The organism is Pseudoalteromonas sp. SCSIO 43088 (assembly GCF_023650795.1).
Taxonomy (GTDB): Bacteria; Pseudomonadota; Gammaproteobacteria; order Enterobacterales; family Alteromonadaceae; genus Pseudoalteromonas; species Pseudoalteromonas shioyasakiensis.
The window spans coordinates 2,090,930-2,148,600 of the sequence record NZ_CP072675.1 but is presented as its reverse complement, the minus strand read 5'-3'; the positions used below and the strand labels follow the sequence as shown (position 1 = coordinate 2,148,600).

The 57,671-nt window shown below is 40.3% G+C and carries 54 protein-coding genes and 2 tRNA genes (2 of these 56 running past the window's edge); 39 read left to right on the top strand and 17 right to left on the bottom strand.

From position 1 onward, the window contains the following. From J8Z28_RS10010 to J8Z28_RS09985, 6 genes are all read left to right on the top strand, one after another. Positions 1-444 carry the 3' portion of a transcription elongation factor GreAB gene (locus tag J8Z28_RS10010; protein ID WP_054561626.1) on the top strand. 33 nt of this gene lie to the left of the window's left edge, so the window shows 444 of its 477 coding nt (coding positions 34-477); its start codon lies off the left edge, out of view; its stop codon occupies positions 442-444. 198 nt (positions 445-642) lie between these two features. Then, entirely contained in the window at positions 643-2,037 is a 1,395-nt protein-coding gene (locus tag J8Z28_RS10005) for a RimK family ATP-grasp domain-containing protein (protein ID WP_250659347.1), read from the top strand. After that, positions 2,037-3,140, top strand: a complete 1,104-nt coding sequence (locus J8Z28_RS10000) for a GNAT family N-acetyltransferase/peptidase C39 family protein (protein WP_250659346.1) — start codon at positions 2,037-2,039, stop codon at positions 3,138-3,140. The genes J8Z28_RS10005 and J8Z28_RS10000 overlap by 1 nt, the downstream gene beginning before the upstream one ends. 30 nt (positions 3,141-3,170) lie before the next feature. Next, positions 3,171-3,665 (top strand): MgtC/SapB family protein, encoded by a 495-nt coding sequence (locus J8Z28_RS09995; RefSeq protein WP_054551426.1) that lies wholly within the window; start codon positions 3,171-3,173, stop codon positions 3,663-3,665. 122 nt (positions 3,666-3,787) lie between these two features. Further along, on the top strand, positions 3,788-4,084 hold the full coding sequence (locus J8Z28_RS09990; RefSeq protein WP_250659345.1) for a hypothetical protein: 297 nt from the start codon (positions 3,788-3,790) through the stop codon (positions 4,082-4,084). A gap of 3 nt (positions 4,085-4,087) precedes the next feature. Continuing rightward, positions 4,088-4,528, top strand: coding sequence for a GNAT family N-acetyltransferase (locus J8Z28_RS09985; RefSeq protein WP_250659344.1), 441 nt, complete (start codon positions 4,088-4,090; stop codon positions 4,526-4,528). A 10-nt stretch (positions 4,529-4,538) separates the two neighbouring features. Here J8Z28_RS09985 and J8Z28_RS09980 read toward each other — a convergent pair whose 3' ends face one another. Together J8Z28_RS09980 and J8Z28_RS09975 are read right to left on the bottom strand one after the other, a co-directional pair. Beyond that, positions 4,539-5,750 carry a GAF domain-containing sensor histidine kinase gene (locus J8Z28_RS09980; protein ID WP_250659343.1) on the bottom strand — a complete coding sequence of 404 codons (1,212 nt, stop codon included), beginning with the start codon at positions 5,748-5,750 and terminating at the stop codon, positions 4,539-4,541. A gap of 105 nt (positions 5,751-5,855) precedes the next feature. Then, the gene (locus J8Z28_RS09975; protein ID WP_250659342.1) at positions 5,856-6,866 is read right to left on the bottom strand and encodes a GlxA family transcriptional regulator; all 1,011 of its coding nucleotides are present in this window, start codon (positions 6,864-6,866) and stop codon (positions 5,856-5,858) included. 127 nt (positions 6,867-6,993) lie between these two features. On the opposite strand from J8Z28_RS09975, the gene J8Z28_RS09970 reads away from it, so the two are divergent. The 3 genes from J8Z28_RS09970 (at position 6,994) to J8Z28_RS09960 (ending at position 10,069) form a co-directional block, all read left to right on the top strand. Next, complete coding sequence (locus tag J8Z28_RS09970) at positions 6,994-8,892, top strand: beta-ketoacyl synthase (protein WP_055020861.1); 1,899 nt, start codon at positions 6,994-6,996, stop codon at positions 8,890-8,892. 101 nt (positions 8,893-8,993) lie between these two features. Continuing rightward, positions 8,994-9,590: an energy transducer TonB gene (locus J8Z28_RS09965; RefSeq protein ID WP_250659341.1), complete on the top strand. Its 597-nt coding sequence runs from the start codon at positions 8,994-8,996 to the stop codon at positions 9,588-9,590. Further along, positions 9,524-10,069, top strand: coding sequence for a hypothetical protein (locus J8Z28_RS09960; RefSeq protein ID WP_250659340.1), 546 nt, complete (start codon positions 9,524-9,526; stop codon positions 10,067-10,069). The genes J8Z28_RS09965 and J8Z28_RS09960 overlap by 67 nt, the downstream gene beginning before the upstream one ends. Positions 10,070-10,073: 4 nt before the next feature. Here the strand turns inward: J8Z28_RS09960 and J8Z28_RS09955 are convergent, their stop codons facing one another. Continuing rightward, positions 10,074-10,490, bottom strand: coding sequence for an MgtC/SapB family protein (locus J8Z28_RS09955; RefSeq protein WP_054561617.1), 417 nt, complete (start codon positions 10,488-10,490; stop codon positions 10,074-10,076). 227 nt (positions 10,491-10,717) lie between these two features. On the opposite strand from J8Z28_RS09955, the gene J8Z28_RS09950 reads away from it, so the two are divergent. The 3 genes from J8Z28_RS09950 to J8Z28_RS09940 all read left to right on the top strand — a co-directional run bounded on the left by J8Z28_RS09950 (position 10,718) and on the right by J8Z28_RS09940 (position 12,929). Then, the gene (locus J8Z28_RS09950) at positions 10,718-12,211 is read left to right on the top strand and encodes a BCCT family transporter (protein WP_235576237.1); all 1,494 of its coding nucleotides are present in this window, start codon (positions 10,718-10,720) and stop codon (positions 12,209-12,211) included. 75 nt (positions 12,212-12,286) lie between these two features. Further along, positions 12,287-12,631, top strand: a complete 345-nt coding sequence (locus tag J8Z28_RS09945; protein WP_054561615.1) for a hypothetical protein — start codon at positions 12,287-12,289, stop codon at positions 12,629-12,631. 52 nt (positions 12,632-12,683) lie between these two features. Next, positions 12,684-12,929, top strand: a complete 246-nt coding sequence (locus J8Z28_RS09940; RefSeq protein WP_130167172.1) for a hypothetical protein — start codon at positions 12,684-12,686, stop codon at positions 12,927-12,929. A gap of 14 nt (positions 12,930-12,943) precedes the next feature. On the opposite strand, the gene fghA is transcribed toward J8Z28_RS09940, so the two are convergent. Together fghA and J8Z28_RS09930 are read right to left on the bottom strand one after the other, a co-directional pair. Then, a complete protein-coding gene (fghA, locus tag J8Z28_RS09935) occupies positions 12,944-13,780 on the bottom strand; it encodes an S-formylglutathione hydrolase (protein WP_054561613.1) in 837 nt (278 codons plus the stop codon). Between the two features lie 55 nt (positions 13,781-13,835). Further along, positions 13,836-14,957, bottom strand: a complete 1,122-nt coding sequence (locus J8Z28_RS09930) for an S-(hydroxymethyl)glutathione dehydrogenase/class III alcohol dehydrogenase (RefSeq protein WP_250659339.1) — start codon at positions 14,955-14,957, stop codon at positions 13,836-13,838. A 110-nt stretch (positions 14,958-15,067) separates the two neighbouring features. Between J8Z28_RS09930 and J8Z28_RS09925 the strand changes: the two genes are divergently transcribed. From J8Z28_RS09925 to J8Z28_RS09900, 6 genes are all read left to right on the top strand, one after another. Next, positions 15,068-15,949, top strand: a complete 882-nt coding sequence (locus J8Z28_RS09925; RefSeq protein ID WP_082401569.1) for a LysR family transcriptional regulator — start codon at positions 15,068-15,070, stop codon at positions 15,947-15,949. 89 nt (positions 15,950-16,038) lie between these two features. Further along, positions 16,039-17,256 (top strand): lipoprotein-releasing ABC transporter permease subunit, encoded by a 1,218-nt coding sequence (locus tag J8Z28_RS09920; RefSeq protein ID WP_054561610.1) that lies wholly within the window; start codon positions 16,039-16,041, stop codon positions 17,254-17,256. Beyond that, positions 17,249-17,947, top strand: a complete 699-nt coding sequence (lolD, locus tag J8Z28_RS09915; RefSeq protein ID WP_054561609.1) for a lipoprotein-releasing ABC transporter ATP-binding protein LolD — start codon at positions 17,249-17,251, stop codon at positions 17,945-17,947. The genes J8Z28_RS09920 and lolD overlap by 8 nt, the downstream gene beginning before the upstream one ends. Beyond that, a complete protein-coding gene (locus J8Z28_RS09910; RefSeq protein ID WP_054561608.1) occupies positions 17,937-19,181 on the top strand; it encodes a lipoprotein-releasing ABC transporter permease subunit in 1,245 nt (414 codons plus the stop codon). Before lolD ends, J8Z28_RS09910 begins: the two co-directional genes overlap by 11 nt. 9 nt (positions 19,182-19,190) lie before the next feature. Then, positions 19,191-19,721, top strand: coding sequence for a DUF924 family protein (locus J8Z28_RS09905; RefSeq protein WP_054561607.1), 531 nt, complete (start codon positions 19,191-19,193; stop codon positions 19,719-19,721). A gap of 113 nt (positions 19,722-19,834) precedes the next feature. Beyond that, the gene (locus tag J8Z28_RS09900; protein WP_054561606.1) at positions 19,835-20,281 is read left to right on the top strand and encodes a DUF4826 family protein; all 447 of its coding nucleotides are present in this window, start codon (positions 19,835-19,837) and stop codon (positions 20,279-20,281) included. 54 nt (positions 20,282-20,335) lie between these two features. Here the strand turns inward: J8Z28_RS09900 and J8Z28_RS09895 are convergent, their stop codons facing one another. From J8Z28_RS09895 to J8Z28_RS09840, 12 genes are all read right to left on the bottom strand, one after another. Next, positions 20,336-20,794 carry a GNAT family N-acetyltransferase gene (locus tag J8Z28_RS09895; RefSeq protein ID WP_054561605.1) on the bottom strand — a complete coding sequence of 153 codons (459 nt, stop codon included), beginning with the start codon at positions 20,792-20,794 and terminating at the stop codon, positions 20,336-20,338. A 12-nt stretch (positions 20,795-20,806) separates the two neighbouring features. Continuing rightward, on the bottom strand, positions 20,807-21,952 hold the full coding sequence (locus J8Z28_RS09890) for a cupin domain-containing protein (RefSeq protein ID WP_250659338.1): 1,146 nt from the start codon (positions 21,950-21,952) through the stop codon (positions 20,807-20,809). A gap of 73 nt (positions 21,953-22,025) precedes the next feature. Next, positions 22,026-23,396: an adenylosuccinate lyase gene (purB, locus tag J8Z28_RS09885; protein WP_054561603.1), complete on the bottom strand. Its 1,371-nt coding sequence runs from the start codon at positions 23,394-23,396 to the stop codon at positions 22,026-22,028. 33 nt (positions 23,397-23,429) lie between these two features. Continuing rightward, positions 23,430-24,032 carry a high frequency lysogenization protein HflD gene (hflD, locus tag J8Z28_RS09880; RefSeq protein ID WP_250659337.1) on the bottom strand — a complete coding sequence of 201 codons (603 nt, stop codon included), beginning with the start codon at positions 24,030-24,032 and terminating at the stop codon, positions 23,430-23,432. Continuing rightward, entirely contained in the window at positions 24,032-25,132 is a 1,101-nt protein-coding gene (gene mnmA, locus J8Z28_RS09875) for a tRNA 2-thiouridine(34) synthase MnmA (RefSeq protein WP_058585134.1), read from the bottom strand. The genes hflD and mnmA overlap by 1 nt, the downstream gene beginning before the upstream one ends. Positions 25,133-25,309: 177 nt before the next feature. Further along, complete coding sequence (locus tag J8Z28_RS09870) at positions 25,310-25,744, bottom strand: NUDIX hydrolase (protein WP_250659336.1); 435 nt, start codon at positions 25,742-25,744, stop codon at positions 25,310-25,312. After that, on the bottom strand, positions 25,737-26,384 hold the full coding sequence (locus tag J8Z28_RS09865) for an rRNA large subunit pseudouridine synthase E (protein ID WP_054561600.1): 648 nt from the start codon (positions 26,382-26,384) through the stop codon (positions 25,737-25,739). Before J8Z28_RS09865 ends, J8Z28_RS09870 begins: the two co-directional genes overlap by 8 nt. After that, positions 26,384-26,713, bottom strand: a complete 330-nt coding sequence (locus J8Z28_RS09860) for a TusE/DsrC/DsvC family sulfur relay protein (protein WP_054561599.1) — start codon at positions 26,711-26,713, stop codon at positions 26,384-26,386. The genes J8Z28_RS09865 and J8Z28_RS09860 overlap by 1 nt, the downstream gene beginning before the upstream one ends. A 3-nt stretch (positions 26,714-26,716) precedes the next feature. Then, complete coding sequence (locus J8Z28_RS09855) at positions 26,717-26,983, bottom strand: DsrH/TusB family sulfur metabolism protein (RefSeq protein ID WP_058585116.1); 267 nt, start codon at positions 26,981-26,983, stop codon at positions 26,717-26,719. Continuing rightward, positions 26,980-27,336 (bottom strand): sulfurtransferase complex subunit TusC, encoded by a 357-nt coding sequence (gene tusC / locus J8Z28_RS09850; RefSeq protein ID WP_058585115.1) that lies wholly within the window; start codon positions 27,334-27,336, stop codon positions 26,980-26,982. Before tusC ends, J8Z28_RS09855 begins: the two co-directional genes overlap by 4 nt. Further along, positions 27,333-27,686: a sulfurtransferase complex subunit TusD gene (gene tusD / locus J8Z28_RS09845; RefSeq protein ID WP_054551401.1), complete on the bottom strand. Its 354-nt coding sequence runs from the start codon at positions 27,684-27,686 to the stop codon at positions 27,333-27,335. The genes tusC and tusD overlap by 4 nt, the downstream gene beginning before the upstream one ends. A gap of 55 nt (positions 27,687-27,741) precedes the next feature. Beyond that, positions 27,742-28,407, bottom strand: coding sequence for a Bax inhibitor-1/YccA family protein (locus tag J8Z28_RS09840; RefSeq protein ID WP_062564480.1), 666 nt, complete (start codon positions 28,405-28,407; stop codon positions 27,742-27,744). A gap of 259 nt (positions 28,408-28,666) precedes the next feature. On the opposite strand from J8Z28_RS09840, the gene J8Z28_RS09835 reads away from it, so the two are divergent. The 21 genes from J8Z28_RS09835 to J8Z28_RS09735 form a co-directional block, all read left to right on the top strand. Further along, a tRNA-Ser gene (locus J8Z28_RS09835) sits at positions 28,667-28,757 on the top strand. A 41-nt stretch (positions 28,758-28,798) separates the two neighbouring features. Beyond that, positions 28,799-28,889: transfer RNA gene (locus J8Z28_RS09830), tRNA-Ser, on the top strand. 152 nt (positions 28,890-29,041) lie between these two features. Continuing rightward, positions 29,042-29,437, top strand: a complete 396-nt coding sequence (locus J8Z28_RS09825) for a hypothetical protein (RefSeq protein WP_054561595.1) — start codon at positions 29,042-29,044, stop codon at positions 29,435-29,437. A gap of 125 nt (positions 29,438-29,562) precedes the next feature. Continuing rightward, positions 29,563-30,024: a free L-methionine (R)-S-oxide reductase MsrC gene (gene msrC, locus J8Z28_RS09820; RefSeq protein WP_054561594.1), complete on the top strand. Its 462-nt coding sequence runs from the start codon at positions 29,563-29,565 to the stop codon at positions 30,022-30,024. Continuing rightward, positions 30,021-30,299 (top strand): hypothetical protein, encoded by a 279-nt coding sequence (locus J8Z28_RS09815; protein ID WP_054561593.1) that lies wholly within the window; start codon positions 30,021-30,023, stop codon positions 30,297-30,299. Before msrC ends, J8Z28_RS09815 begins: the two co-directional genes overlap by 4 nt. Before the next feature lie 14 nt (positions 30,300-30,313). Next, positions 30,314-30,964 (top strand): RNA chaperone ProQ, encoded by a 651-nt coding sequence (gene proQ, locus J8Z28_RS09810; protein ID WP_055022158.1) that lies wholly within the window; start codon positions 30,314-30,316, stop codon positions 30,962-30,964. A gap of 27 nt (positions 30,965-30,991) precedes the next feature. Then, positions 30,992-33,016: a carboxy terminal-processing peptidase gene (prc, locus tag J8Z28_RS09805; RefSeq protein WP_062564479.1), complete on the top strand. Its 2,025-nt coding sequence runs from the start codon at positions 30,992-30,994 to the stop codon at positions 33,014-33,016. 178 nt (positions 33,017-33,194) lie between these two features. Beyond that, positions 33,195-34,676 carry a Na+/H+ antiporter NhaC gene (gene nhaC, locus J8Z28_RS09800; RefSeq protein ID WP_054561590.1) on the top strand — a complete coding sequence of 494 codons (1,482 nt, stop codon included), beginning with the start codon at positions 33,195-33,197 and terminating at the stop codon, positions 34,674-34,676. Between the two features lie 41 nt (positions 34,677-34,717). Further along, complete coding sequence (gene pepN / locus J8Z28_RS09795) at positions 34,718-37,312, top strand: aminopeptidase N (protein ID WP_250659335.1); 2,595 nt, start codon at positions 34,718-34,720, stop codon at positions 37,310-37,312. Further along, entirely contained in the window at positions 37,312-37,533 is a 222-nt protein-coding gene (locus J8Z28_RS09790) for a DUF2835 domain-containing protein (protein WP_082401568.1), read from the top strand. Before pepN ends, J8Z28_RS09790 begins: the two co-directional genes overlap by 1 nt. Positions 37,534-37,831: 298 nt before the next feature. Continuing rightward, positions 37,832-39,916 carry a DUF1302 domain-containing protein gene (locus J8Z28_RS09785; RefSeq protein WP_250659334.1) on the top strand — a complete coding sequence of 695 codons (2,085 nt, stop codon included), beginning with the start codon at positions 37,832-37,834 and terminating at the stop codon, positions 39,914-39,916. A gap of 12 nt (positions 39,917-39,928) precedes the next feature. Next, a complete protein-coding gene (locus tag J8Z28_RS09780) occupies positions 39,929-41,293 on the top strand; it encodes a DUF1329 domain-containing protein (RefSeq protein WP_250660387.1) in 1,365 nt (454 codons plus the stop codon). 123 nt (positions 41,294-41,416) lie between these two features. Beyond that, entirely contained in the window at positions 41,417-42,421 is a 1,005-nt protein-coding gene (locus J8Z28_RS09775) for a WD40/YVTN/BNR-like repeat-containing protein (protein ID WP_250659333.1), read from the top strand. Then, positions 42,421-44,745, top strand: a complete 2,325-nt coding sequence (locus tag J8Z28_RS09770; RefSeq protein ID WP_054551390.1) for an efflux RND transporter permease subunit — start codon at positions 42,421-42,423, stop codon at positions 44,743-44,745. Before J8Z28_RS09775 ends, J8Z28_RS09770 begins: the two co-directional genes overlap by 1 nt. Positions 44,746-44,957: 212 nt before the next feature. After that, complete coding sequence (locus tag J8Z28_RS09765; protein ID WP_250659332.1) at positions 44,958-49,796, top strand: NAD-glutamate dehydrogenase; 4,839 nt, start codon at positions 44,958-44,960, stop codon at positions 49,794-49,796. Positions 49,797-49,910: 114 nt separating this feature from the next. After that, positions 49,911-50,921 (top strand): quinone-dependent dihydroorotate dehydrogenase, encoded by a 1,011-nt coding sequence (pyrD, locus tag J8Z28_RS09760; RefSeq protein WP_054561585.1) that lies wholly within the window; start codon positions 49,911-49,913, stop codon positions 50,919-50,921. Between the two features lie 120 nt (positions 50,922-51,041). Further along, positions 51,042-51,572, top strand: coding sequence for a cell division protein ZapC domain-containing protein (locus tag J8Z28_RS09755; RefSeq protein ID WP_250659331.1), 531 nt, complete (start codon positions 51,042-51,044; stop codon positions 51,570-51,572). Positions 51,573-51,750: 178 nt separating this feature from the next. Then, positions 51,751-53,868 (top strand): bifunctional 23S rRNA (guanine(2069)-N(7))-methyltransferase RlmK/23S rRNA (guanine(2445)-N(2))-methyltransferase RlmL, encoded by a 2,118-nt coding sequence (rlmKL, locus tag J8Z28_RS09750; RefSeq protein WP_250659330.1) that lies wholly within the window; start codon positions 51,751-51,753, stop codon positions 53,866-53,868. After that, on the top strand, positions 53,861-54,094 hold the full coding sequence (locus tag J8Z28_RS09745; RefSeq protein ID WP_062564473.1) for a glutaredoxin family protein: 234 nt from the start codon (positions 53,861-53,863) through the stop codon (positions 54,092-54,094). Before rlmKL ends, J8Z28_RS09745 begins: the two co-directional genes overlap by 8 nt. A 14-nt stretch (positions 54,095-54,108) precedes the next feature. After that, complete coding sequence (gene uup, locus J8Z28_RS09740) at positions 54,109-56,019, top strand: ATP-binding cassette ATPase Uup (RefSeq protein WP_250659329.1); 1,911 nt, start codon at positions 54,109-54,111, stop codon at positions 56,017-56,019. Between the two features lie 11 nt (positions 56,020-56,030). Further along, positions 56,031-57,671, top strand: partial view of a DUF3466 family protein gene (locus tag J8Z28_RS09735; RefSeq protein ID WP_250659328.1) — the 5' portion only. 96 nt of this gene lie beyond the right edge of the window; the window shows 1,641 of its 1,737 coding nt (coding positions 1-1,641); it begins with the start codon at positions 56,031-56,033; its stop codon lies off the right edge, out of view.

Sequence of the window (57,671 nt, the reverse complement as noted above, 5' to 3'; positions counted from 1 at the left end):
TTTGCGCTAGAGGCACAACTGCAAAACGCCAAAGCAGCGGCAAAAGCGGCTCATGACGCTGCAACCCACGAAGAAAGTGTTGCTGAAACCCAATACGATACCTTGGGTTTAGAGGCTGCTTATCTAGCGCAAGGGCAAGCTGAACGAGTTAATGAGTGCTACCGTGATATTCAGGCATTCAATACGGTGTTTAAAGAAAGCGAATTTAATAAGGTTCGTGAAGGTGCATTAGTGTGTCTTGTCGATGAACAAGATTACGCAAAGTGGTTTTTTATGGGCCCAAGTGCAGGTGGCTTAATAGTCACCGTAAAAGAACAGCCTATTTATGTTGTGACACGAGAAGCGCCGTTAGGTAAGCAATTGATTGGAAAGAGCCTTGATGATGAAGTTGAACTCTCTATTGCTGGCAATAAACAGTTGTACGCCATAGAACAGTTAATTTAATTATTGGTATTTTTAATCAGTAAATTTCATCTTCAAGTAAAAAATATCTCGTTGGTCACAAAGCAAAAAAACCTCTATAAATCACATCAAGCTTAATGCTTATAAGCACCCATCTAGTTAAGTGAAGTTTAGCCTCATGCGTTCACTTAATTGGCTGGGTGTTTTCATTTTTTCATAAGACTTAATTTAGGAAAAGTCGTGTTTAAAACCTTGATTGTGGTTGATAACAATGAGCAACGTATTGCTCAAAATTTCGAAAATGTCATTACCTTTGACACCTACTTACGTGATTACCCAAAACATAATGAGCCAAAAACACGCATTTTAAACTTGTGTGATACAGGGCAGTATTTAAGTAAAGGTTATTATTGTTCTTTGCTTGCTGAAGCAAGAAAGCACCAGGTATTACCGAGTGTAAAAACAATTAATGCGCTACGTAGCGATGAGCACAGCACGCGTCATAAAGCGCTTGCTGGTGGCACTGTCTTTTTTGGTCACACAGATAAAGAGCAGCAAAGTAAGGCAACCAAAGCATTATTCTCGCAATATCCAGCGCCTATTTTGGTGTGTGATGAGCAAGGTGTTGTAAAGCAAGGCACAATTGCATCATTAGATGAAACTGGCTTTACAGAGTTTGTAAAACAACTCAGTAGCTTTACGATGTCTGTATGGCGCATTCACGATAAAAAACGTCGTTACCGTTGGGATATGGCTATATTGGTTGATCACCAAGAAAAGGTGCCGCCAAGTGATAAAGATGCCATTGCTAAATTTATTAAAGCAGCCGCTAAACATGGTATTTATGCCCAAGCACTGACATTTGATGAAATTACCAATATTGCACAATTTGATGCGTTATTTATTCGCCAAACCACAGCCATCGACCATCCAACCTATCGTTTAGCGAGTAAAGCACAAAGCTTAGGGTTAGTGGTCATTGATAATGCAGAGTCAATACTGCGCTGTTGTAATAAAGTGTATTTGCACGATGCCTTTAATTATCAAAAAGTGCCAAGTTTAAAAACTCACGTTGTAGCTGATACAAGTGAAGAGACAATTGAAAGTTTAGAAGCAAACTTCAGCTACCCACTGGTATTAAAAATGCCAGAAGGCTCTTTCTCAAAAGGCGTATTTAAAGTCGCTAATCGTGATGAGTTAGTTGCTAAGTTAACAGAACTGTTTGAGTTCAGCGCACTTGTGCTAGCACAAGAGTACATGTACACCGAATATGATTGGCGTGTCGGGGTGTTAAATGGCCGTGCAATTTATGCGTGTCGTTATTTAATGGCGCGTAATCACTGGCAAATATACAACCATGATGCAAAACGATTTTTCTCAGGTGGCTTTGAAACCTTGCCAACGTTTGAGTTACCTAAAGTGGTACTTGATGCAGCATTAAAAGCCTGCAAAACGGTGGGTAAAGGTTTGTATGGCGTTGATGTTAAAGAGCATCAAGGTAAAGCATACGTGTTAGAAGTGAATGATAACCCGAGTATCGACCACAAAGTCGAAGATGCCTATTTAGGTGATGAGCTTTATATGATCATTATGGATGAGTTTAAACAACGCCTAGAAGCACGAGGCCGCGGTTAATGAACGTATCTGTTTGTCAAATCCGCTTTGCTAAGGCTGCGGATTTGACGGCTCTTGTCGCCATTGAAGAGCAAAGCTTTAGTCAAGATAGATTAAGTAGCCGTAGTTTAAAACGCTGGATCAGCGCAAGCCACGGCTTATTGATGGTGGCTGAGGTAGACAATAAATTGGTTGGTTATGGTTTAGTGTGGTGCCACAAAGGGACGCGCCTTGCTCGGTTATATTCACTGGCAGTTTTGCAATCTCAGCAAGGCAAAGGTATTGCTTCAAAGTTACTTCTTGCGCTTGAAAATGAAACGGCTAAACGGGGCCGTTTATACATGCGTTTAGAAGTTGCGGTAAACAACCAATCAGCAATTCGCTTATATGAAAAACTGGGTTATCAGGTGTTTGGTCATTACAGTGATTATTATGATGACCATAGTGATGCCCATCGAATGCAAAAAAACATTCGTCGTAATATCGAATTTAATGCCGATAAACACACACCTTGGTACCAGCAAACTACCGAATTTACCTGTGGCCCAGCGGCGTTATTAATGGCAATGTCATCATTGAATGATACCGTAATGAGCCAACTTAAAGAGCTGGATATATGGCGTGAAGCCACGACTATTTTCATGACTTCAGGGCATGGCGGTTGTCATCCTCTAGGGTTAGCACTTGCTGCAATGAAACGTGGTTTTAAAGCCGATGTTGTTTTAAATACCCGTGATACTTTGTTTATTGATGGTGTAAGAAGTGAAAAGAAAAAAGCCATTTTGCATACCGTACACAATCAGTTTGTGGCTGAATCAATAGCTGCAAAACTGCCTGTGAGGTATCAAGAATTAACCTTGGCTACCATTGAGGATTGGCTTGCTGAGGGTAAAGCGGTGGTGTTATTGATCAGCACCTATCGGTTTGATGGTAAAAAGTCACCGCACTGGGTGTGTGTAACGCATATTGATGAGCATTGCTTGTACGTGCATGACCCGTTTTGTGAAAACGAAAAACAATTGGCGATTGATTGTCAGCATGTGCCAATAGCCAAAGCCGATTTTAGCAAAATGGCGAGTTTTGGTTCATCACGACTCAGCACTGCGATGGCCTTTTATTTATAATTTTGATTGTTAGTTTGATTTGGAAGTGCAGTGACACTGAGTAGTTTATTTGATATTGCCCCTTATTCTTGGTCAGCAATTGGTAGCGCTGCATTTTGCGGCGCAATTATTGGTATGGAGCGTCAATTACGCGGCAAACCTGTGGGTATTCGTACTTCAGCGCTCATTGTGTTAGGTACTTATTTGTTTCTATCAACAGCGTTTATGTTGCATGGGGAAGATATTGATCATTCACGTGTAGTTGGCCAGATCATTACTGGTATCGGCTTTTTAGGTGCAGGGGTGATGCTTGCAAAAGATGGCGCGGTAGTTGGTGTAACATCTGCTGCGACAATTTGGGTATTAGCATCAATTGGTGTTGTTATTGCTACTGATAACTTACTCGCTGCGATAAAGCTATCAGTACTAGTGGTAGGTATTTTATATGGCGTAGATGTACTTGAAGCTAAATTTAAGAGCTTAGGGCGCGGTGTACATGCCCGTGTAAAACGCTATTCAAAGTTGTATTATCGAAAAGAAAAGTGAAGTTAGAAGGTAATAGAGGTTAGAATTTAGAAGTTAGAAGTGAGTTTCTAACCATAGTATTTAAATGCTTTTTGGTATTGATATACTTTGTTTCATAAGGCATAAAAAAGGGATTTATATATATGAAATTACTCTTGTTTATTCTGACTTCACTCTGTTTTGTTATAAGTCATACGGTTAATGCGATTGTACCAAACACTGAATATTATCAATCAGCGCTAGTGTATATTATTAAGTTAAATGAACAGCTTTCTAAAGTTGAAATTGCATTGAAAACAGAACATAACAAAGACGTTTATCAACAATTGCAAAAAAACTTACAAGATGAAATTGTATTAATCCAAAAGCGAGTTGCTTTATACAAACAAATAGAGCAACAAAATTTGATCATGTATTCAAGCACTCATACAACAAAGTAGCGAATGGAAAAAAGTTACATAATTAAGCCAGCTAGTTTAGAAGATTTGTTGATTGTTGATAGTCAAATTCCTGAGTTTGATGGCCGAAATACCCTCAGTAAATTACAAGCAAAGTGTGCAGATATTGAGCATCTAGCTTTAGTGGCTTATATCGATAATAAGCCTGTGGCCTACAAACTGGGTTATGCGTTAGATTCAAACACCTTTTATAGTTGGCTTGGCGCGGTTGCGCCAGAATGTAGAGGGCAGGGCATTGCACAGGCTTTATTAAACGCACAAGAAGCATGGGTTAAAGCCCACAGTTATCTGGCTATAAAAGTTAAGTCGATGAACCGTTTTCCTGCAATGCTGAGTCTGCTTATCAAAAATGACTATGCAATAGTAGGTTATGAAGACAGAGGCTGCACACAAACTAGTAAGATTTTATTCACGAAAGACATTTAAACTTTTTAGCTTACTTTGGCAAACTAATTAAAAAGTGGGCGCCTACATCACTTTCTTGTACGCAAATATCGCCTTGCAGTTGTTGTCTAACTATTTTCTTCGCTATGCTGAGGCCAAGCCCTATGCCTGATTGGTTGTTTTTACCTTTATAAAATGGGGTGAAAATTGAGCTTAGTTCAGTACTGCTGATACCGGTGCCGTTATCGGTGTAGTGAATTTTTAACACCTCATCAAAATCAAAAATATCAATTTCTATTAAAGGGTCTGTAATATTGTTGAATGCATGCTCAATTGAGTTTTGCAATAAAATAAACAGCACTTGTTTTAGCAAGTCTATTTCAACTTCTAATTGGCTATGCGGGTTTTGATAATTAATGTCTAATTTGATACTGCGATGTTTTATTTGCTCTTCTAAGTGTTTATACAATGACTCAGAGAGTTGCTCTAACGTCATGATTGTTTTACTTGATTGTGATTTGGTATACAACAAATCTTGTAAAATACGTATTTTATAAGCAGATGATGTTAAGTTTCTGTTTAGTAATTCATTGGTATTTACCAATGTCTCTAAAGTATTTTGCAGTGCTTGTTGGCTAAGTCGTTTTTTTAAAAGTCTGGTTTGTGTTTCTTTGACAGCAAGTTGAGTAACATCTACTGCGGTAATGCAGTTACCGAGTGGTGTGTTGAGCTCGTGGGCTATTCCTCTAATTAAAGTGGCTAGTTCAGCAAACTGTTGCTGCTCAAACGCTTGTTTTTGCTGATACAATAATTTCAGTTGTGTTTCGAAGCTTTGCTTAATGGTTTCGAGTAGTTTTATCACAGGCTCGTTATATTCATGGGGTTTGCTATCTAAGATACAAATTGTGCCAAATGGGGTGGTGTCTCCTGCACATATAGGTAAACCTAAATAAGAAATCATATTAAGCTTGATATCAGGGTTTTCTTTCCAGTTCTCATCAACAAGTGCGTTTGGTATGTTCAGTAAGTTCTGCGTTTTTACGACATGCTCACAATAAAGGCCTGAATCTTCTAACTCTTCACTGTCACCAATTTCATAAGGATTTGCTTGGTTATTGTTTTTTGAAAACACACTAATAATATTGTTTTCTACTTTCATTACTAAGGCGACGGGTACATCAGCAAAAAGGGCTAAAACTTCGAGGGTTTTATTCCAACTTTGCACTAATTCATCATAATCAAGCTGATACATTTTTAGACTCAAACAAATACCTATACAACTAACTAAAAGCTTAGTAATAATTTTTAATTCAGCAACTTAAATATGATTAATCTGACCTTTGCTTAGAACATTTCCGGCATTTTAGCTTTAGCCAAATAGTTTTCGTCTAACGACTGTGCGATATTCACTAGGTGTTTGTGAAAGCACTTTCTTGAATACCCGTGTTAAGTGACCTTGGTCGTTATAACCAACTTCCAGTGCAACTTCTTGAATAGACAAATTTGAAGAGGCTAATAACTCTTTTGCAGTTTGTACCCTCAACTGTTGCCAATACTCCACAGGAGTTTGGCTGGTGGCTTGGCGAAAACGGCGAGTAAAAGTACGGTAGCTTAAACTAAATTGTGCTGCAATTTCTTGCAGAGTCAGTTCAGAGGTTAAATTGTTTTTTAACCAAAATTGAATTTGTGCAATGAGTTCGTCTGGGTGTTTATCGACGGCACCCTCAAGGTAGCGCTGATCTTCATAGGGCTTACGAATTTCATGGGAGAAATTACGCTCAACATGTTGTGCCGCTTCTCGTCCGTAATATTGACTAATAATATGCACAATAACATCGGCAAGTGCATTTAAACTCGCAACTGTATACATGCGCTCAGATTGTGTGATGAAAAAATCAGGCTTAAGCTGCACTTTAGGGTAGTCACGTTTAAATTGTTCTGCGTAATGCCAGTGAGTGGTAGCCGGGTGGCCATCCAATAAGCCTGCTTCTGCAACTAAACAATTACCTGTGCCTACACCAATTATATGACTGCCTTGTTGCCAAGAATCACCAAGCCAGTTCACCAAACTTTGCTGTTTGCTCACCACAGGACGCGGGTTTCGCCAAATCCCAGGCACAATAATCAAGTCACTAGCAGGCGCGGTGACGGTTTCGCAATCGGGCATAATTGAAAGCCCAGTACGATTAGGGATCGCTTTTAGACTACTTGCCACTAAATTGATGCTTAGAGGTTTAAATTCGTTCTGCTGACGATGGCTTTTTGCAAAGGCCTCACCAGCTCTGAGCATTTCAATAGGCAGGGTTAAACTGGTTATTAATAAATGAGGATAAACCAAAATACTAATTTCAATGGCTTTTACTTGTTGAAGTTTCGTCACTTAAATTGCTCCGACCAGTTGCTTTTGGCCTATTGTGCATGTTATTTGGCTATTTAAGCATAAAGCGTGTTAATTAATCCATTTAAACTTGGTTTAATTCTCATAACACGTTTTCTCAAGGTTTTTTATGACAGCATTACCCGTTATTGTTGGTATGGGTGGTATTAATGCCGCTGGCCGCACTTCTTTTCATCAAGGTTATCGTCGTATCGTGTTAGACAGCTTGGACGCTAAAGCCCGTCAGGAGACATTTTTAGGTTTAGCGACATTAATGAACTTAGTCACTCTTACTGAAGGTGTACTTAAAGATGCCCAAGGCAATACCATTGCCGAATCAGACATCGAAGCTAAGTTCGGTGAACAAATTTTAGCTGGCACACTTATTCGTAAAATTGAAAAAAACCACTTCGATGTGGATGCGACTCCATGGCAGCAAAAAATGACGTTAACAGCGTCAGATGAACAGCAGATTGTTTTTGAAACGCGCCGCCGTGATTTACCAACTCCAGTACCAAGTGCTTGGCAGGTTGAAGAATTAACTGATAAAAAAGTGAAAGTCACAATTAGCGCTGATCTTGCAATTAAACATGACAGTACGCGCGATAATCCAATTAAAGCGGCCGGTCAATTACCATCAGGTTTTGAACCTTCGGCTATGTATAACAGCCGTTATCAACCAAGGGGTCTGCAAGCGACTATCTTTGCCGCAACCGATGCGATTCGTTCGACAGGTCTGGCGTGGCAGCAGGTGATGAATAGTGTTGAGCCTGATCAAATTGGCACTTACTCAGCTTCTGTGGCGGGTCAAGTTGATGATGAAGGATTTGGTGGATTAATACGTGCGCGTCAGCAGGGCGATCGTGTGAGTACAAAACAGCTTGCACTTGGCTTAAACACTATGTCTACTGACTTTATCAATGCTTATGTAACAGGCAATGTGGGTACAACCTTTACTACATCAGGTGCATGTGCAACGTTTTTATATAACTTACGTGCTGCAGTAAACGATATTCAAGCGGGTCGTACGCGTGTCGCTATTGTGGCGTCTGTTGAGTGTGCTATTACACCTGAAATTGTTGAAGGTTTTGGCAATATGAGCGCACTTGCAAATGAAGAAGGTCTAAAGCGCCTTGATAATACAGATGTGGTTGATCATCGCCGTACAAGTCGTCCATTTGGTGAAAACTGTGGTTTTACAATTGGTGAAGGCGCACAAGTTGCTATATTAATGGATGATGCATTGGCATTAGAGTTAGGCGCTGATGTGTTAGGCAGCGTTGCAGATGTGTTCGTCAATGCCGATGGTATTAAAAAATCAATTACAGCCCCGGGCCCAGGTAACTACATCACGATGGCAAAATCTGTTGCACTAGCAAACAGTATTGTTGGCCAAGAAGCGGTACAAAAGCGTAGCTTTATTTTGGCACATGGCTCAAGTACACCACAAAACCGCGTAACAGAATCACTGATCTATCATAAAGTGGCAGAAACATTTGCAATTGATAATTGGAAGGTTGCTGCGCCTAAAGCATATGTTGGCCATACCATTGCTCCAGCCAGTGGTGATCAATTAGCTATGGCATTAGGTGTGTTTAGTCACAACATTATGCCGGGTATTACGACAATCGATAAAGTGGCAGATGATGTGTATAGCGAACATTTAGACATTCGTACTGAACACTATCAGTGTGATGCAATGGATATTGCCTTCATTAACTCAAAAGGCTTTGGTGGTAATAACGCAACTGCGACTGTGTTATCACCGGCAATTACATTAAAGATGCTAGCAAAGCGTCATGGTGATGAGGTTATGGCGCAATATCAAGACCGTCATACTCAGGTAGCCAAAGCGCAAGCTGACTATCAACAACACGCTGATTTAGGTCATTATGAGCTAATTTATCGTTTTGGTGATGGCTTAATTGATGAAAATGGCATTGAAATTAGTGAAGATTCAATGACAATCCCAGGTTTTGATAAAAAAGTTTTATTATCAAAACCAAACCCTTACCAGGATATGTTTTAAGATCAAGGCATGTTTAAGCACATTCTTGACAGCAAGGCGCTTTTAAAGCGCCTTTTTTAGTGCTATAAGTGTTCCTATCAAAGGGAATTGGAGCCATTATCATGATTAAATTCACAAAACTCGCAGCACTTTGTTCACTTATCGCATTACCTACACAGGCTTTAGCACGAGACGTCAATGACTTAGGTGTTGATGTTCAAGCTGCTACCTCTGCTTATATTGTTAAAAATTCAAACAAACGTTACCCAGGTAGTTATAACGGCTCTCGTCTAGAAGGCTGGGCATTAATGTCTTATGTGGTTGATACACAAGGTAAGGCAAAAGACATTGAAGTGATCATGGCATCTGATACTCGGGGTAGTGAAGAAAATGCAGAGAAATACTTAACCAACTTAGAGTTTGCACCTGCCACAAAAGAAGGCAAAACCGTAGAAGGGGGTTACCTGTTTTCATTTGAAGTAGGTAAGTATTTTAATGGTTACTCAAATGATAAAGCGAGCCGTGGTTTTATTAATGAATACGATGAAATCAATAAAATGCTGCAAGCTAAAGAGTTTAAAAAAGCTGAGAAAGCATTGGCTGAGTTATATAAAGACCATACTAAAAACACCTCTGAACAGGCATTATTTGCATGGTTGAAAAGCCAATTTTATTATCATCAACAACAATGGTTTGGCTTGATGAGCAGTTGTCTGTAGCCTATTTACTGCGAGCTAAGTTACCAACAGATATACAATATTTAGTCGCTAAAAGTGCTCTACAATGGTACAGCTTCAAGGGCGATTTTAATCTTGCATACAATGCTATTTATGCGTTAGATAATATCGAGGGTAAACAGTTTTCAGAAGAAAACAAACTTGCCACTATCAAGCAAATTGATGACCTATTGGCGCGAACACCGCAGATTAATTCACAAATCAATGTTTCAAAAGATAAGCTTTCATATTTATCTTTATCTCGCGGTTCAATCAAAATTGAAGGCGCGAGTGATGTTTCTAAATTACAGATCCGCTGTGCAGATCAAGTCATTGACCTTGAAGCAAGTGAATCGGTTAATTATGTCATTGATGAGCAAAGCAGACGCTGCGGTTTATTAGTTAAATCTGCAAGCCCTGCTGAGATTAAAGTTAAACAAACTGGCTATGCCATAGTTAACTCAAAATATGACGCGAGCTAATTGTTTACTTTAAGCGCTTAACATATCTTAGCGTTACGAAATTAATCAACGCCATTAAAAAGGCGATTTCGTAACGACTAAATGCCACAGCAATGCCAATAAGTCCCATGTTCCAAATACTGGCTGCTGTGGCTGTTCCATAGGTAGAGTTTTTGTTCTTCAAAATGGCACCACCGCCAATAAAGCCAATACCCGTGATAATCCCTTCGAGTACTTTTGATTCTGCCTCTGAACTTGTTAAAACAGACATGCCCACTAATGCATAACCACATGATGCAACAGCGACTAATGGAAATGTTCGTAGACCTGCACCATTACTGGTTTTTTCTCGATCAAAAGCCATTGGAAGGGCAAGTAAATAGGCAATACCTAGATGAATTAAATTATCGAGAATTTCATACCAATCAATATTAAAGTCCATGCTTTGCTCCTTGCTATAAAGATTATGATAGCTTTGCAATTTCAATACCCGATCAACAAATTAAATAAAATGAGGAAACTAGGGACATGTAGCCGGGTTTTTAAAAGCATGCCTTGCTATAATTTGCGATTTTTACGCACTGCTATGTCATTTTTTCAGCCTTTTGGCTGTTTGAATTTTAGCCATGCTAACAGTATGCTAAACACGCTGACTAAATAGGCTTCACATTGAAACATTCCACCTCCTCCCTAGAAAAAACCGCGCTTGCACTGTGTATGTTTGGTGCACTGATTGCTGTGATTTTGCCTGATGTTATCACTGAGCAAGTTCAGCCGTTTGTACAAATGCTGTTAAAATGGAGTGGTAGTAGCTTTTTCTTATTGGTGAATTTTTTATTGTTTGCCATCATTATTTTAGCAATTAGCCCACTCGGTAGCCGTAAACTAGGTGGTGAGCAGGCTGTTGTTGAGTATTCAAACTTTGGCTGGTTTGCCATGTTGTTTGCAGCAGGAATGGGCTCTGGCTTGGTTTTTTGGGGCGTAGCAGAGCCTGCGTTACATTCACTCGACCCACCACTTAAACAAAGCTTATATCCAGATAGACTAGCCAGTAGCCTCGCTTTAACCCTAGTGAATTGGGGCGCTCATGCTTGGGCACTTTATGCTGTATTTGCGCTAGTGCTTGGCGGATTAACGCAATACAGTGGGAGGTCAGGAGATATTTGTGCCCCTGTTTTAACGGCGCTTGGTAATCGCATAGATAAGTCTGCAAAATTTACTGTGTCGTTTATTGTAAGGTTAATTGCGGTAATCGCTATTTTTTTTGGTGTCGTCGGCACCATAGCTAATTCCACTTTACTGATCAGTAAAGGCGTTGAAATAGAGTTGGGGGTTACTTCAACTTTATTAGTGGGTTCATTAATCGTTTGTTTGTTAGCAGTTATTTATTCGCTGTCGGTTAAATTTGGATTACGACGCGGGGTACAGTCACTAAGTATATTTAACGTATTTCTAGCATTTAGTCTGCTTTTTTGGTTGCTACTAGTGGTGCCAATTGAGCCTATTATAAAGATTGCTTTAGATGGAACAGGCTACTATTTACAGTTGCTTGCAACTGGCACTTGGCAATTCGATAGCCAATTAAAAGCGCCGGATTGGGCCACTCATTGGACATATAATTATTACTTTTGGTGGTTAGCGTGGGGGCCATTTGTTGGTGTGTTCCTAGCCAAAATTAGCCAGGGGCGTAAAGTTTGGCAATTTATTTTGGCGGTTGTGTGTATTCCAACTTTAGTGACTATTATTTGGTTTGCGACCTTTTCGGGGGCAGCAATTGAATGGGATAGACTTAACCAAGCGGGCATTTTAGTTGCTATAAAACAAGATTACAGCCAAGGCTTATTTGTATTTTTTAATCAACTAGACTGGCAAGGAACCGTGTTTATTTGGTTAAGCTTATTACTACTGTTGATATTTGTTGCTACATCCGCAGACTCTGCAATATTAGTCATAAGAGAGCTGGTTGGCTCTGAGCAAAATAACCGTGTGACACTCTACGCATGGTGTTTAGCATTATTCATATGTAGCTTTGCATTGTTACTGCTACAAGATGAGCCATTAAATCGTAGCGTTGCAATTTTAGGCGCTTTACCTTTCTTGTTAATATTCCTATTACAGTTAGTTGGGTTTTTAAAAGAGTTTATTCGTGATATTTGTGATTAATCTACAGTTTTTTACAGTTAAATTACCTGTTTGTTATTATGCTTAGAAAATAAGCTTAAGTGTATTGGAGGACCGATGCTTAAATCTTTGTACGTAATACTATCAGTAAGTTTACTCAGTGGCTGTACTGCAGTTGGCTTAGTTGCAGATGGAATTGGCGGACGCACGAGTCAGGCACAGCCGGCAAGCGCTTATGCAGATAAAAAAGATAATGACCGAGTTAACTATGGCATGACCATGACGATGCTAGGTTATGAAATCGACAAAGCGATTATTGAAGGCCTAGAGAGCGGTAGTAAAGACAAAGACGTTGAGCTTAAATGTCGTCAAATTAGTCGCGCAGTAAAAGAATGTGTTGAGGTTAAAGCTGAGCCAAAAAAAAGACCTACATTAATGGATAGTTTTAATAATGAAGATTAGCTTTTCAAAACTTGTTATTTGCTTAGTAAGCTACCAATTAGTGGGGTGTACAGTGGCGGGGTCAATAGTTGATGGCTATGCAAAAAACTCACAACCAACAAATCTTGCAACTACAAATGCAAATCAAACTAACAGTACTGTAACCGATGCTGAGGGCTTTTCATTCGCAAAGTTAGGCTTTGAAATTGATAGCGCTGTTATTGGTTTACTCAAACCAAAAGAACAACAACCGCAATTAGTTTGCAGGCAAATTACACGCAGTATTAAAGAGTGTGAGGAAGTTAAGCCCTCACACTAAAAATTAAGTATTAATCACAGATACTTTTGATGAAACATCAAGTGTTCGTCAATAAAGCTGCTGATAAAGAAGTAACTATGATCATAACCCGCGTGCATGTTGATCTCAGCTGGGTAATCTTTTTCGTTTACGACAGCAAATAAGTTCTCAGTTTTGAGTTGCTCAGTTAAGAAGTTATCGGCCTCACCTTGATCAATACGCATCGGTAAATAATCATCAGCGGTAGCTTTTTTCATCAATTCACAGCTGTCGTATTCAAGCCAACTTGCTTTATCACTACCTAGGTAATTACTAAACGCTTTTTCACCCCAAGGGCAATTAATCGGGTTCACAATCGGGCTAAAAGCACTGGCGCTGACGTATTGTTTAGGGTTTTTAAGCGCAATCATCAATGCGCCGTGACCACCCATAGAATGACCAGCAATGGCTTTTTTAGTCGTCACAGGGAAGTGTGCTTCGATAAGTGCAGGTAACTCAGAAACCACATAGTCGTACATGTTGTAGTGCACATTGTAAGGCGCTTGAGTCGCATTGACATAAAAACCAGCACCTTGACCAAAATCGTAATTTTCATCGTCAGGCACATTTTCACCGCGCGGGCTAGTATCTGGAGCGACAATCGCAATACCTAGTTCAGCCGCTTTTTTAAATGCTCCGGCTTTTTGCATAAAGTTTTCATCTGTACAGGTTAAACCTGACAACCAATACATCACTGGCACTTTATTCGTTTCGCTGGCACCTGGCGGTAAAAAAATCGCAAAGCGCATAGCACAATGTGTGCTGCTAGCTTGGTGGGTATATTGTTTATGCCAGCCACCGCTGACTTTTGTTGAGCTTATGTTTTCTAGCATAACCAAATCCTTGAAACAAAGGCGCTAGGAGTCAACCTAGCGCCAAATTAAAAGATTAATAATGAATAACTGAACGGATGCTCTTACCTTCGTGCATTAAGTCGAAAGCTTCATTGATGTCTTCAAGTTTCATGGTGTGTGTGATGAAATCGTTTAACGCAAACTCACCATTCATATATCGCTCAACAATCTCTGGTAATTCAGAGCGACCTTTAACGCCACCAAATGCACTACCGCGCCATACACGACCTGTTACTAGTTGGAAAGGACGAGTAGAGATCTCTTGGCCTGCACCTGCAACACCAATGATTACTGATTCACCCCAACCTTTGTGACAACACTCAAGAGCAGAACGCATTACATTAACGTTACCGATACATTCAAATGAGAAATCAACACCACCGTCAGTCATTTCAACGATAACTTCTTGGATTGGTTTGTCGAAGTCATTTGGATTGATTAAATCAGTTGCACCTAGTTTAGTAGCAAGATCAAACTTACTGGTGTTGATATCAACACCAATAATACGGCCAGCGCCCGCCATTTTCGCACCGATAATCGCCGATAAACCGATACCACCTAAGCCAAAAATAGCCACTGTATCGCCTTTTTGAACTTTTGCTGTTTTAGTAACAGCACCCATGCCGGTTGTTACACCACAACCAAGTAAACAAATTTCTTCAAGAGGCGCTTTTTTGCTTACTTTAGCAAGTGAAATCTCTGGTAATACAGTGTACTCAGAGAAGGTAGAGCAACCCATGTAGTGATAAATTGGTTGACCATCTTTATAGAAACGCGTTGTGCCATCAGGCATTAAACCTTTACCTTGCGTTTCACGTACCGCAGAGCATAAATTTGTTTTGCCAGATTTACACATTTTACACTCGCCACATTCAGCAGTGTAAAGAGGAATAACATGATCGCCTACTTCAACATGTGTTACACCTTCACCTACGGCTTCAACAATACCGCCACCTTCATGGCCAAGGATTGCTGGGAAAATACCTTCAGGGTCTTCACCAGATAAAGTAAATGCATCGGTATGACAAACACCTGTAGCAACAATCTTTACAAGCACTTCGCCTTTTTTAGGCATCATTACATCCACTTCTTCAATTGATAGTGGTTGATTTGGACCCCAAGCGATAGCCGCTTTTGATTTGATAAAATCAGTCATAACGTTCCCTTATAGTTGTTGGAAGTAAGTATTAAACTTAGTCTATTTTATTTGTTTCTCAATGAATGATAATCTTCGTTTTATTAAAACACTTTTACAGTATGGTAATAATGAATCGTTGGCACGGAATTGATGAGTTTTTAGCGGTAGCAGAAACAGGCAGTTTTACAAAAGCAAGTAAACTACTGGGTATGTCAGTGGCCCATGTAAGCCGGTATGTGAGTCAATTAGAAGAGCGATTAAACACACAATTGTTAACCCGAACAACCCGTAAAGTGGTGCTAACGCAAGAAGGGCAGGTGTTTGCGCATCAAACTAAACAATTACAGCATGCCATGGATGATGCCACGGCACTGCTTGCAGAGCAGCAACTGACACCAAAAGGTAGTATAAAACTAACAGCTCCTGTGATGTATGGTGAAAGTTTCATCATGCCTGCGGTACATTCGTTTATGCAAAAGCACCCAGATATTGAAGTGATCAGCCATTTAAGCAATGAGCAAGTCAATCTACTAGAAGATGGGTATGATCTCGCTATTCGCCTTGGTCATTTAAAAGATTCATCTTTAAAAGCACGGCGCATTAGTCAGCGCAGGCTTGTTATTTGTTGTAGCTCTGAATATATCAATAAATTTGGCCAACCACACAGTGTGAGTGAATTACATCAGCACAATTGCCTGATTGGTAATAACAGTTACTGGCGGGTAAAAGAGCAGGGTCAAGATAAGCACATCAAAGTGGCAGGGCGTTTGGCTTGTAACAGTGGCTGGGCATTGGTTGACGCTGCAATAAAAGGGTTAGGCATCGTGCAACTACCAGATTACTATGTCAATGACCACCTAGCCAATGGCAGGTTGAGTGCCGTACTTTCGAATGTTGCACCGGCACCTGAAGGTGTATGGGGGGTGTATCCACCAAGGCAGTTTATCGCAACCAATGTAAAAGCATTACTTGACCATCTGGTTGCTACTGTTCAAGTATCAGATTTATAATTATTTTTTACAATTTCGCGCATCCCATGCTAGCTAAATCTATGCTAATATGAGCGCATATTTAGCCCTTGGAATACCCATAATTTATTATGTTTCAACCTGTTAGCCTTTTTATAGGGCTGAGATATAGTCGCTCCTCAAAGGGCAATGCCTTTATCTCATTTATTTCATTTTTCTCTATCGCGGGCATTGCTATTGGTTTAATGGCCTTGTTTACAGTCAGTTCAGTAATGAATGGTTTTGAGAATAACCTTAAAACCAACATGCTTGGTTTAATTCCTCATATTGAAGTATCAGCCGAAGATAACTCGAAAGAAACCATGCTGCAGTTAAAGCAGCAACTAGCAAATTCTCAAGATGTTAAACAAGTTAACCTATACCGCCATGGCGAAGCCATTTTACAAACTAACCAAGATTTGCATGGCGTATTGTTACAAGGCCTTTATGATGAAGGAAGCTCCATCTATAACGTAAAAGATAAAATTGTTGCCGGCAATTGGTCACAAGTAATGGACAGCAACTACCATATTGCGATTAGCCGCTACTTGAGTCGAAAATTGGGTATTTCTCTTGGGGATAAAGTACGGGTTATCATGCCTAATGCCAGTTCGTATACCCCCCTTGGTCGAGTACCGAGTCAGCGCTTGTTTACCGTTGCTGCACTTTATGAAACACAGTCAGAAATTGATATGTCATTAGCATTTACCAGTGGCTATTCGTTAGGCAGAGTTTTAAAACTAGCAAAATCAGCAGCCCCTAATTTGAGTGTATCGCTGTATGAACCATTTGCTGTTGAGCAAGTATTGCAATCGCAGTTAGCTATTTTAAACGATTACACAGTGACTGACTGGCGAGCTAGCCAAGGCACACTATTTGCCGCTGTGGCAATGGAAAAGCGCATTATGTCGATGTTACTTGGCTTAATCGTGCTCGTTGCAGTGTTTAATATCATTTCAGCATTAACCATGATGGTCAGTGAGAAGCAAAGTGAAGTCGCTATTTTACAAACACTGGGTTTAACTCCGTTACAAGTGCAGCACGTGTTTATGATCCAAGGCTTATATAACGGCCTTATCGGTACCAGTATTGGTGCGTTACTTGGTGTGCTATTAAGTAGCAACATTAATGAATTGTTGAATATGTTAGGCATCAATTTACTAGCGGGCGTGAGTTTACCCGTTAAATTTGATGTTATAAGTTTGAGTTTTATTGCCGCAGGGAGTATTGCGATGAGCTTTTTAGCTACCTTGTATCCTGCCAGAAAAGCTGCAAAAGTGAATCCAGCAGAGGTATTACGTTATGAGTGATTTAGTTATCAATTGTCAGCAGTTAAATAAAGTCTATCAAGATGGCGATAACGAGGTTGCGGTATTAAAAGGGGTTGATTTAGCACTCAATCAAGGCGAAATGTTAGCTGTTGTAGGGAGCTCTGGCTCAGGAAAAAGTACCTTATTGCATATATTAGGTACCTTAGATAACGAAAGCTCAGGCAAGGTTGAAATTAAAGGTCAGCAGGTTTCTAAATTAAACCGTAAACAACAAGCCAGTTTCCGAAATGAAAATTTGGGCTTTATTTATCAATTCCATCATCTATTAATGGAATTTACTGCCATCGAAAATGTTGCAATGCCATTATTAATTAAAGGCTTAAGCGCAAAAGCGGCAACCGAAAAAGCCCGTAACATGCTAGATAAAGTAGGGTTATCTCATCGTAGCGAACATAAACCTTCGGCGTTATCAGGTGGTGAGAGGCAGCGGGTTGCAATAGCACGTGCATTAGTAACCGAGCCTGCTTTGGTGCTTGCCGATGAACCAACCGGTAACCTAGATAAACAAAACGCAATTAAGATTTACGATTTAATTAAAGAATTAAATACTAGCTTAAAAACCAGTTTTGTTGTGGTAACCCATGATTTAGAACTTGCAGATAAACTAGGCAAAATTGCCTATTTAGATGATGGTAAGCTCGCAATTAAAGAGTCTCAGCATGTTGCTTAGTGCCTTTATTTCAAAACGCTTTCGTGCCCATAGTGGCCAAAAAGACGGACAAAACGGTTTTGTTAGTTTTATCGCTAAAGCATCGACAATCGGCATTCTTTTAGGTGTCGCTGTGCTAATTGTTGCTTTATCAGTTATTAATGGTTTTGAGCAGCAGCTAGTACATCGGCTTTTATCGGTCGTACCTCAGGTTGAATATGTTGCGCCTAACAAACCAATCAATAATTGGCAGTCAAAAGTTGCACTACTGCGCTCTCAAGCCGGTGTAACAGGTGCTGCGCCGTTTATTAGTGTCAACGGCATGGCGCAATATAAAAGTGAGTTAAAAGCAGTTGAAGTGCGTGGTGTAAGCCCTGAATTTGAAAACCAAGTGTCGGCGTTAAATCAATTTACAGAAGGGCGCTTAGTTAGCCAGCTACAACAAGAAGATGTGCTTTTAGGCCAACAAATCGTTAACCGATTGGGCCTTAAAATTGGCGACCCAGTTACCTTATTAATCCCACAGATAAACCAGCAAAGTAACACTTTATTGGCGCCAAAGCGTGTTAGCTTGAATCTTGCGGGTATTATAAAAATGGGCGGCCCAATTGATGAAACAGCGGCTTTTATTCGCCTTGATAAAGCGCAAAGTGTGTTGAGTTTTGAGCAAAACCAAGTAACCGGTTTACGATTACAAGTAGCTGATGTGTTCGCGGCCCATCAAACGGCGATGCGTGTGGGGCAAGTTATTCCTGATTATGTCTATGTCTCAAGTTGGTTTAGAACCCAGGGTAGCTTATATCAAGATATTCAAATGGTTCGCACCATTGTGTATATCGTGGTGTTTTTAATAATTGCGGTAGCGAGTTTTAATATTGTTTCGTCTTTAGTGATGGAAGTACGTGAAAAACAGGCAAATATCGCAATTTTAAAAACCATGGGCGCACAAGATAGCACCATTTTAGCAACCTTCGTAATGCAAGGTTTTACACAAGCTTTAATTGGTGTGATCTTAGGCACAGTTATCGGTGTAATGCTTGCGTTAAACATCAGTGAACTGTTCACTTGGGCAAGTAACTTATTTGGCGATAACCCATTACAAGGGGTTTATTTTATTGAGTTTTTACCCAGTAAACTAGTTTGGCAAGATATTGTTATCACGGTAATTGTTACTTTTGTTCTCGCTATTTTGGCTACCTTATATCCTGCGTGGCAAGCAACCCGAGTTGACCCTGCAAAAGTTCTTGGTAATTAAGGAGTGTTTATGGATAAGCAACGCATTATCGATTTTTGGTTTAATGAATTAGGACCAGAAGTTTGGTATCAGCAATCAGACGAAGTTGATGCCTTAATTACACGTGAGTTTTCAGAATGCCTTTTGCAGGTTATCGCTGGCGAACATGCAGATTGGCGAGTTGATGCTCAAGGCTCTTTAGCTGAAATTATCGTGTTAGATCAGTTTTCACGCAATATTTACCGTAATACAGCAAAGGCGTTCAGCCAAGACCCACAAGCATTAAGTCTAGCGCAAAGAGCCATTGAATTAGGTTTTGATAAAAAGTTACCTAGCTCTCAAACTGCGTTTATTTATATGCCGTATATGCACAGTGAGTCGAAAGTCATTCATCAGCAAGCTGAGCAATTGTTTAAAGGCATGAGTAATTATGAATTTGAACTAAAGCACAAAGTGATTATTGATAGGTTTGGTCGCTACCCACATCGCAATAAAATTTTAGGTCGAGAATCAACAGCTGAAGAGCTGCAATTCTTAACAGAGCCTAACTCTTCTTTCTGAGTTGACTGAATAGTACGCAAGTAAATTAAAATACTCTTTGATTGCCCGTAAACACTTGCACAGCGCCATTTTAAACCTTAAAGTGTCAGAAATGTTGTAAAAGAGTAACCACCATGGAACAAAAACAAGCAAGACCATTAACACCAGAAGAACAAGCCGAAGCGCAAAAACAAAGTGTTATTTGGCAAAGAGAATGTTTCCAAAATGCACAAAAGCATTTAGCTGAAAAAGGCGTTATTCCGCAAACTGTTGTAGAAAAAGAAAGCCGTTTTATTGCCCCATTAGTAGCGATTTGGAAATTTAAAGCACAAAACGGTAAGAGCTATTGGGTGATCACCGGTCGTTTACCTACCGATCACGCTGAAGCAAGTGCAGCAAATAATGCACGTGAAGTGTTACGTTATTTCTCAATGCAGTGGCAAATGAAGGCTGATCAGCTAATGCAATCTGGTGCGGTAGATAAAACCAAAGTTGATTTTGCTAACCTGTTAATCAACCGTGCTCATGGTTTATATGAGCTATTTGAAAAAGAAGAAATGTGGCAAAACGAGCCTGCATAACTTCTAATAAAAAAGCTGAATAATGTTATTCAGCTTTTTTATTTAACATATACCTTAATGCACCAAAGTGAATGGCCGCGTATCAAATTGCTTAATAGGGCAGAGCATTCGCTGCCTTGGAATACCAGCCTCCATAAATACTAAGCCATCAGCCGAAAAGCCATTTCGTTTAAATCTATCTACTTCGTTCAATATGCAATTAATGCTGACGCAATCACAACCTTGCTTTTCAGCCATGCCTACTAAGTAATTCAATAATGATTTGTAAACCGAACGGTTACGATGTTCAGGTAAAACAGCAATTCGCCCAATGAGACCATCATTACATAAACGCCCAGTAGCAACTGGGCATTTACACTCGTCGGTCACGAGTACGTGATGTGCTGTTTTATCTAAATGATCAAACTCAATGTCTTTAGGAATATGTAGTTCGCATACAAATACTCGCTCTCTGATCTGTTGTAAGAGTTCCTTGTCGATACTCCATTCAACTTCATCTATTTGATAGCTCATAAACACACGCTCCTAACAAAACCAAATACCCTCATTTAAAAGTGTAGTAAAGGTTTTCAAGAAAATGTGATTATTTTTTGAACTATTTATGTCAACAGAGGTCAAGCAGGTTTGATCTGTGAGCTTTGTTATTAATTCAAGGTCAGTTAAATCATGCATATAATTAACACCATTAATACTTAAAAGTATTTTATCGTCAATTACTTGATAAATGGCACGGGTACCACCTAAACGCTCAAAAACAATGTCCTCATCATTAAGTAAGTCATTTACGTCATCTAGTGTATATGGCTCCTCTAAAGGCGCTAAATCCATGTCATGTTTTGGCTGACTCATACTGTTACCAAGCCAAGTCTTGAATACTGCGTCATCATTAATCGCAGCAATCATAAGTTGCTTTACTTTTTCTGCTTCAGTTTGGTTAAGTTCACCTTTAGATGAACGCAACTTAAGCTCTGCATCACCATATCGTTGATTACCAAGCTCAGTATCGATGAGGTGATCGGCAAATTGTGATAATAAATCGCGTTGATTTGGCGCTCTAAAACCTACAGAGTAATTAAGTGCATTTTCAACTGCGTAACCTTCATGTGGGCAACCTGGTGGAATATAGAGAATATCTCCCGGCTCTAACACACAGTCGATCACTGCAGGAAATTGCTCAACTTGTAACAGGCTCTTATTTTGTGCAAATTGCTTTAAGTTCGCATCAGGTAAACCAACTCGCCAGTGGCGCTTTCCTTCACCTTGAATAATAAACACGTCGTATTGATCTAAATGCGGACCCACGCCACCTCCCGGGGTAGAGTAGCTGATCATTAAATCATCGATACGCCAGTTTGGAATAAAGCGAAATGGCTCCAGTAGTTGTGCTGCATCGCTATGCCAATGGTCAACTGCTTGCACCAGTAATGTTGAGTGCTTTTCAGTTAGCAAGTTAAAGTCTTCAAAAGGACCATGGTATGCTTGCCAATCATCTGAGTGATTGGTCACAATACGTGATTCAATGCTTTCTTCCATGGCAAGACCGGCCAATTCTTCGGGTTCAATCGGATCTGAAAAATCCTTGAAGCCTTGCTTTATAAGTAATGGTTTTTTCTGCCAATACTCAGCTAAAAATTGCTCTTGGGTTAATGAATTGATGGTTAATTGATACATAACATGACCTAAGCGAATTGATATAAAAAAAGCGAAAGGAAGGCCTTTCGCTTTTTTAAGTCTTAATTTGAATTTAAGCTAAGTTGTCGATGAACTCAACAGCGCGGCCAATGTAATTAGCCGGAGTTAATTTTTTCATTTCTACTTTTGCTTCTTCAGGTAACTCAAGACCATCGATGAAATCAGCCATGATTTCTTGGTTTACGCGCTTACCACGAGTAAGGTCTTTAAGTTTTTCATATGGCTTTTCGATACCATATTTACGCATAACCGTTTGGATTGGTTCCGCTAGTAATTCCCAGTTTTGGTCTAGTTCTGCTAATAAACGCTCTTCGTTTACTTCAAGCTTGCTAACACCTTTTAAAGTCGCTTGGTAAGCGATAAGAGTGTAGCCCATACCAACACCTAGGTTACGTAACACTGTTGAGTCAGTTAAGTCACGTTGCCAGCGAGAAACAGGTAGTTTTTGCGCAAGGTGAGTAAAGATAGCGTTTGCAATACCTAAGTTACCTTCAGAGTTTTCAAAATCAATCGGGTTTACTTTGTGCGGCATAGTTGATGAACCAATCTCACCTGCGATTGTTTTTTGTTTGAAGTGGTTAAGTGCAATGTAGCCCCAAACGTCACGGTCAAAATCAAGTAATACAGTGTTGAAACGTGCAACTGCATCGAATAACTCAGCAATGTAATCGTGTGGCTCGATTTGTGTTGTGAACGGGTTGAATGTTAAACCTAGGCTCGTTACGAACTGCTCAGCGTGGCTGTGCCAATCGTAATCTGGGTATGCACTTAGGTGAGCGTTGTAGTTACCTACAGCACCGTTAATTTTACCTAACATTTCTACGTTAGCAATTTGGTCACGTTGACGCTTTAAGCGCATGTAGACGTTTGCAAATTCTTTACCCATTGTAGAAGGAGTAGCTGGTTGACCGTGGGTACGTGTCATCATTGCAACTGACTTGTACTCAACTGCTTTTTCTTTTAATGCATTTAGAAGTTGGTCACAGTATGGAAGTAATACTTTGTCACGCGCTTCGGTAAGCATTAAACCGTGAGACAGGTTATTGATGTCTTCTGAAGTACATGCAAAGTGAATGAATTCGTTAACTGCGTTAAGCTCTGCGTTATCAGCTACTTTTTCTTTAAGTAGATATTCAACTGCTTTTACGTCATGGTTAGTTGTGCGCTCGATCTCTTTAACGCGTGCTGCATCAGCTTCGCTAAAGTTATCAACAATGGCATTAAGTAAAGCATTAGCCTCGTCGCTAAATGCCGGTACTTCTTTGATTGCGCTAGCTGCAGATAAAGCTTGTAACCAACGAACTTCAACAGTTACACGGTATTTGATTAAACCAAATTCGCTGAAAATACTGCGTAGTTCCGTGGTCTTGCTGCCATAGCGACCATCTACCGGAGAGATAGCGGTTAACGCTGAAAGCTCCATAATGACTCCTAAATTGTCTAGTTTGAACGATAATTAAATTGATTGTTTAGCAATGGCGAGGATTTTTCTTTTTGCAAAGAAAAAGTGACGGCGTTTACCGCCCATTTGTCGCCATAACACGGCACTACGAATTCCGGCCAATAATAGGGCACGAATTTTGTTTTGCGTGAGCTGCTGTTTTAATAACTCTGGCTTGCCATACACTTGAATACGATGCCCAAGGGGGCTTAGCACCGATGAGTAAATATCAGCAAGCGCTGCTACTACAGTATCATCTGTGATAGCAAAATGGTCGAGGCGACGTTTAACATCATCAATGCGACGACCTAATTCATTTAAGCTGTTTTGTTTTGAACTTAATGCACGTTCTAATTGCATTAAACCACCCACATATTTTACGATTTCGACGTCTTTGTCTGCGCCGGCAGAAAGCTGTGCAATCAAAATGCGATAGCCTTCAGGTAAATTATGTTTACCCTGGTACACGTCTTCAGGGCTATTTGGTGATGTTTCGACAATACAGTTTAGTAATTTTTCTAATTCGTGATCACTGCCTTGGCCATATTGCGCAACTTTTTGTACTTGTTTAGCAACTTGACACATGGCAGCTAAAGCCATGACTTGGTGCTCTGTCATTATTTGATCACCGAATCAATAATACCACCACCTAAACATACTTCGTCAGCGTAGAATACGGCTGATTGGCCCGGTGTCACTGCTTTTTGTGGCTCATCAAATAATACGCGTGCCATACCATCTTCACCAACAAGTAAAGTACAGCTGATATCTTCTTGGCGATAACGAGTTTTAACAGTACAGCGTGTGGTCCCTTTAGGGCCTTCGCGGTCAACCCAGTGAAGCTGGTTTGCATTTAAACCATTGCTGTACAGGCGAGGGTGGTCTTTACCTTGACCAACTACTAATACGTTACGATCAACGTCTTTATCAACTACATACCAAGGTTCACCCGAACCTTCTTTCATGCCGCCAATTAATAGACCTTTACGTTGACCAAGTGTGTGGTACATCAAGCCTTCGTGCTCACCCACTTCATTGCCATCGGTATCTTCAATTTTACCTGGCTGTGCTGGTAAGAATTTTTGTAAGAAGTCTTTAAATTTACGCTCACCAATAAAACAGATACCGGTACTGTCTTTTTTATCGTGAGTGATTAAGTCTTGCTCTTCAGCGATGCGGCGTACTTCAGGCTTAGCAATATCGCCAACAGGGAAAAGTGTTTGCGCAATATGCTCATGGCTTAGAGTGTATAAGAAATAGCTTTGATCTTTGTTGTCATCAAGGCCACGACACATTACAAACTTATCACCGCGCTTTTCACGGCGAACATAGTGGCCAGTAGCGATGTAATCAGCACCCAGTGCTTGTGCTGCAAATTCTAAAAATGCTTTGAATTTGATTTCTTTATTACACATGATGTCTGGGTTTGGTGTACGACCTGCTTTGTACTCTGCTAAAAAGTATTCAAACACGTTGTCCCAGTATTCGGCTGCAAAATTTACAGTGTGAAGCTCAATACCTAGCTTATCGCACACAGCTTGTGCGTCTTGTAGGTCTTCAGCTGCAGCGCAATATTCATCATTATCGTCTTCTTCCCAGTTTTTCATGAACAGGCCTTCAACTTGATAGCCTTGTTGCTTTAATAAATACGCTGATACAGAAGAATCAACACCGCCGGACATACCCACGATGACTTTAATGTGACTATTTTCGCTCATAATATTCGCTGTCATTTTTTAACTGCTATGGAAAGGCCGATATTATATACCCAAACCACCTCAAGATGCGAGTTTCAGTTGGAATTAAAAGCGATTTAGGCAAGGCATTGATTGCAAGTAATAGTGGTTTGGGCATAGCAAACTTTTAGACACCCAAACCAGCCAAAATCACTGCGGTTATTGGTAAATCAAACTAAGTGGGTAGGCTTTACCAGCTAAATGATCTTCAATGCATTTTAAAACCAAAGGGCTTCTTAGCGGCAGGTTTTTAATTTGTTCAAGGCTAAACCAATCTGCGCTAAGAATGTCATCATCTTGGGGAGATGGTTCAAATAGCTCTGGGCTATTAAAAGCAAAGCTAAAACGCATATAGTGAACGCCATTTGCGGCATGCAAATTATAAATGCCAACAAGGTGATTGGCATTAAGGCTAATGCCCGTTTCTTCAATAAGTTCGCGATGAGCTGCTTCTGCTAAGGTTTCATGGGCTTCTAAATGACCCGCAGGTTGGTTATAGCAAATATCACCTGTGTGTTTATCGCGCTCTTTAACAAGTAAAAATTTGTTTTGGCATATGACGATGGCGGCCACTGTGACATTGGGTTTATGCATCAGGGTTGTTCACTACTTTAAACTGGCCATTCTCTAATCCATCAAGGGTATAGTTACCAATGCTGTAACGAATTAATCGCAAAGTAGGGAAGCCAACATGCGCTGTCATACGGCGAACTTGGCGATTACGGCCCTCAGTGATAGAGATTTCTAACCAACTGGTTGGAATGTTTTTACGCTCGCGAACGGGCGGAGTACGAGGCCAAATTGACGGCTCGTCAATACGCCTAACTTTGGCAGGCTTGGTCATGCCATCTTTGAGCTCTACGCCTTTGTTAAGCGAAAAGATTGCCTCATCAGTAACATCACCTTCTACTTGCACCCAATAAGTTTTAGCTGTTTTTTTATTGGGTTCAGTGAGTGTGTGTTGTAATTTACCGCAGTTGGTAAGGAGCAACAGTCCTTCGCTATCTCTGTCTAGGCGTCCTGCTGCATACACGTCTTTAATAGTAATAAAGTCGGCAAGCGTTTTGCGGTTTTGATCATCGGTAAATTGGCAAAGCACATCAAATGGTTTGTTAAATAGCACCACTTTGCGCTGCTCAGGGCTAATTGTTTTTTTAACTTGGCGTTTTTGAGTAGGCCTTGAATAAGTTCGACCGCTGCTGCGGCGTGGTTTGCTATTGGCTTTATTAACCATTAAATACACCTAGCCGGTTTAGGTAAACCTGCAATTTTAGTCGCTTGCTTTGCTGGGCCTTTAGGGAATAGCTTATACAAATACATGCTATTACCTTTTTCTTCACCTAGCTTTTGGGCCATTGCTTTGACCAGCATGCGTATTGCAGGGCTGGTGTTGTACTCTACGTAAAAATCACGCACAAAATGCACAACTTCCCAGTGTTGCTCACTTAAGGTAATGTTTTCTTGCTCAGCAATAATGGGTGCAAGCTCTTCACACCAATCGTTTGAATCAAGTAAATACCCTTGTTTGTCTGTTTCTATCTGTTTGTTATTAAATTCAAGCATGTTTTACCAAGTAATCGTGTTTTTTGCGTTTAAAGTCATTTCTACAAACTGCGCGTAGTTTATTGCGATATCGCCTTGATTAAATGAAATATCACGGGCTGCAGCATCTTCTTCAAGTAAATGAATTGCTGAAGAGAACTGCTTAAACTGCATGTTGTTATAACAAGCGTCACTAACAAGTAGTACTGTATCTTCTGAAGAAATTAAATTTGCCAACATATTATTGCAATAGTGAGCTAAGGGTTTTGAAAAAATATGCAAGGTACTCATAAGGTCACCACCTGATGCTGTTGGCTAATTAAGTCTCGCTGTTGCTCAAAGTTAGCTACTTTAACATCGATAATCAGACTATCTTCTGAAAGGTTAAAATCCATCAACGACTTTTCACATACATATATGTTTTCAACATCGTATAACTCAAGGGTTTTAATGGTTTTAAAATAGTTTTTTATGCCAAGTTGCTCTGGTTGTTGATTTTTTTTCAAAGCTAAAACAGCCTCACCACTTAGAAGCCAACTAATGTTTTGTTCAATAGCAGCAAAAATTAGTGTAGTGTCGAGTGATTCACGAATATGTTGATCATCAAATGGGCTATGTTGGCTTATTACTAAAATGTTTTTCATTTAAATTGCACCCATTTATCCGCTTCACTGACAAGCATCGCAAATTCTGCAAGCCCAGCGACGGTAAACACGCCTGTGTTATCGATATCTAAGCCACGCTTTTCAGCAGCAGTGACACATAGCAGTAGAGGGATCTCTTGCTCACTTAACGACTGCCATAAACGATTAATTGGAAGCTCGTCGCTGGCAAGTTCTAAATGGTTACTTGCGTGGTAAACACCAGCTTGATAAAGAAAAATAGCTGCAATTGAGTGACCAGAGTCAAGACAGGCCTGTGCAAATTTAATTAGCCGTTGAGTTGTGTCGTGATCGGTCGGCGCGGTATGAAGAGAAAGTACAAATTGTGCCAAAACGCATCCAATAAAAAAGCCCCTAGAAAGGGGCTATTTTAGCAGAACTATTTAATTAGTCATCACTTGCACCAAGTAGGTGAAGAAGAGACGTAAATAAATTATACACGTTCAGATATAAAGCAACTGTTGCGCGGATGTAATTAGTCTCGCCGCCATTAATGATACGGCTAGTGTCAAATAAGATTAAACCAGACATAATTAGCACAACTGCAGCATTAATAACCATAAAGGTAATTGAGCTGCCAATAAATAAGTTAACTAGGCTTGCAATAATAACCACGATTAAACCCACAGTTAAAAAGCCACCCATAAATGAGAAGTCTTTTTTAGTGGTAAGCGCATAAGCCGACAAACCAAAGAAGATTAACGCAGTAGAGCCTAACGCTTGCATAATAAGCATAGGACCATTTGGCATTGCAGCGTAGTAGTTAAGCATTGGACCAAGTCCTGCGCCCATTAAACCTGTGAAAACAAATACCCAAGCAACACCTGAAGCACTGTCTGCCTTTTTGTTAACAACAAAAAGCACACCGAATGCAATCAAACTAAATACTAACCCCATAAAATAAGGTAGATTCATTGCCATTGATATACCTGCTGTCACTGCGCTAAATGCCAGTGTCATCGCCAGTAAGAAATAGGTATTCTTTAAAACTTTATTGGTTTCAATAGTCGACATTACTGGTCTTGCAGTATTGTACGATTGATTAAACGCCATTGTTAGAGCTCCTTTAAATGAACTTATACGTTCGTTAGTTCCAATTATTAAACTGAACTAAGCCTATCAAGAGTTATATATTTGGGCAAACTATTGTGGATCAATAGACAAGATAAATAATAGAAAAGTTCAATGTTGCGCACAATCTAAACGCTGCTGTACTAATGCTGAGCAAATTAATTGTTTTTTAATCACTTAAACAGTTTTTTGAAAAAAAAGCTTCACAAGCACGGCCGCTTTATCTATTATGCAGGCCGTCGGAGAGATGGCAGAGTGGTCGAATGCACCGGTCTTGAAAACCGGCAGGGGTTTGTAGCCCCTCTAGGGTTCAAATCCCTATCTCTCCACCATTATTTTTACTACTGGCGTAAGCGGGTAGGTTTTCGCATTCGGAGAGATGGCAGAGTGGTCGAATGCACCGGTCTTGAAAACCGGCAGGGGTTTGTAGCCCCTCTAGGGTTCAAATCCCTATCTCTCCACCATCATTGAAGCCGCTGAATTTATTCAGCGGCTTTTTTGTTTCTTGTGCTTTTCATTTGTTCTGCAAATTACGACTATTGTCGATATTTCGCATTTTAACTAGTTAGTCCATGCTTAATACTTCTCGTATTATCTTTGTGACATTAGGGAATTTATGAAACATCGTTTAGCAAAGAGTGTAGGACTTTCTTTATTATCGCCTGTGATCATCGGTTGTATCTTAGGCCTTTATTATGCGTTTACACTTGAAGGAAATGGTTTAAACATTTTCTTTAACTTATTCGTTAGCGCAATCGCCAATGCCCACATTGTAGGCCTAACTATGGCTGCGTTTGTGGTGCCGGGTTATTTACTTATGTATAAGTATGCAAAGGTTAATTATTCAGGTGTTCTGACACTTGGCTTACTAGGTGGCGCTATATTCAGCTACTTACTTAGCGCTACAACAGGTATGGCTTTTATAGTCAATGCTGTGATGTCTGCTCTGGCAGCTGGACTGTTTTTATTTGGTTTAAGACAGGGCCTTACAACACAATCTTCTCATCAATAGCAGAATATTTAATCAAGCTGACTGAAATTGAGGGCAAAATGTTTTTTTTTGCCCTCAAAAGGTTTCATTTGTCGTCTACAAAGAGTACCTTTAGCTACTGTATGTTTAATAAGAAGTAGTTTGGTATGCAAAAGCAAGATTTTTACCAGTCATTAGTTAAACAAACTGAGTCGCTAATCACTGGTGAATCAAATGTTATTGCCAACATGGCAAATATTAGTGCGCTGTTATTTACCTCTTTAGAGGATATCAATTGGGCGGGCTTTTATTTAATGGATTCACCTGAAGAATTAGTGCTAGGGCCGTTTCAAGGTAATCCTGCATGTATCCGTATTCCAGTAGGTAAAGGGGTATGTGGAACTGCCGCGCAAACACAACAAACACAACTCATTGAAGACGTGCATGCATTTGCTGGTCATATTGCCTGTGATGCTGCATCTAACTCAGAAGTAGTTGTGCCGATTTTCAAAGACGGTAAAGTATTTGCTGTACTTGATATCGACAGCCCAAGCATTGCGCGATTCGATGCTGATGATCAAGCTGGTTTAGAAGCATTGGTAAAATGCTTTGAGGCAAATCTAAAATGAAAGATCTGCTAAATGTGCAAGATTACCTCTTTGCAATCCAAGATGTTGGTGATTGGGAAGGGGAAGAAGAAGTTGTTGCCGAAAGGCTCAACGACTTGATTCATATGGCATGGGAACGTCTACCGGATGACCTTGACTGTGAATCAATTGATGAAATTATAAATGGTATTTGGGAACACCTTCGTGGTGATTTAGCGCTTATTGAAGCGGACTTCGAAGAGTTGACCGACTGGGTAACACACTATGTCGATTCATCACTTGATGAAAAGATGTAATAAAAGGTTCTAACATGGAAACCACAAACAAGCTAAAAGATATTAATGAAGTACTGGATTTCTTATACCAAGAATTTCCAAAATGTTTTAAACAAAAAGACGGTATTCAACCGCTTAAAGTAGGTATTTTTAAAGATATCGCTGAGCGTATTGAAGGTTCTGAGAAAGTAAGTAAAACTCAGGTTCGTCAAGCACTAAGAAAGTACACCTCAAACTGGCGCTATTTAGAAGCTGTGACTAAGTCTGAGTTCCGTATCGATCTTGATGGTAATCAAGACGAAAAAGTAGAACAAGAGCACATTGAGCACGCACAAAAAGCGTTAGAAGAAAGCCGCGCTAAAATGGCGAAGCGTAAGAAGCCACAACGTCCACGCAAAGACGGTGACACAAAATCTTACAAAAAGAATAGTGGCCACCACGCTAAATCTGGTGAAAAAGGCGCTAAAGTAAATAATAAGCCTGCTAAAGCTGCTCCTGCAAAACGTTCAGGAAAAGTTGAACCTTTACCTGCCTCAGAGGTCAAGGTTAATAGCAAAGTTAAAGTTAAACTTGGCCAAGCACTTGTAAACGCGGTTATTACTGAAGTGAATAAAGACGAAGTTCACGTTGAGTTAGTAACAGGGATGCAAGTTAAGACCAAAGCAGACAGCCTGTATATCATTTAATAGCTGTAAAAAATAAAGGAGTTGTGTATGAGTAAAAAGTTTACGCTCATTCCGTTAGTCGCTGCCCTGTTTTCAGGTTCATTATTGGCATCTTCAGACAATCTGACTGAAAAAGACCTGCCAGTACTCAAGCAAGAAAGCCAACATAGTACGGCAAGCAAACGGGTGACAAACTTATTTACTCGTGCACACTACAAACCAATTAAATTTAACGATGAATTATCTGAGAAGGTTTTTGATCGTTACATTGAATCTCTCGACTACAATAAAAATGTGTTTTTAGCCTCTGACATTGCCTCGTTTGAGCAATATAAAGACCAATTTGATAATGCATTGTCGACAGGTAAATTGGGATTTGCCTTTGATATTTTTAACTTAAGTTTAAAACGTCGTTTTGAACGCTATGACTATTCTCTATCGTTACTTGAAAACGAAATGAAGTTCGATAAAGAAGATGAGTATCTGTTTGACCGCGAAGACGCTAATTGGGCAACAAGCCAAGCTGAGCTTGATGAACTTTGGCGTCAGCGCGTTAAATACGATGCTTTACGATTAAAAATGACTGGTAAAGATTGGCAAGGCATTAAAGAAGTCTTGACCAAACGTTACCACAATGCGCAAAAGCGTTTAGTACAAACGAACAGTGAAGATGCTTTCCAAATCGTGATGAACTCATTCGCACGAAGCATTGAAGCGCATACCTCTTATTTATCACCTCGTCGCGCTGAGCAATTCAAGATGGACATGGATCTTGAATTAGAAGGTATTGGTGCGGTACTCAGTTATGACGAAGATTACACGGTAATCCGTAGCTTAGTACCTGGCGGCCCGGCTGATAAGTCTGAACAAATTAAAGCAGATGACCGTATCATTGGTGTTGCCCAAGAAGGTGAAGACTTTGTTGATGTGATTGGCTGGCGTTTAGATGACGTAGTTGATTTAATCAAAGGCCCTAAAGGCACAAAAGTTCGCCTGCAATACTTAAAAGGTGCAGATGCTCACGGGACACCAAAAGTGGTTGAAATCACGCGTGATAAAATTCGCTTAGAAGACCGCGCTGCAAAATCTGAAGTATTTGAAGCAAAATATTCAGACTTAACCAGCAAAATTGGTGTGATTGAAATCCCTGGTTTCTATAATAATTTATCGCAAGACGTTAAAGTTGAAATTGCAAAATTAAAAGAAGCCAAAGTAGACGGTATCATCATCGATTTACGTCAAAACGGCGGCGGTTCACTTTACGAAGCGACGCAGCTTTCTGGCTTATTTATCGATCAAGGTCCTGTAGTACAAATTCATACGCTAAATAATCGTATTGAAGAGCAAAAAGACCGTGACGGCGTCACTTTTTATGATGGCCCATTGACTGTGTTAGTTGATCGCTACAGTGCATCTGCCTCAGAGATTTTTGCAGCAGCGATGCAAGATTACGGCCGTGCTATTGTGATTGGTGAGCAAACCTTTGGTAAGGGTACTGTACAGCAGCACAAACCACTTGGCCGTGCTTATGACTTATACGACCATCCATTAGGTAGCGTGCAGTATACCATTGCAAAATTCTACCGAATTAATGGCGGAAGCACACAGCACAAAGGCGTGATTCCAGATGTGTCATTCCCATCGGCAATTGAGCCATCAGAGTGGGGCGAGAGTCAACAAGACAACGCGCTACCTTGGGATAGCATCATACGTGCTAAGTACAACTCTGTTGATAACCTAAAACCAGCGATTGCTTACGTTAATAAGCTTCATGATGCGCGTATTGCAGATGAGCCTGAATTTGGTTATGTGTTTGCTGACATTGAGCGCTATCAAGAAGAGAAAGACCGTAAGACTATCTCATTGGTTGAAGCGACCCGTCTAAAAGAGAAAGACGAAGGTGAAGAACGCGCGTTAGAACGTGCTAATGAACGACTTGTTCGCCTTGGTGAAAAGCCAGTAGAGAAGCTTGACGATTTACCTGATAGCCTTGACGAGCTAGACCCTTTCTTAGAAGAAGCGGCATTAATCACCCAAGATTATATAAAATATGGTCGTATCGCTAAGAAATAATTAGCAATTAATTAGCAATATCGATTAATAAAAAGGCGCTTAAGCGCCTTTTTTGCTACCTAAAACAGGTTAGATTGGTATAATCACAAAATCTGGCTGCATAAGGCCACTGAAGTTTTGCGTCAAAGCTTACAATAATAATTAAACACGCCACATAAGACGTGTAGGAGACTATCTTTTGAATTCAATTGAAGAGAAGCCAATTAAACAGGCCAGTTTTTTAGATGCCTTAATCCCAATTACTGTGCTCGTGTGCCTACTAGGCGCTGCTGTTTATTTATTCGGTGATAACTCATCATCGGGTCCTAACCAAATCGCTTTATTATTCGCTACATTTACCGCGGCATTAATTGGCTTAAAAAATGGTTACACCTGGAAGAAACTAGAACAAGCCATGATTGAGGGGATCACCTTATCCCTTGGAGCAATCATTATACTGTTAATGGTGGGTGCCTTAATCGGTACTTGGCTGTTATCAGGAACTGTACCCACTCTAATTTACTATGGCTTACAAATTATCAATCCTAGCTGGTTCTATGCCGCTAGCTGTTTGATTTGTGGCATTGTGGCTATGAGTATTGGTAGCTCTTGGACTACAGCTGCGACTATCGGTGTGGCGTTATTAGGTGTTGCAACTGGTCTTGGGTTAGAGCAAGTCGTCACGGCAGGTGCGGTCATTTCTGGTGCCTACTTTGGTGATAAATTAAGCCCGCTTTCTGAAACAACAAACTTAGCACCAGCAGTGGCAGGGGCAGATTTATTTGAGCATATCCATCATATGCTTTGGACTACAGTGCCAAGCTTCATTATTGCGTTAATTATTTTTATCTTTATGGGCTTTAATGCCGGTGGTTCTGCTGAAGCTGGCCGTATTGATGAAATCGTTAATTTATTAGAGCAAAACTTTAATATTGGTTTTGAAATGCTAGTACCACTGGTGGTGTTATTGTTTTTAGCAATTCGTAAAATGCCAGCTTTCCCTGCTATTTCGATTGGTGCGGTGCTAGGTGCGATTTGGGCTATGTTATTTCAATCAGATTTAATAAATAGCCAAATTGATGCATCACAAGGCCAAGCAATTGGTTACTTCAAATTAGTTTGGACAACGTTCTTTGATGGTTTCAGCATTGACACTGGCGATGAAAAAATGGATTCACTATTAAGCGGTGGTGGTATGGCTGGCATGCTAACAACCACTTGGCTGATTATGACGGCCTTGATGTTTGGCGCTATCATGGAAAAAACCGGCTTACTTGATATGTTCGTTAAGAGCATCTTAAAGATTGCTAAAAGCACAGGTTCTCTTATCACTGCAACGATTGCAACGTGTATTGGTACCAATGCGGTTGCAGCTGACCAATATATCGCGATTGTTGTTCCTGGTCGTATGTTTAAAGACGAATATGAAAAACGCGGTTTAAAGCCTGTAAATTTATCTCGCACATTAGAAGATGGTGGCACAATTACTAGCCCACTTATTCCTTGGAATACCTGTGGTGCCTATATGCAAAGTGTTTTACTAATCAATCCATTTGACTATGCAATGTACGCGTTCTTTAATTTAATTAATCCATTCTTAGCGGTTGTTTATGCCTATTTTGGTATTAAAATTTTACGTATTACCCCAAAACATCTTAAACAAGAAGCTAACGCCGAATAAACTATTTAGGCCCTGCTAAGCAGGGCCATTTGGAGTCAGTAATGTCTGCTACGAGTAAACCTCAAGCTCAATATTTAAAAGATTACCAAGCCCCACAATTCTCAATCCAACACATCGATTTACGCTTCGAATTAGCCCCTTTAAAAACATCAGTGCAGTCAACAATGACAATCAATCGTACCGATGAAAGCAATGCAGATCTTGCGCTAGATGGTGTTGATTTAACGCTAATATCATTGATGGTTGATGACAAAACGTATGATGATTACACGCTTGAAGATGAAAAGCTGATCATTCATAACTTACCTGAAAGCTTTATTCTGAAAATTGAAAACCATATTGACCCGCAAACGAATACCTCGTTAGAAGGTTTGTACTTGTCGGGTGGTGCTTACTGTACGCAATGTGAGGCAGAAGGTTTTAGAAAGATTACTTATTACCTTGACCGCCCAGACGTGCTTGCTAGCTTTGATGTAACCATTATTGCCGACAAAAAGTACACTCACTTGCTGTCTAATGGTAACCAAATTGAATCAGGTAACTTAGATGACGGTCGTCATTTTGTAAAATGGCAAGACCCATTTAAAAAGCCTAGCTACTTATTTGCATTAGTCGCCGGTGATTTTGACGTATTACGTGACCATTACACGACGCAGTCTGGACGAAAAGTTGAATTAGCCTTGTTTGTTGATAAAGGTAATTTATCAAAAACGCCTCATGCCATGGCTTCTTTAAAGAAATCAATGCAATGGGATGAAGAGCGCTTTAACCTTGAATACGATTTAGATATTTACATGATTGTTGCCGTTGATTTCTTCAACATGGGCGCAATGGAAAATAAAGGCCTGAATATCTTTAACTCTAAATGTGTTCTTGCTAATCAAGAAACAGCTACAGACAAAGATTACCATACGATTGAATCAATTGTAGGTCATGAGTACTTCCATAACTGGACCGGCAACCGTGTGACTTGCCGTGACTGGTTCCAGTTGTCTTTAAAAGAAGGCTTAACGGTTTTCCGTGACCAAGAGTTTAGTAGCGACTTAGGCTCACGTGCGCTTAATAGAATTGATGCGGTTAAAGTAATGCGTACTCACCAGTTTAGTGAAGATGCAGGCCCTATGGCTCACCCAATTCGCCCTGAAAAAGTCATTGAAATGAATAACTTTTATACAGTGACTGTGTATGATAAAGGGGCTGAAGTTATTCGCATGATGCACACCTTACTTGGAGAAGAAAAGTTCCAACAAGGTATGGCATTGTATTTCGAGCGCCATGACGGACAAGCAGTTACTTGTGATGATTTTGTCGCTGCCATGAGTGATGCGTCTGGCATTGATTTAACGCAATTTAAGCGCTGGTATAGTCAAGCGGGTACACCTAAGCTCAATGTAGAGCAAGCGTATGATGAACAAAACCAAACTTTCACATTAAGCATTGAGCAGTTTGCACCTGATAATCAGCCTAACAATGCCTTACTGCATATTCCTTTTGCTATTGAACTTTTAGATAGTGAAGGGCAGTCGCTACCACTTGTGATTGATAAACAGCCACAAGATTCGGTATTGAATGTCACAGAAAAAACACAGCAGTTTGTTTTTGAGGGCATTAAACAGCGCCCAGTCGCAGTACTACTAGAAGATTTCTCTGCGCCATGCATCGTTAATCAAAATACATCTGCAGCGGATCTGTTACATATTATGCGTTTTGCTCGCAGTGACTTTTCACGTTGGGATGCTCAGCAGCGCTTATTTACTAATGAAATGAAAGCGGCGATTGCCAGTGGTGAAGCTTGCTTATCGGATGATATCTTGTCGGCATTAAAGCTACTAGTTGATAATCGTGAAGGTGACCTTGCGCTGATTGCGGAGCTGTTAAAACTGCCTAGCTACGATACTCTTGCAGCTGAATATGCTGTCATCCCTGTTGATGACATTATTGCTGTTCAAAATGCTTTTGAATCGCAAATTGCCAACTTCCTAACAGAATCATTGGTTAATTGTTATAACGCGCTTGAAGATGATGGTTCAACATCTGCTACAGCCGTTGCAGTGCGTGCTCTTAAGCAACTTTGTTTACACTATTTAGCGAAAACAAATCACAGCGACGTTAATGGCCTTATCGAAGAGTCTGCCCACAGTAATAATATGACTAATGCACTTGCTGCATTAAGTGCTGTTGTAAAATCAAATCACTTACTATGTGATACGCTTTTAACAGAGTTTGATGCTAAATGGCGTCATGATGTGCTCGTTATGGATAAATGGTTTGCACTGCAAGCGATGAAAGATTCAGCAACGAGTATCAGCGATATTAAAGCGCTCTATGATCACCCAAGTTTTGACTTTGGTAATCCTAACCGTGTTCGTGCTTTGGTTGGTAGCTTTAGCCACTTTAATATCACTCAATTCCATCGAGCCGATGGTGAAGGGTATCAGCTATTAGGTGACTTATTAGTGAAGCTTAACGATATTAATCCGCAAAATGCATCACGCATGCTAACGCCATTTATGTCATGGAAACGCTATGATGAAAATCGTTCTGCTGCAATGAAAGCACAACTTCAACGTTTAGCTGATTTAGAAGGCCTCAGTGATGATCTGTTTGAAAAAGTAGAGAAAGCACTCGAAAGTTAATGACAGAGTACTATTTTGCCTTGTATCTGAGTTACTCAGAGTGTCTTGATTACTATCATGGTAAATATAAATCTGTGCAAGTTACAGAGGATGGTGGCAAGACAGTTCGCTTTGACGCTCACCATTTGCGTCCTTTTATTTCTTCACTAGGAATAAGAGGGCGCTTTAGGTTGACATTAACGGCTGAAAATCAGTTTTTAAAACTCGAGAAAATTAGTTAAAAAAGCAGCATTAGCTGCTTTTTTTGTAATATTTGTCGTCCAAAATGCTAAATTTCACTGTCCCCAATTCGCTAAATTTATTATATTTTTGTTAATTCGATTTGTTCTATTGTTAATTTACGTGTATAAAATATCTGGTATGACGTCTTACCAATACGTAAACGTCACATTTTTAAATAAATATTAACCGATTGAACGCGTTCTATATTGTAATTTTACTGTTTCGCTTCTATCGTTAGAAAGATACTAAAAACAACAATTTGATCACAAAACAACCCGTTACAGGGGGATGAACACAATGATAAAACGATCGCTTTTTGTTAAAAACAAAATAGCTTTGGGACTCGCGGCGGCTACACTCGGACTCTCAAGCACATCTTTGCATGCGGCAAACTTTGAGTTAGGTGACTTCGATATACGTTTTGACTCTAACTTCTCTTATGGCCAAAGCATTCGTGTTGAAGACCGAGATTTTCAACATATAGGTAAGAGTAATAATCCTTCATTTGACTGGACGGGTTATCATTCTGCTTTAAATCCAATTTATTCTTCTGCTGATGTATGGAACCAACCAGGTGCATACTCAAATAATGGTGATGCAGGTAACCTCAATTTTGATAGTGGTGATTCATTCTCAAAATTATTAAAAGGTAACCATGAGTTATCAATCAGCAAAGATAATTTTGGTTTCTTCACTCGCTTTATGTACTTTTACGACTTTGCCTTGATGGATGGTGATTACGCTTATAGCAACCCAACATCAGGTAACAAAGTAGACCCATGTGACGATGACGACACAAAAGAACAAGTGTGTTCTGATTTACGTTTACTAGACGCTTATGTATGGGCAAACTTTGATTTAAATGAAGGCCGTAACCCGCTGTCTATTCGTTTAGGCCAACAAGTTGTGAACTGGGGTGAGAGTACCTTGATTTCTCATGGTATTAACGTTAACCCAGTTGATATCGATCGTTTAAAAGCGCCAGGTGCAGAGTTAAAAGAAGCTTTCATACCTGTTGGTATGCTTTGGGCATCACTAGGCATCACAGATAATTTAACGCTAGAAGGTTTCTACCAATATCAATGGCATGAAACACGTCTTCCAGCGGCTGGTACATACTTCTCGACGAACGATTTCGCGTCAGAAAATGGTTATCAGCAAAATATTCAATTGGGCTTCACGTCTAACCCGGATATTGATTTAGCATTCTTAACTGAAAGCTTAAATAATTTAGATGACATTGTTCGCTCGCAAGGTGTTGATCCTACATCAGCACAAGGCCAAGCAATGATGGCGCAAATGTACTTAGCTTACCCAACCAAAGTGGCGTTAAAAGGCAAAGGTGGTGCAGGTAAAAACGAGCCAGACGATGGTGGCCAGTATGGTTTACGTTTAGGTATGTACTTACCTGAATTAAACGACACTGAAGTGGCGTTATACCACATTAACTATCATAGCCGTCGTCCGGTAATTTCTGGTCAGGTATCAAACTTCACTGATGCGGCAATCGCTGCTGATATCGGTATGTTATTAACAACAGATATCACAGAAGATAATGTAACTAATCTTCAAGCATTCACTAAAGGCCAGTTAGAATACCCTGAAGATATTAAACTGTACGGTCTTAGCTTCAACACATCTGTAGGCGAAACGGCACTTGCTGGTGAATTTGCATTCCGCCAAGATGAGCCTCTGCAAATTGATGACGTAGAGCTGTTATATGCGGGTATGCCTGAGCAATTAGCAGTTGCAGGTATTCGTCCTGACTTTGCTGGTATTTCACAAATGAGCCCAGGCGATGCTACAAGCGTTGTAGGCCCTGGTGAAGTAGCACAAGGTTTTATCCTACGTAACACTGCACAATTACAATTTACAGCAACACACCTATTTGGCCCTTCACTTGGAGCTGATAGCTGGGCGGTAGTTGGTGAAATTGGTGGTGTACGCATTAACGATATGCCAGATTACGATGAGCTTCGTTTAAATGTTGCTGGTACTGGTCGAAGCGGTATTATGCAAGGCCCATTAAGTGATGATTATTCAACACTGCACTTAGGTCTTTCTAATGGTCCTGAAACGAACCCGTTCCCAACGGCTTCTGCGTGGGGTTATCGTTTAATTGCGAAAGGTGATTATTATAACTTCTTCAGTGGTGTTAACTTCTCACCACGTTTTGTGTTCTCGCACGATGTGAATGGTATTACACCTGATCCAATGTTCTTATTTGTTGAAGACCGTAAATCGCTCGGTGTTACCATGAACTTCAACTATCAAAATGCGTGGTCGTTCGACTTTAGCTACAACTCATTCTGGGGTGGTGGCGCAACGAATACTTTCTCTGACCGCGATTATGTATCTTTCAATATTAAATATTCAATCTAAGGGTAAATTATGATTATTAGAAAACCTACCCTCATTGCTGCAGCATTTTGTGGCGTTTTCGCAAGCTCAAGTGTACTTGCAAAAATTACCGCTGATGAAGCGGCACGTTTAGGTAAAGATTTAACACCTATTGGCGCAGAAAAAGCTGCGAATAAAGACGGTTCTATCCCAGCTTGGGATGGTGGTATCACAAAACCACCTGCTGGTTATAAACCGGGAATGCATCATCCTGATCCGTTTGCTGATGATAAAATCTTATTTACGATTGATAAATCGAATGTAGCCGAGTACAAAGATTTCTTAAGCCCAGGTCAAATTGAATTATTCAATACCTATCCTGATACGTTTAAGATGAACATCTATCCAACTCGTCGTAGCGCGTCTTATCCTCAGTTTGTATATGATGCAACTAAAAAGTATGCAACGACAGCTGAGTTAGTAGAGGGCGGTAACGGTATTAAAAATACCGCTGTGGGTGTTCCGTTCCCAATCCCTAAAGATGGCTTAGAAGCTATTTGGAACCACTTATTACGTTTCCGTGGTTTATCAATTGAGCGTTCTGGTGGCCAAGCTGCACCGACAGCATCTGGTTCATATAATTATGTAGGTTTTGATGAGCAACTGTTAGTTGAGTATTCATCACCTGAAGCAACGCCTGAAAAGCTACAAGAATCTAATATCTTGTTTAAGTTTAAGCAAAAAGTAACTGAGCCAGCGCGTCTTGCTGGTACTGCGTTACTAGTTCATGAAACAATGGACCAAATCTTAACGCCACGCCAAGCATGGACATACAACTCAGGTCAGCGTCGTGTTCGTCGTGCACCTAATGTTGCCTATGATGCACCGGGAACAGCTGCTGATAGCTTACGTACAACTGATGACTTTGATATGTTCAACGGTTCTCCAAATCGTTACAACTGGACATTAAAAGGTAAGCAAGAGCTTTATATTCCTTATAACAGCTATAAGCTCCACAGTGACAAACTAAGCTACGATGATATTCTGCAAGCAGGTCATATCAATCCTGAACATGTTCGTTATGAAAAACACCGTGTTTGGGTTGTTGAAGCGAACCTGAAAGAGGGCACGCGTCATATCTATAAAAAACGTGTTTTCTATATTGATGAAGATAGCTGGCAAGTTCATGTAACGGATATCTATGATAACCGTGATCAAATGTATCGTGTAGCGATGGCGCATGGTCTTAACTACTATGAAGTACCAACTCATTGGAGTACGTTAGAAGTTTACCATGACCTTAACTCTCGTCGTTATTTAGCAATTGGTTTAGACAACCAAGAAAAAATGTATGATTTCTCACAATCATTCAACGATAACGAGTTTACTTCAAGCGCATTACGCCGCGAAGGTCGTTAATCAAATTAAGGCACCTGACTCCAGGTGCCTTTTGCAATTCGCGTAAGTCATCAGTACACGCAATAGATTTCTCAGTGGCTTTTTTGACTTCTCTTTTTATTTTTTCGAAGGCGATTTATCTTTATGAAGTATTTGCTTTATGCCTGTCTTGCTTATAGTGCTTCATGTTTTGCTCAAGACATGCCTATGCCGCAACAAGCGATTAGCGCTGTTAACGCAAACAAAACTCTTCTCACCGACATTGAACTAGCTGGCCCAAATCTCATTGCAGTTGGTAAACACGGTGTGGTTATCACAAGTACAGATGCTCAAACTTGGCAACAAGCCAGTGTGCCTACTCAAGTGCTGCTAACAGCCGTTGATTTTTATAATAACGATTTAGGCTGGGCATGTGGTCATGATGCAACCATCATTAATACTGTAGATGCAGGAAAAACCTGGCAGTTACAGCAATCTTTACCAAACATGGATAAGCCATGTTTAGATATTTTATTTACAACAGACAAACAGGGTTATGCCGTTGGTGCATACGGAATGTTTTTTGAAACTAACGATGGTGGCCAAACTTGGCAGAAACGTTTTTTAGATAGTCTGTTATTTGAAGAAGACCGTGAATACCTAAATGATTTAAAAGACAGTGACCCAGAAGGCTATGAAATTGAAACTGCTTCAATACTGCCGCATTTTAATCGCATCGTTAAAACCGATAAGAGTCTATTTCTAGCCGGTGAAATGGGTTTAATGGCACAAAGTTTCGACAATGGTCAAACCTGGCAGCGTCTTGAAGAGATCTATATGGGCTCTTTCTTTACGTTTGCGTCAACTGCGGATCAAGGTGGTGAAGACCTAGTTGCAGGCCTTCGAGGCAACATTTTCACTCGCCAAGCTGGCAGTGATCAATGGCAACAAATACCACACGACAATTATGCAACCGTGAATAGCGCGATTAAATACAACAACCAGTGGTTATTATTTGCCAACAGCGGGGTGATTTTCCAAATTGAGGATGGCCAATTATCAGAACAACAAATGGCCGATGGTAAATCGTTACTTGATGGTGTTGTGTTTCAAGACAAACTAGTTATGGCTTCAGAAAATGGCATTAAAGTGAAGGAGTTGAATCCGTAATGCGTGGTTTTTTAGATATTTTAGAAAGAGCGGTGTTTCGTCATCGCTTATTCGCAATTATTTCCTTTGCTTTGATCACTTGTTTCTTATTATTCAAAGCAACACAAATTCAATTAGACGCGTCGTTTAATAAAAATATTCCGCTTAATCATGACTACATGAAAGTTTACACCAAACATGAAAAACAGTTTGGCGGAGCTAACAGCATTTTGATTTCTGTCTGTGATGCAGATGGTGATATTTTTAATGAGGAATTTTTCACCCAACTTAAAGCAGTTCATGATCAGCTTTACTTTATTCCGGGTGTAAATCGTCCGTTAGTTAATTCAATCTTCGCACCGAGTGCGCGTTTTGTTGAAGTGGTTGAAGATGGTTTTGCTGGCGGTCCAATTATTCCAGCAAACTTTACCGCTGATAAACGTGGTCTTGCGGTTGTAAAAGAAAACATCGAAAAAGCAAAAGTCGTTGGCCGTATGATTGCCAGTGACTACTCATGTGCGATGGTGACAGCCCAGCTACTCGAAACTGATCCACAAACGCAAGAAAAACTAGATACTTTAGCCTTTGCTGAAAAGTTAGAAACACAAGTTCGTGAACCGCTAAGTACTGACAAGGTCAGTATTCATATTATTGGTTTTGCGAAAATGGCAGGGGATGTCGCAGAGGGTGCTAAAGGTGTACTGTTATTTTTTGCTATTGCCATTGCTTTCACATTCGTAATGGTTTGGCTGTTCTGCCATTCTTTAAAACTGACTATTTTACCAATTGCCTGTTCAATCATTGCTGTTGTTTGGCAGTTAGGCTTGCTTTCAAGCTTAGGCTTTGGTTTAGACCCTATGTCAATTTTAGTGCCGTTTTTAGTGTTTGCGATTGGTGTAAGCCATGGCGTGCAAATGATTAATGACATCGGTAAAAAAGTGTCTACGGGTAGTTCAACTCGGGTTTGTTGTCAGGCAAGCTTTAGAGCACTTCTGATCCCAGGTGGTATTGCACTGCTATCAGACACAATTGGTTTTTTAACCTTACTCACCATTGATATTGGTATTATTCGTGAACTTGCTATCACAGCGAGTTTAGGTGTAGCGGTAATTATTTTCACCAACTTAATTTTATTACCTGTATGGGCATCGTACATGCGCTTTGAAGGCTCTGTGCATATTCAAGCAGGTACTCACACAGACAAACCAAATCTACTAGACAAGTTACGCGAGCTATTAGTAAAAGCGACTGATCGTAAAACAGCTGGTTTTATTATCGTCTTTACGGCTGTGTTATTTGCAGTGGGTTACTGGCAAGCTGACAAAATGCGTATTGGTGACTTACATGCTGGTGCGCCATCTTTGCACCAAGATGCCCGCTATAACCAAGACACCTTTTTGATTTCTGATAAATACACCATTTCATCAGATATCCTAAAAGTGATTGTAGAAGCGTATCCTGCTGCGTGTACTGAGCATGATGTTATGGAGCGTATTAGTCGTTTCCAATGGCAGATGGAAAACGTTGCAGGGGTACAATCGGCTGTGAGCTTAAGCTCAGTTGCGCAATCTGTGAACGCCGGCTTCAACGAAGGTAACTTAAAATGGCAAAGCCTGCCGCGCAATACGGCAAGTTTAGTGCAAGCTACTTCACGGGTTGAAACAAGCTCAGGTTTACTCGATGGTAACTGCTCTGTAATGCCTGTGATTATTTTCTTAAATGACCACAAAGCAGAAACGATTGACCATGTGGTAGCTAAAGTTAAAGAGTTTGCTAAGGCTGAAGAAACCGATGAATTAAAGTTTAAGCTAGCGTCAGGCCCTGTTGGTGTAATGGCTGCAACGAACGAATCGGTATCGGCTGCACAGCTACCTATGATGCTTTACGTTTACGGCGCCGTAATCCTGCTATGCTTAATTAGCTTTAGAAGTGTTAAGGCAACGGTAGCGGTTGTATTACCTCTGTACATCGTATCAACCTTAGCGCAAGCGTTGATGGTACAACTTGAAATTGGTTTAACAGTGTCGACATTACCAGTTATCGCTTTAGGTGTTGGTATTGGTGTCGATTACGGGATTTACATACTTTCATCAATGATGGGGCAGCTAAAACAAGGTGTGGCACTGGAAGTGGCTTATCGTAATGCGTTAGCAGAGCGTGGTAGTGCAGTGCTGTTCACAGGTATTACCTTAGCCATTGGTGTTAGCACATGGATTTTCTCTGATCTGAAGTTCCAAGTGGATATGGGTATTCTTCTGACCTTCATGTTTTTGGTTAACATGTTGGGTGCAGTACTACTTTTACCTGCAATTGGTAGCTTTCTCTGGACTGACCAGAAAAAATAATGTGAATAATTGTGCTCCAATATGGCCAGTAATGGCCATTTATATCTATATTTTGTGAATAGATGACCAAATAGCTGAAAAGCTTAAAATGATTTCATCGAAAAGGCTGTTTATTAGCTGTAAAAGAGTTAGAATTTACCTGACTCCACGCTAATAAATGGCTGTACAAATATTCTACTAATCGATAAGTAGTATAGATTAAGGAACATACAATGACACGAAATGAAGGGCAAGCCTCGGTTATCTTAGATAATGTCTGTAAGCTGATCCAGAAAAAAGTTCACGCTGATAATGTGTTACTCGTTGAGAAATTCGCCAAAGCCTTGTACAGCAATATGTCTAAAGAGGATTTGGCTCATCGCAACGATAGTGACTTATATGGCGCTGCACTAAGCCTATGGAACTCGCTAGAAAAAAATAATTCTGATGACGCGGTTGTCCGTGTTTTCAATCCTGAAGTAGCAAAAGATGGCTGGCAGTCATCGCACACTATTGTTGAAATCATCGCGAAAGACATGCCTTTCCTCGTTGATTCTGTGCGCATGGCCATGACCCGCGCAAACATCGCTTCTCACTTATTACTTCACTCTCCGCTGAAAATCCAACGTGATAAAAATGCTAAAATCACGGGTATTTCAAGCTTAAAAGCAGAGCAAGAATCAACGTCGACAAAAACTGTGTTCTTTATCGAAATTGATCGTCAAACAGATGCAAAAGTAATTGAGTCTTTCAAAAAAGAGCTTGAGTCTGTGTTAGTTGACGTATCTATCGCTGTAGAAGATTGGCAGCCAATTCGTGAAAAGCTAATTGCGGTAACGAAAGACTTACCTAAACGCCACCATAATAATAACGAAAGCGAAGTTGCAGAAACGGTAGAGTTTTTAGACTGGTTAGCTAAAGATAACTTTACGCTAATGGGTTACCGTGAGTATGAACTTTCGCCAGTGCAAGGTGATTACCAGTTAAAAGGTAAAAAGGGCACTAGCCTTGGTCTAATGAAAAACACAGACGAAGAGCATAGCCGCTTACTTTCTGAGTTACCTGAAGTAGCGCGCCAAGAAGCGCGTAGCAGCAACTTATTAATTTTAACGAAAACAAATTCAGTGTCTCGTGTACATCGACCTGCATACATCGACTACGTGGGTATTAAGCGTTATGATGATGAGGGCAACGTAATTGGTGAAGACCGTTTCCTTGGTTTATTCTCATCAAGCTTTTACAACAACAGCGCCGCTGATGTACCTGTACTGAAAAGTAAGATTAACCGCATTATGGAAATGTGTGACTTTGCTAAAGGCACCCATGCATACAAAGCGGTATTAAATATTTTAGAAACGTATCCACGTGATGAGCTTGTGCAAGCACGTGAAGCTGAACTACTTGAAGTTGCCATGGGTGTATTACAAGTACAAGAGCGTGATATGTGCCGTATTTTTGTGCGTAAAGACGCATATGGCCGTTTCTTCTCTTGCATGGTATATGTTCCGCGTGAGCGCTATAACACGGCACTACGTCGTGAAACGCAACGTATCTTAGCCAATGCATTTAATTCTGACGATAAAGTCGAATTTACTACTTTCTTCTCTGAGTCAACATTAGCCCGTACACATTACACGGTGCGTGTGACTGACAATAATATTGAATATAACGTGAAAGACATCGAAAACAACCTAATTGAAGCTGCCCGTACTTGGGAAGATAGACTCCAATCTGCACTACTTGAAAGCGCAGGTGAAGCACGCGGTAAAGAACTAAACCGTAAATATGCACAAGCGTTTGCAAGTGCGTATAAAGATCAGGTTTTACCAAGTGCAGCGGTTGTTGATATTGAAAAGCTAGAACTTCTAAACGACGAGAACAAACTAGAAATGTTGTTCTACCGCCCACAAGAAGAAGCAAACACAAATGTTGTTCGTTTAAGCTTATTCCATAAAGATGTGCCAATCCACTTATCTGACGTAATGCCGATGTTAGAAAACTTTGGTTTACGTGTAGTAGGTGAAACACCTTACTCTGTGAAAACGACTGACGGTAAAGTTAATTGGATCATGGATTTCACCATGCTAATTGACAACAAGGGCATTGCTGACTTTGATAAAGTGTCAGCGCGTTTCCGTGCTGCATTAACGAACGTGTGGAATAACCGTTTAGAAAATGATGGCTTCAACCGTTTAGTATTAATGGGTGGCTTAACAGGTCGTGAAGCGTCTATTCTTCGTGCCTACGCTAAATACATGCGTCAAATTGGTGTAACTTTCTCGCAAACATACATCGAAAGCACATTTGCAAATTACCCACACATTGCATCGCAAATCGTTAACTTATTCACTAAAAAGTTCTCAGTTAAGAACCCTGGCAGTGAAAAGACACTTGAGAAGCTAGTTGCACAAGTTAATCTTGAACTAGAAAACGTAGCAAACCTAGATGATGACCGTATCATCCGTTTATACGTTGATATGATCAATGCAACTCTTAGAACGAACTTCTTCCAAAAAGAAGCTGATGGCCAATTTAAGTCATATGTATCGTTCAAAGTCCAGCCTTCTATGATCCCAGAAATGCCATTACCACTGCCTGCGTTTGAGATCTTTGTATACTCGCCGCGCGTTGAAGGTGTGCATTTACGTGGTGGTAAAGTTGCTCGTGGTGGTTTACGTTGGTCTGACCGTCGTGAAGACTTCCGTACTGAAGTACTGGGTCTTGTTAAAGCACAACAAGTTAAAAACACGGTTATCGTGCCAGTCGGTTCGAAAGGTGGTTTCGTATGTAAACAGCTACCGACAGACCGTGAAGCATTCTTCAAAGAAGGCCAAGAGTGTTACAAGATTTTCATCCGTGGTTTATTAGATATCACAGATAACATTGAACGTGGTGAGATTGTTCCACCAGTTGATGTTGTTCGTCATGATGAAGATGACCCGTATTTAGTTGTTGCTGCCGATAAGGGTACTGCGACTTTCTCTGATATCGCTAACGGCATTGCAAATGAATATAACTTCTGGCTAGGTGATGCATTCGCATCAGGTGGCTCAGTAGGTTACGACCACAAGAAAATGGGTATCACTGCAAAAGGTGCGTGGGAATCTGTTAAGCGTCATTTCCGTGAAATGGATATTGACTGTCAAACAACAGATTTCACTGTGGTGGCAATCGGCGACATGGCAGGTGACGTATTTGGTAATGGTATGCTGCTTTCTAAGCACATTCGCTTACAAGTAGCGTTTAACCACATGCACATCTTTGTTGATCCAAATCCAGATGCAGCGACATCTTACCCAGAGCGTGAGCGTTTATTTAATCTACCGCGTTCTTCTTGGGAAGATTACAATAAAGACCTTATTTCACAAGGTGGTGGTATTTTCTCTCGTGCGGCTAAATCAATTACCTTAAGCCCAGAAATGAAGAAAATGCTTGGCACTAAGAAAGCGAGCATGACACCTAACGAGTTAATCAAAGCAGCTCTAATGATGGAGTTTGATTTACTTTGGAATGGTGGTATCGGTACTTACATCAAGAACTCTAAAGAGACTGATGCTGATGTGGGTGACCGCGCGAATGATGCACTTCGTATTAACGGTTCTGAGCTTGGTGCGAAGATCTTAGGTGAGGGCGGTAACTTAGGTGCGACTCAATTAGGTCGTATCGAATTTGCGGCTAAAGGCGGTCGTGTTAACACCGACTTTATCGATAACGTAGGTGGTGTTGCGTGTTCAGATAACGAAGTAAACATCAAGATTTTACTTAATGGCCTAGTTGCTGAAGGTGACTTAACACGTAAACAGCGTGATGAGTTACTTTATTCAATGACTGATGAAGTGTCTGAGTTAGTATTAAAAGACTGTTATCGTCAAACGCATACCTTATCGATTACTCAATCAAAAGGTACGTCAACGCTTAAAGAAAAAGTACGTTTCATCCATGCCCTTGAAAAAGATGGCAAGCTTAACCGTGCAATAGAGTTCATCCCAACGGATGAAGAACTTGCAGAGCGCGCAGCAGCGGGTAAAGATTTAACTCGTCCAGAGCTTTCTGTACTTGTTTCTTACGCGAAGATGGTATTAAAAGAGTCTCTAGTGGTTGATGAAATCACTGAAAACCCTTACTACCGTCAGTTATTAGTTAAGTCGTTCCCAGTGCCACTTCGTGAGAAGTTTAACGATGCAATGGATAACCACCCACTTCGTAAAGAGATTATCGCAACGAAACTTGCAAACAACATCGTTAACGATATGGGTCTTAACTTTATGGTTCGTATGCACGAAGAAACAGGTGCGAACGAAGCTGAAATCGCACTTTGCTACTCAATTGCAAAAGAAGTGTTCCAGATGCCAGAAACATGGTCATCAATTGTTGCACTTGATAATAAGATCCCAGCAGCTGTACAAACAGAAATGCTATATCAATTACGTCGTACGGTTCGTCGTGCAACACGTTGGTTCTTACGTCATCGCAATAAAGCACAAACGATTGAGCAAGCAATTGAATTCTTTGCACCAACATTTGCTGATTTAAGTGAAAACTTGAACAGCTACATGGTTGAAAAAGAAAGCGAGCGCCTAGTTAAAGCGGCAGATAAGCTAATTGACAGCAATGTACCAAAAGCACTTGCAACACGTATTGTGTCACTATCAAGCTTATTCTCTGTAATGGACTTAGCTGAAATCGCTAACAATTCAGAGCGTAGCATTGATATGGTTTCTAACACCTACTTCAAGCTAGGTGCGCGTATGGGCTTACATTGGTTCCTTGACCAAATCACCAACCAACCAGTTGCGAACCACTGGCAAGCACTTGCTCGTGCTTCTTACCGTGAAGAGCTGGATTGGCAACAACGTACATTATCAGCTGTGGTACTTAATAGCTTTGCTGCAGACAGCAAAGACATTGATGCACAAATTGATGAGTGGATGGATAACCAAGATCTACTATTACAACGTTGGAAGCAGATGCTATCTGAGTTCAAAACATCGCAAAGCCATGATTTTGCGAAGTTCTCAGTGGCACTTCGTGAACTAATGTTGTTAAGCCACAACTGTGACACTTCCAAATAAGTGAAAAGTCGTTAAAATACATACCCCAGCTCGCTGGGGTATTTTTTTGCCCTTAATTTGCAATGGTCCGTTTACAAACGGCTACCTTGTTTATTTTTACCTAAGGAACAAACCATGTTTTATGATCTAGCTCGCCGTTTTATGTTTACCCGTGATGCGGAGTGGGCTCATGAATTTGCACTTAATAATTTACGCCGATTTGCTCATACGCCATTGAGTGCTGCGTGGTCTCAATCTGTCCCTAATAAACCCGTTAATTTTTTAGGTTTAGAGTTTAAAAATCCAGTAGGTTTAGCGGCAGGCTTAGATAAAAATGCCGAGTGTATTGATGCATTTTCGCAAATGGGTTTTGGTTTTGTTGAAGTAGGTACTGTTACACCACGTCCTCAAGCGGGTAATGACAAGCCGCGTATTTTCCGCTTACCTGAATCAAATGCGATTATTAACCGCATGGGCTTTAACAATAAGGGCGTTGATAACCTAGTTAACAATGTTAAAGCAGCGAAATACGACGGTATTCTAGGTATTAATATTGGTAAAAATAAAGATACACCAAACGAGCAGGGTAAAGATGATTACATTCACTGTATGCGTAAAGTATTTGAGCATGCATCGTATATCACAGTAAATATTTCTTCACCGAATACCCCAGGTCTTCGTGATTTACAGTACGGCGAAGCGCTTGATGACTTATTGCAAAGCTTAAAGAATGAACAACTTGATCTAGTTGCTAAACATAACAAGCAAGTGCCTATGCTAGTTAAGATCGCCCCTGATCTTGATGAAGTACAAATCGGCCAAGTTAGTGAGTCATTGATCAACAATAAGATCGATGGTGTTATTGCTACAAACACCACACTTGAGCGTGCAATGGTACAAGGTCAACAGTACGCAAATGAAGCGGGTGGTTTATCAGGCCAGCCTGTGCGTCAGCGTTCAACCCACGTGGTTAGTGAACTTAAGCGTTTAACCGAAGGTAAACTACCTATTATTGGTGTGGGTGGTATTGACGATGCTGATTCGGCAAAAGAGAAATTTGCAGCAGGTGCAGACCTTGTACAAGTTTACACTGGTTTCATTTATAAAGGCCCAGAATTGGTAAAAACGATCCTTAACAGCTTATAAGGATCAGTTATCTAAGCAATTGATCATTAATAAAATGTTCTAAGAAATCATTTTATTAATGGTCTGCTTTAGTTATAATTTGTGATTATGCGCACAGTATTTATTCGTTAGGGAGGAGACATGTTACAAGCATCTAAGCAATGGAAATGGCTTGCTTGTGCAAAAAATAATCGTCTTTTGGTTGACCTAGACCAAGATATGCAACTGTGCACGCCTTACAAACTTCGCCAACTCACCGATGCTGTTTTACAAGAGCCTAACTTTAGCCTTGAAGACGCTGCATTTTATCAGCAAGTTTATCAATACCTCGAAACTTTCTCACTATGGAACCCTGCAGAGCTTTGCCAAATCGCGCTAAATGCTACTGCGGTCAAATTTCATTTAAAGCCAGTACTTGCAAAAAGTTGGTTCTTTCATGAGTATCATGGTAGCCAACCAAGTGTCGAAGCTGTAGTGAAGTTGTGCTCACAGGCACAAGAAGGTGAGTTTTTGATTGTTGCTCACTCAAGCGAAGCCTCAGTGTGTATTAACCTAAGCCAACACTTTCAACTAGACGAAAACCTTTCTCTTGAACAGTTTGAGGCTATTAAGGTTTTAAATAACCGTATCCATCCTGTTTATATTCAACAAAAACAGTTTAAATCTGCCTAGGGCGTGTTGACCTTTGTGAATTGAAATTTGTTCACTTTAGGAGCGATTTAATCGCCGCGAGAGATTCGTAACCTAGTGAGCTAAGTAAAAATCCAGCTAATATCCCTGCAAATGTTGGCGTTTTTGTTCGCCAAGCTATGCTATAATCCTGCGCAAATAGCATTTAAGGGTTTTTACTTTGCAATTTATCGCACTTACTTCTATCGGAATAGAAAATTTACTTGTTGATGAGCTTACAGCACTAGGTGCAGAAGTCTCAAAACAAACCGTGGGCTCTGTACGTTTTGAAGCAGATAGCTTATTAGCACAAAAGATTTGTTTATCGAGCCGTTTTGCGACTCGTATCATGATGCTGATAGAAGAAAAGGAAGGCGTAAAAGACAAAGACAGCCTTTATCAATTTGCGCGCTTGCAGCCTTGGCAGGAGTGGTTTGGCCCTAAACAAACCTTTGCTGTTGACTTTAGTGGTACTAATAACGATTTAAAAAATACGCAATTTTCAGGTCTAGTTGTAAAAGATGCGATTGTTGATTATTTCGCGGATTTATTCGAGCAACGTCCTGATGTTGATAAATACAATGCCAATGTACGTGTTGTAGCAAGGTTGAATCGTCAAGGTGTTGCGCTTTATATCGATTATTCAGGCCCGCGTTTATCTGAGCGTGGTTATCGTCAAGATCAAGGCAAAGCGCCGATTAAAGAGCATTTAGCTGCAGCCCTTGTAAAACGAAGTGGTTGGCTTGAAAACGTACAACAACCTTTATTCGATCCATGCTGTGGTTCGGGTACCATTTTAATTGAAGCCGCAAGCATGGCACGCAATGAAGCGCCGGGCTTATTCCGTGAAGGCTTTGCTTTTGAGCGCCTGCCTAGTTTCCGAATTCAAAAATACAAAGAATTAAAAGCAGAACTAACGGCCCAAATTACAGATCCTAAACTTTGGCTTATTGGCCATGATATTGACGCCAGTGTGATTTCAAAAGCGCAAGAAAACGCAGAGCGTGCTGACCTTGGTAATGTGATTAAGTTTAAACAAAGCGATGCCACTAAGTTAACCTCAGTTGCAAAACTACCTGGTGTGGTGATTTCAAACTTACCTTATGGTGAACGTTTAGGCTCAATGGCTGAGCTGGTTAACTTACACCGTAGCTTAGGTGTTGGCTTCAAAAAGCACTTTAATCATTGGAAACTTGCTTTACTTGGCACTGACGAAAGCTTATTTAAGTTATTAAAGTTAGTTAAGTTAAAACGCTATAAGTTTAAAAATGGCCCTTTAGATGTTGTATTAAATTTATACCAACTTGACGATAAACAAGTAGAAATTAGCAAAGAAGATAAGCCGGCTCTTAATTTTGAAGGTTCAACAGCCTTTGCAAACCGTTTAAAGAAAAATAAGCAAAATTTAAAGAACTGGTTAAAGCAAAATGAAGTAAGCTGCTACCGTGTTTATGATGCGGATATTCCAGAATATAACGTAGCTGTTGATGTATACGATGATTCAGCGGTTATTTTTGAATATGCTGCACCGAAAGAAATCGATGACAATACGGCTCAAAAACGTTTGCAAGATGTGATCAGCTTGACCGCTGAGCAGTTAAAGATAGCACCAGAAAATATTGCAGTTAAAGTGCGTAAAAAGCAAAAAGGTGAAGAGCAATATACCAAGGTAGCAAAACAAAATCGTACTCAAGTAGTAGAAGAGTTTGGCGCTAAATTCAAAGTAAACTTATTTGATTATTTAGATACTGGTTTGTTCTTAGATCATCGTCTGGCTCGTCGTTATATCCAACAAAACGCACAAGGCAAACGTTTCTTAAACTTGTTTGCTTATACGGGCAGTGCATCTGTGCATGCTGCTGTGGGTGGTGCTAAAGCCATTACCACCGTTGATATGTCAAAAACCTACTTAAAGTGGGCGCAAGAAAACTTTGCTCTGAATGATATCAGTAACACCCGTTATCGTTTTGAGCAAGCAGACTGCTTGAAGTGGCTTGAGTATGCACAAGGCCAATATGATTTAATTTTCTTAGATCCACCGACGTTCTCAAACTCAAAACGTATGAAAGATGCGTTTGATGTACAACGCGACCATATCAAACTACTTACCTGGGTTAAGAAAATTTTAAGCCCTAACGGTACGCTTATATTCTCAAATAATAAGCGTGGCTTTAGCATGGATGAAGTAGGGCTAATGGGTCTGGGTTTAAAAGCAGAAAACATTTCTGACAAGACTTTATCACCAGATTTTAAACGTAATAAGCAAATTCATAATAGCTGGCTTATTACTCATGGCTAATTTTACCCTGTACCACACTGATGGCTGTCATCTGTGTGAAATGGCCGATGAATTATTAATTGCTGCAAACGCTTCGTTTGTAGCAAAAGATATTATGGACAGTGAACAGCTGATTGAACTTTACCAAACCAGTATTCCGGTTGTGGAATCTCATCAAGGCAAGAAATTATTTTGGCCTTTTGATGCTGAGCAATTAGCGCAATTTATTGCTGATAATAAAGAATAAGAGTAGTAATCACGATGGATTTAATCAGAATAGCCAAAGCTCAACTCGCTTATGGTACGCATCCGCTACTAGATGATGCCGATGCCGTTATTGAGTCAGGTGAGCGTGTTTGTATCGTTGGTCGAAACGGTGCAGGTAAATCAACACTATTAAAAGTGCTTGATGGCCAAGTGACATTGGATGATGGTGAAATCAACCAATTAGGCGGTATTCGCATTTCACGTTTAGAGCAAGACCCACCAAAAGGGGCGGCAGGCTCAGTATTTGATTATGTCGCGCAGGGCATGCCTGAAATTGCTAACTTACTGATAGAATATCACCAAGTTAGTAATCAAATGCAAACAGACTATAACGATAAATTGCTTAACAAATTAGAGCGTTTATCTAATCAATTAGAAACCGTTGATGGCTGGCGTTTTGATACCCGTATTCAGCTCGTTTTATCTCGCTTAGAGCTAGACCCAGAAGCCAAGCTTGAATCATTATCGGGTGGTTGGCTACGTAAAGTTGCTCTTGCACGAGCCTTGGTTAGTGAACCTGATTTACTGCTACTTGATGAGCCTACCAACCACTTAGATATGAGTAGTGTTATTTGGCTTGAGCAATTTTTAAAAGAGTTTAAAGGCGGCATCGTTTTTATTTCTCACGACCGTGCATTCATTCGAGCAGTTGCAACCCGTATTCTTGATTTAGACCGTGGTAAGCTGGTTTCATACCCTGGCGATTATGCGACATATCTTGAACAAAAAGCGCATGATCTAAAAGTAGAAGAAACACAAAACGCATTATTTGATAAGCGCTTAGCAGAAGAAGAAGCGTGGATCCGCCAAGGTATTAAAGCACGTAGAACGCGTAATGAAGGCCGTGTACGTGCTTTAAAAGAGTTACGTAAAGAGCGTAAGCAGCGTGTTGATCAGGTAGGTAAAACCGATTTCAATATTGAAACAGCGGATCGTTCAGGTAAATTAGTATTCGAAGCGAAAAACATCTGTCATGCATTTAAAGATAAAGTCATCGCAAAAGACTTTTCAACCCTTGTTATGCGTGGCGATCGTGTTGGCCTTGTTGGGCCAAATGGTATTGGTAAAACAACACTGCTTAAAATTTTATTTGGTGACTTAACACCTGATAGCGGCAGTGTTAAGCAAGGTGTTAACTTAGAGTTTGCTTATTTTGACCAGTATCGTCAAAAGCTTGATGAAGAAGCCACAGTACAAGATAACGTAGCTGAAGGTAAGCAAGAAGTGATGATGGGCGGGCGCTCACGTCATGTACTAGGTTACTTACAAGACTTCTTATTTCCACCGGCAAGAGCGCGTACGCCAGTAAAAGCGCTTTCAGGTGGTGAGAAAAACCGCTTATTATTAGCAAAGTTATTTTTAAAGCCATCTAACATTATTGTTCTCGATGAGCCAACCAATGACCTTGATATTGAAACTTTAGAGCTCTTAGAAGAGATCATCAACCAATATCAGGGCACTGTACTGATTGTAAGCCATGACCGTGAATTTATTGATAATACCTGTAATTCTGTATGGGCATTTGAAGGTAACGGCAAGATCACCGACATTGTTGGTGGCTATAGCGACTATGAAGCGTATGCAGCTCATTTAGCTGAGCAAGAAAAACAACAACAGCAACAAATTAAACAAGAAAAGCCGGCCGTTGTTAGCCAAGATAAAACACCAAAGAAAAGTAATAAACTCTCTTACAAATTAAAACTTGAATTAGAAGAATTACCCAGTAAAGTGGAACAACTTGAAAAAGCGTTAGACGCTCAGCAAGTTGTGGTTAATGACCCTGACTTTTTTAAGCAAGATGCTGCAATTACAACAGAAGCATTGAACCATTTAGCCGAGTTAGAGTCTGAGCTTGAAGCCGCTTTTGAGCGCTGGGAAGAACTCGAAGATTTAAAGAATCAGTAGTAAGGATTAAAATGAAATACAAATTACTCGCTGCCAGTATTTTAGCCACCCTAAGTACCTCAGCGATGAGCGCAACCTATAAATTAGAAGAATTAGGTGGAATTGATGGCGCTAAATTTAACTACGTAACAGATGTTAGTGAAAACGGTCACATCATAGGCTTAGCAAATGGCCTTTACAAATTACCCGTTGATGTCTCTTATATCGATTTTACAGATTCGTTGATCAAAGATGCTTATGATACAGCTAAAAAGCAGTATGAACTCATTGATAAAGAAATTACATTTACTCTTGATGACATTGAGAATAACGATGCGGTATATACAAACGCTGATGCACATGCATTTATGGTAAGTTTTTTAACAGGTCGTTCAACTGACTCTGAATATCAAAAATTATCAAGTGCAATTGCAACGCTTTACACATCTGAAGGTGCTTCAGAGCAAGTTTTATTTGATGAACAGTCTCTTGATTTTGACGGCTTAACACGCTCGACTTCTAACTTACTAAATGCTGTAACAGATGACGGTGTTATGGTTGGTTGGGGCAGTGCACCTTACGAAAAAACATCGTTCACTCAAACAGATGAAGACGAAGAAGAAACCCACTTTTTAAGAGACTTCATTAGCCGTGCAATTGTTATCAGCGAAGACGGTGTGAAAGTTGAACTTGCACCAGAGTTTGATGATTACGGCGGTATTAGCTCAGCAAATGACATTATCAAAACGGCAAATGGCTATGAAGTTGTAGGCACTGTCTCTACTGATATTGCGGTTGATCCACTGGATGATATTACTGATAACTGTGACGGCGAAGATGAACCAGTTTCAGACTGTGTAGAAGCGTACAACCGTACTTATTCAACGGGTATTTATAATAAACGTGCTGTTAAGTGGACATTAGACACTAATCTAAACATTACCAATACAGAAATGTATGGCTTAGGTTTAACGCCTGAAGATGACGAAGATTTCGCGTTCCGTAGTAACGCACTTGCGATCAACGAAAATGGTTTAGTGGTTGGTACGTCTGATGTGCGTTATAAGAGTAATAGCACACGTATTACTATGCCTGTTATTTTCGAAAATGGTGAAGTAAAAGAATTTATCGACCAAGAAGATGATTGGATTTCAGGTCAGCCTTTAGCGGTTAATAATGACGATGTTATTGTTGGCTATGCGAGCAAGCGAATCGACGGTACAACGCGCACAAAATTTTTCTACTACGATAAAAATAGCGATAGCGTTGTTTTCCCAACGGATTACTTCTCAAGTTCAAGCTCATTAGCTAACGATATCAATGATAATGGTATTGTTGTTGGTGAGGGTGAAACAGATATTTATAATACTTCTACCCGTCGTCGTGAAGGTTTCATGTACACCATTGGTGAAGATTCAGTTGTTAACTTAAACAATTTATTACCTTGTTATGAAGACGATGGTGAGACTCGCTTTAAATACACGGTTGCTGAAGCGAAATCAATTAACAACAATAATGAAATCTTCGGTGTTGCGACTAAAACTGTTGAAAAGACAGATTCATTCGGTAACGTTGTAGTCGATGTTAATGGCAATATCGAATATGAAAGTGTCGCAGTGGCTGTTAAGTTAACACCAATTGATGGCTCTGTTGAAGAATGTCCTGCAGAAGAG

Bases quoted from the DNA above. Each gene is read 5' to 3' on its own strand.
- J8Z28_RS10000 (WP_250659346.1), top strand. From the start codon at position 2,037: ATGAACGTATCTGTTTGTCAAATCCGCTTTGCTAAGGCTGCGGATTTG.
- J8Z28_RS09990 (WP_250659345.1), top strand. From the start codon at position 3,788: ATGAAATTACTCTTGTTTATTCTGACTTCACTCTGTTTTGTTATAAGT.
- J8Z28_RS09985 (WP_250659344.1), top strand. From the start codon at position 4,088: ATGGAAAAAAGTTACATAATTAAGCCAGCTAGTTTAGAAGATTTGTTG.
- J8Z28_RS09970 (WP_055020861.1), top strand. From the start codon at position 6,994: ATGACAGCATTACCCGTTATTGTTGGTATGGGTGGTATTAATGCCGCT.
- J8Z28_RS09965 (WP_250659341.1), top strand. From the start codon at position 8,994: ATGATTAAATTCACAAAACTCGCAGCACTTTGTTCACTTATCGCATTA.
- J8Z28_RS09960 (WP_250659340.1), top strand. From the start codon at position 9,524: ATGGTTGAAAAGCCAATTTTATTATCATCAACAACAATGGTTTGGCTT.
- J8Z28_RS09955 (WP_054561617.1), bottom strand. From the start codon at position 10,490: ATGGACTTTAATATTGATTGGTATGAAATTCTCGATAATTTAATTCAT.
- J8Z28_RS09945 (WP_054561615.1), top strand. From the start codon at position 12,287: ATGCTTAAATCTTTGTACGTAATACTATCAGTAAGTTTACTCAGTGGC.
- fghA (WP_054561613.1), bottom strand. From the start codon at position 13,780: ATGCTAGAAAACATAAGCTCAACAAAAGTCAGCGGTGGCTGGCATAAA.
- J8Z28_RS09930 (WP_250659339.1), bottom strand. From the start codon at position 14,957: ATGACTGATTTTATCAAATCAAAAGCGGCTATCGCTTGGGGTCCAAAT.
- J8Z28_RS09925 (WP_082401569.1), top strand. From the start codon at position 15,068: ATGAATCGTTGGCACGGAATTGATGAGTTTTTAGCGGTAGCAGAAACA.
- J8Z28_RS09920 (WP_054561610.1), top strand. From the start codon at position 16,039: ATGTTTCAACCTGTTAGCCTTTTTATAGGGCTGAGATATAGTCGCTCC.
- lolD (WP_054561609.1), top strand. From the start codon at position 17,249: ATGAGTGATTTAGTTATCAATTGTCAGCAGTTAAATAAAGTCTATCAA.
- J8Z28_RS09910 (WP_054561608.1), top strand. From the start codon at position 17,937: ATGTTGCTTAGTGCCTTTATTTCAAAACGCTTTCGTGCCCATAGTGGC.
- J8Z28_RS09905 (WP_054561607.1), top strand. From the start codon at position 19,191: ATGGATAAGCAACGCATTATCGATTTTTGGTTTAATGAATTAGGACCA.
- J8Z28_RS09900 (WP_054561606.1), top strand. From the start codon at position 19,835: ATGGAACAAAAACAAGCAAGACCATTAACACCAGAAGAACAAGCCGAA.
- J8Z28_RS09895 (WP_054561605.1), bottom strand. From the start codon at position 20,794: ATGAGCTATCAAATAGATGAAGTTGAATGGAGTATCGACAAGGAACTC.
- J8Z28_RS09890 (WP_250659338.1), bottom strand. From the start codon at position 21,952: ATGTATCAATTAACCATCAATTCATTAACCCAAGAGCAATTTTTAGCT.
- purB (WP_054561603.1), bottom strand. From the start codon at position 23,396: ATGGAGCTTTCAGCGTTAACCGCTATCTCTCCGGTAGATGGTCGCTAT.
- hflD (WP_250659337.1), bottom strand. From the start codon at position 24,032: ATGACAGAGCACCAAGTCATGGCTTTAGCTGCCATGTGTCAAGTTGCT.
- mnmA (WP_058585134.1), bottom strand. From the start codon at position 25,132: ATGAGCGAAAATAGTCACATTAAAGTCATCGTGGGTATGTCCGGCGGT.
- J8Z28_RS09870 (WP_250659336.1), bottom strand. From the start codon at position 25,744: ATGCATAAACCCAATGTCACAGTGGCCGCCATCGTCATATGCCAAAAC.
- J8Z28_RS09865 (WP_054561600.1), bottom strand. From the start codon at position 26,384: ATGGTTAATAAAGCCAATAGCAAACCACGCCGCAGCAGCGGTCGAACT.
- J8Z28_RS09860 (WP_054561599.1), bottom strand. From the start codon at position 26,713: ATGCTTGAATTTAATAACAAACAGATAGAAACAGACAAACAAGGGTAT.
- J8Z28_RS09855 (WP_058585116.1), bottom strand. From the start codon at position 26,983: ATGAGTACCTTGCATATTTTTTCAAAACCCTTAGCTCACTATTGCAAT.
- tusC (WP_058585115.1), bottom strand. From the start codon at position 27,336: ATGAAAAACATTTTAGTAATAAGCCAACATAGCCCATTTGATGATCAA.
- J8Z28_RS09840 (WP_062564480.1), bottom strand. From the start codon at position 28,407: ATGGCGTTTAATCAATCGTACAATACTGCAAGACCAGTAATGTCGACT.
- J8Z28_RS09825 (WP_054561595.1), top strand. From the start codon at position 29,042: ATGAAACATCGTTTAGCAAAGAGTGTAGGACTTTCTTTATTATCGCCT.
- msrC (WP_054561594.1), top strand. From the start codon at position 29,563: ATGCAAAAGCAAGATTTTTACCAGTCATTAGTTAAACAAACTGAGTCG.
- J8Z28_RS09815 (WP_054561593.1), top strand. From the start codon at position 30,021: ATGAAAGATCTGCTAAATGTGCAAGATTACCTCTTTGCAATCCAAGAT.
- proQ (WP_055022158.1), top strand. From the start codon at position 30,314: ATGGAAACCACAAACAAGCTAAAAGATATTAATGAAGTACTGGATTTC.
- prc (WP_062564479.1), top strand. From the start codon at position 30,992: ATGAGTAAAAAGTTTACGCTCATTCCGTTAGTCGCTGCCCTGTTTTCA.
- pepN (WP_250659335.1), top strand. From the start codon at position 34,718: ATGTCTGCTACGAGTAAACCTCAAGCTCAATATTTAAAAGATTACCAA.
- J8Z28_RS09790 (WP_082401568.1), top strand. From the start codon at position 37,312: ATGACAGAGTACTATTTTGCCTTGTATCTGAGTTACTCAGAGTGTCTT.
- J8Z28_RS09785 (WP_250659334.1), top strand. From the start codon at position 37,832: ATGATAAAACGATCGCTTTTTGTTAAAAACAAAATAGCTTTGGGACTC.
- J8Z28_RS09775 (WP_250659333.1), top strand. From the start codon at position 41,417: ATGAAGTATTTGCTTTATGCCTGTCTTGCTTATAGTGCTTCATGTTTT.
- J8Z28_RS09770 (WP_054551390.1), top strand. From the start codon at position 42,421: ATGCGTGGTTTTTTAGATATTTTAGAAAGAGCGGTGTTTCGTCATCGC.
- J8Z28_RS09765 (WP_250659332.1), top strand. From the start codon at position 44,958: ATGACACGAAATGAAGGGCAAGCCTCGGTTATCTTAGATAATGTCTGT.
- pyrD (WP_054561585.1), top strand. From the start codon at position 49,911: ATGTTTTATGATCTAGCTCGCCGTTTTATGTTTACCCGTGATGCGGAG.
- J8Z28_RS09755 (WP_250659331.1), top strand. From the start codon at position 51,042: ATGTTACAAGCATCTAAGCAATGGAAATGGCTTGCTTGTGCAAAAAAT.
- J8Z28_RS09745 (WP_062564473.1), top strand. From the start codon at position 53,861: ATGGCTAATTTTACCCTGTACCACACTGATGGCTGTCATCTGTGTGAA.
- uup (WP_250659329.1), top strand. From the start codon at position 54,109: ATGGATTTAATCAGAATAGCCAAAGCTCAACTCGCTTATGGTACGCAT.